The sequence below is a fragment of the Pseudomonas sp. GW822-FHT01E03 genome (assembly GCF_058802985.1).
This window is the reverse complement of record NZ_JBXAOQ010000009.1, coordinates 171,332-226,831: the sequence shown is the minus strand read 5'-3', so window position 1 is coordinate 226,831 and position 55,500 is coordinate 171,332. Positions and strand designations below refer to the sequence as shown.

The 55,500-nt window shown below is 60.4% G+C and carries 59 protein-coding genes and 2 pseudogenes (2 of these 61 only partly in view); 16 read left to right on the top strand and 45 right to left on the bottom strand.

Going from position 1 to position 55,500, the window contains the following annotated elements:
- On the top strand, positions 1-167 hold the 3' end of the coding sequence (locus AC1RP7_RS19535; RefSeq protein ID WP_057715837.1) for an MlaA family lipoprotein. The gene continues 622 nt to the left of window position 1, outside the view; 167 of the gene's 789 nt are visible here — the last part of the coding sequence; its start codon lies off the left edge, out of view; its stop codon occupies positions 165-167.
- A gap of 147 nt (positions 168-314) precedes the next feature.
- On the opposite strand, the gene AC1RP7_RS19530 is transcribed toward AC1RP7_RS19535, so the two are convergent.
- Positions 315-1,229 carry a DUF808 domain-containing protein gene (locus AC1RP7_RS19530; protein ID WP_493181699.1) on the bottom strand — a complete coding sequence of 305 codons (915 nt, stop codon included), beginning with the start codon at positions 1,227-1,229 and terminating at the stop codon, positions 315-317.
- A gap of 134 nt (positions 1,230-1,363) precedes the next feature.
- Here AC1RP7_RS19530 and AC1RP7_RS19525 point away from each other — a divergent pair, with 134 nt between their 5' ends.
- Positions 1,364-1,972 carry a TetR/AcrR family transcriptional regulator gene (locus AC1RP7_RS19525; RefSeq protein WP_150814896.1) on the top strand — a complete coding sequence of 203 codons (609 nt, stop codon included), beginning with the start codon at positions 1,364-1,366 and terminating at the stop codon, positions 1,970-1,972.
- Between the two features lie 111 nt (positions 1,973-2,083).
- Here AC1RP7_RS19525 and AC1RP7_RS19520 read toward each other — a convergent pair whose 3' ends face one another.
- Positions 2,084-2,542 carry an REP-associated tyrosine transposase gene (locus AC1RP7_RS19520; RefSeq protein ID WP_493181698.1) on the bottom strand — a complete coding sequence of 153 codons (459 nt, stop codon included), beginning with the start codon at positions 2,540-2,542 and terminating at the stop codon, positions 2,084-2,086.
- Positions 2,543-2,755: 213 nt separating this feature from the next.
- Positions 2,756-3,196, bottom strand: coding sequence for a GlcG/HbpS family heme-binding protein (locus tag AC1RP7_RS19515; RefSeq protein ID WP_015096201.1), 441 nt, complete (start codon positions 3,194-3,196; stop codon positions 2,756-2,758).
- 268 nt (positions 3,197-3,464) lie between these two features.
- On the opposite strand from AC1RP7_RS19515, the gene gcl reads away from it, so the two are divergent.
- The 8 genes from gcl (at position 3,465) to AC1RP7_RS19475 (ending at position 12,978) form a co-directional block, all read left to right on the top strand.
- Positions 3,465-5,240 carry a glyoxylate carboligase gene (gene gcl, locus AC1RP7_RS19510; RefSeq protein WP_057715848.1) on the top strand — a complete coding sequence of 592 codons (1,776 nt, stop codon included), beginning with the start codon at positions 3,465-3,467 and terminating at the stop codon, positions 5,238-5,240.
- A gap of 61 nt (positions 5,241-5,301) precedes the next feature.
- A complete protein-coding gene (gene hyi, locus AC1RP7_RS19505; RefSeq protein WP_090453874.1) occupies positions 5,302-6,084 on the top strand; it encodes a hydroxypyruvate isomerase in 783 nt (260 codons plus the stop codon).
- Between the two features lie 156 nt (positions 6,085-6,240).
- Positions 6,241-7,134 carry a 2-hydroxy-3-oxopropionate reductase gene (locus AC1RP7_RS19500; RefSeq protein ID WP_493181696.1) on the top strand — a complete coding sequence of 298 codons (894 nt, stop codon included), beginning with the start codon at positions 6,241-6,243 and terminating at the stop codon, positions 7,132-7,134.
- 162 nt (positions 7,135-7,296) lie between these two features.
- A complete protein-coding gene (locus AC1RP7_RS19495) occupies positions 7,297-8,577 on the top strand; it encodes a glycerate kinase type-2 family protein (protein WP_057715851.1) in 1,281 nt (426 codons plus the stop codon).
- Positions 8,567-9,982 (top strand): pyruvate kinase, encoded by a 1,416-nt coding sequence (pyk, locus tag AC1RP7_RS19490; RefSeq protein ID WP_090453871.1) that lies wholly within the window; start codon positions 8,567-8,569, stop codon positions 9,980-9,982. The genes AC1RP7_RS19495 and pyk overlap by 11 nt, the downstream gene beginning before the upstream one ends.
- 145 nt (positions 9,983-10,127) lie before the next feature.
- A complete protein-coding gene (locus tag AC1RP7_RS19485) occupies positions 10,128-11,042 on the top strand; it encodes an urea transporter (RefSeq protein WP_493181695.1) in 915 nt (304 codons plus the stop codon).
- A 21-nt stretch (positions 11,043-11,063) separates the two neighbouring features.
- Positions 11,064-11,888, top strand: coding sequence for an ion transporter (locus AC1RP7_RS19480; protein WP_090453869.1), 825 nt, complete (start codon positions 11,064-11,066; stop codon positions 11,886-11,888).
- A 91-nt stretch (positions 11,889-11,979) separates the two neighbouring features.
- Positions 11,980-12,978: a sulfate ABC transporter substrate-binding protein gene (locus tag AC1RP7_RS19475; protein ID WP_102669706.1), complete on the top strand. Its 999-nt coding sequence runs from the start codon at positions 11,980-11,982 to the stop codon at positions 12,976-12,978.
- Between the two features lie 129 nt (positions 12,979-13,107).
- Here the strand turns inward: AC1RP7_RS19475 and AC1RP7_RS19470 are convergent.
- Positions 13,108-13,203: pseudogene (locus tag AC1RP7_RS19470) on the bottom strand (hypothetical protein); the annotation flags it as partial.
- 169 nt (positions 13,204-13,372) lie between these two features.
- On the opposite strand from AC1RP7_RS19470, the gene AC1RP7_RS19465 reads away from it, so the two are divergent.
- Positions 13,373-14,578, top strand: a complete 1,206-nt coding sequence (locus tag AC1RP7_RS19465) for an MFS transporter (protein WP_493181693.1) — start codon at positions 13,373-13,375, stop codon at positions 14,576-14,578.
- 60 nt (positions 14,579-14,638) lie between these two features.
- Positions 14,639-14,923, top strand: a pseudogene (locus AC1RP7_RS19460) (LysR substrate-binding domain-containing protein); the annotation flags it as partial.
- 14 nt (positions 14,924-14,937) lie between these two features.
- On the opposite strand, the gene phnN reads toward AC1RP7_RS19460, so the two are convergent.
- The 11 genes from phnN to ccmA form a co-directional block, all read right to left on the bottom strand.
- Positions 14,938-15,489: a phosphonate metabolism protein/1,5-bisphosphokinase (PRPP-forming) PhnN gene (gene phnN / locus AC1RP7_RS19455; RefSeq protein WP_218497258.1), complete on the bottom strand. Its 552-nt coding sequence runs from the start codon at positions 15,487-15,489 to the stop codon at positions 14,938-14,940.
- A gap of 406 nt (positions 15,490-15,895) precedes the next feature.
- On the bottom strand, positions 15,896-16,303 hold the full coding sequence (locus tag AC1RP7_RS19450) for a hypothetical protein (protein ID WP_079246789.1): 408 nt from the start codon (positions 16,301-16,303) through the stop codon (positions 15,896-15,898).
- A gap of 14 nt (positions 16,304-16,317) precedes the next feature.
- Positions 16,318-17,520 (bottom strand): c-type cytochrome biogenesis protein CcmI, encoded by a 1,203-nt coding sequence (ccmI, locus tag AC1RP7_RS19445; protein WP_493181691.1) that lies wholly within the window; start codon positions 17,518-17,520, stop codon positions 16,318-16,320.
- Positions 17,513-17,986, bottom strand: coding sequence for a cytochrome c-type biogenesis protein (locus tag AC1RP7_RS19440; RefSeq protein WP_489340020.1), 474 nt, complete (start codon positions 17,984-17,986; stop codon positions 17,513-17,515). The genes ccmI and AC1RP7_RS19440 overlap by 8 nt, the downstream gene beginning before the upstream one ends.
- Positions 17,983-18,519 carry a DsbE family thiol:disulfide interchange protein gene (locus tag AC1RP7_RS19435; protein ID WP_218497129.1) on the bottom strand — a complete coding sequence of 179 codons (537 nt, stop codon included), beginning with the start codon at positions 18,517-18,519 and terminating at the stop codon, positions 17,983-17,985. The genes AC1RP7_RS19440 and AC1RP7_RS19435 overlap by 4 nt, the downstream gene beginning before the upstream one ends.
- Positions 18,516-20,504 (bottom strand): heme lyase CcmF/NrfE family subunit, encoded by a 1,989-nt coding sequence (locus tag AC1RP7_RS19430; protein ID WP_493181689.1) that lies wholly within the window; start codon positions 20,502-20,504, stop codon positions 18,516-18,518. The genes AC1RP7_RS19435 and AC1RP7_RS19430 overlap by 4 nt, the downstream gene beginning before the upstream one ends.
- Positions 20,505-20,507: 3 nt before the next feature.
- On the bottom strand, positions 20,508-20,963 hold the full coding sequence (gene ccmE / locus AC1RP7_RS19425) for a cytochrome c maturation protein CcmE (protein WP_008052305.1): 456 nt from the start codon (positions 20,961-20,963) through the stop codon (positions 20,508-20,510).
- Positions 20,960-21,136 carry a heme exporter protein CcmD gene (gene ccmD, locus AC1RP7_RS19420; protein WP_057715863.1) on the bottom strand — a complete coding sequence of 59 codons (177 nt, stop codon included), beginning with the start codon at positions 21,134-21,136 and terminating at the stop codon, positions 20,960-20,962. Before ccmD ends, ccmE begins: the two co-directional genes overlap by 4 nt.
- Positions 21,133-21,888, bottom strand: coding sequence for a heme ABC transporter permease (locus AC1RP7_RS19415; RefSeq protein WP_102669713.1), 756 nt, complete (start codon positions 21,886-21,888; stop codon positions 21,133-21,135). Before AC1RP7_RS19415 ends, ccmD begins: the two co-directional genes overlap by 4 nt.
- Before the next feature lie 73 nt (positions 21,889-21,961).
- Positions 21,962-22,630, bottom strand: a complete 669-nt coding sequence (ccmB, locus tag AC1RP7_RS19410) for a heme exporter protein CcmB (protein ID WP_007983326.1) — start codon at positions 22,628-22,630, stop codon at positions 21,962-21,964.
- The gene (gene ccmA, locus AC1RP7_RS19405; RefSeq protein WP_493181688.1) at positions 22,627-23,262 is read right to left on the bottom strand and encodes a cytochrome c biogenesis heme-transporting ATPase CcmA; all 636 of its coding nucleotides are present in this window, start codon (positions 23,260-23,262) and stop codon (positions 22,627-22,629) included. Before ccmA ends, ccmB begins: the two co-directional genes overlap by 4 nt.
- Positions 23,263-23,461: 199 nt before the next feature.
- Between ccmA and fliK the strand changes: the two genes are divergently transcribed.
- The gene (gene fliK, locus AC1RP7_RS19400) at positions 23,462-25,036 is read left to right on the top strand and encodes a flagellar hook-length control protein FliK (RefSeq protein ID WP_493181686.1); all 1,575 of its coding nucleotides are present in this window, start codon (positions 23,462-23,464) and stop codon (positions 25,034-25,036) included.
- Entirely contained in the window at positions 25,033-25,368 is a 336-nt protein-coding gene (locus tag AC1RP7_RS19395) for an EscU/YscU/HrcU family type III secretion system export apparatus switch protein (RefSeq protein ID WP_493181684.1), read from the top strand. The genes fliK and AC1RP7_RS19395 overlap by 4 nt, the downstream gene beginning before the upstream one ends.
- Before the next feature lie 209 nt (positions 25,369-25,577).
- Here the strand turns inward: AC1RP7_RS19395 and AC1RP7_RS19390 are convergent, their stop codons facing one another.
- The 15 genes from AC1RP7_RS19390 to flhA form a co-directional block, all read right to left on the bottom strand.
- Entirely contained in the window at positions 25,578-26,075 is a 498-nt protein-coding gene (locus tag AC1RP7_RS19390) for a hypothetical protein (RefSeq protein WP_493181682.1), read from the bottom strand.
- Positions 26,076-26,428: 353 nt separating this feature from the next.
- Positions 26,429-26,824, bottom strand: coding sequence for a DUF2802 domain-containing protein (locus AC1RP7_RS19385; protein WP_493181681.1), 396 nt, complete (start codon positions 26,822-26,824; stop codon positions 26,429-26,431).
- Positions 26,825-27,310 (bottom strand): chemotaxis protein CheW, encoded by a 486-nt coding sequence (locus tag AC1RP7_RS19380; RefSeq protein ID WP_007980742.1) that lies wholly within the window; start codon positions 27,308-27,310, stop codon positions 26,825-26,827.
- A gap of 77 nt (positions 27,311-27,387) precedes the next feature.
- Positions 27,388-28,329, bottom strand: coding sequence for a CheW domain-containing protein (locus tag AC1RP7_RS19375; RefSeq protein ID WP_493181679.1), 942 nt, complete (start codon positions 28,327-28,329; stop codon positions 27,388-27,390).
- 126 nt (positions 28,330-28,455) lie between these two features.
- On the bottom strand, positions 28,456-29,244 hold the full coding sequence (locus tag AC1RP7_RS19370; protein ID WP_008000390.1) for a ParA family protein: 789 nt from the start codon (positions 29,242-29,244) through the stop codon (positions 28,456-28,458).
- Positions 29,245-29,287: 43 nt separating this feature from the next.
- Entirely contained in the window at positions 29,288-30,178 is an 891-nt protein-coding gene (gene motD, locus AC1RP7_RS19365) for a flagellar motor protein MotD (protein WP_493181677.1), read from the bottom strand.
- A gap of 12 nt (positions 30,179-30,190) precedes the next feature.
- Positions 30,191-30,931: a flagellar motor protein gene (locus AC1RP7_RS19360; RefSeq protein WP_057715870.1), complete on the bottom strand. Its 741-nt coding sequence runs from the start codon at positions 30,929-30,931 to the stop codon at positions 30,191-30,193.
- Positions 30,931-32,055 (bottom strand): protein-glutamate methylesterase/protein-glutamine glutaminase, encoded by a 1,125-nt coding sequence (locus AC1RP7_RS19355; RefSeq protein WP_493181676.1) that lies wholly within the window; start codon positions 32,053-32,055, stop codon positions 30,931-30,933. The genes AC1RP7_RS19360 and AC1RP7_RS19355 overlap by 1 nt, the downstream gene beginning before the upstream one ends.
- A gap of 48 nt (positions 32,056-32,103) precedes the next feature.
- A complete protein-coding gene (locus tag AC1RP7_RS19350; RefSeq protein WP_493181674.1) occupies positions 32,104-34,368 on the bottom strand; it encodes a chemotaxis protein CheA in 2,265 nt (754 codons plus the stop codon).
- Positions 34,369-34,414: 46 nt separating this feature from the next.
- A complete protein-coding gene (locus AC1RP7_RS19345; protein ID WP_008052267.1) occupies positions 34,415-35,203 on the bottom strand; it encodes a protein phosphatase CheZ in 789 nt (262 codons plus the stop codon).
- A gap of 21 nt (positions 35,204-35,224) precedes the next feature.
- Positions 35,225-35,596, bottom strand: coding sequence for a chemotaxis response regulator CheY (locus tag AC1RP7_RS19340; RefSeq protein ID WP_003183998.1), 372 nt, complete (start codon positions 35,594-35,596; stop codon positions 35,225-35,227).
- Between the two features lie 168 nt (positions 35,597-35,764).
- Positions 35,765-36,505 (bottom strand): RNA polymerase sigma factor FliA, encoded by a 741-nt coding sequence (gene fliA, locus AC1RP7_RS19335; protein ID WP_057715873.1) that lies wholly within the window; start codon positions 36,503-36,505, stop codon positions 35,765-35,767.
- Positions 36,502-37,332, bottom strand: a complete 831-nt coding sequence (fleN, locus tag AC1RP7_RS19330) for a flagellar synthesis regulator FleN (RefSeq protein WP_008001746.1) — start codon at positions 37,330-37,332, stop codon at positions 36,502-36,504. Before fleN ends, fliA begins: the two co-directional genes overlap by 4 nt.
- Positions 37,333-37,448: 116 nt before the next feature.
- Positions 37,449-38,777 carry a flagellar biosynthesis GTPase FlhF gene (flhF, locus tag AC1RP7_RS19325; protein WP_090453847.1) on the bottom strand — a complete coding sequence of 443 codons (1,329 nt, stop codon included), beginning with the start codon at positions 38,775-38,777 and terminating at the stop codon, positions 37,449-37,451.
- Positions 38,778-38,788: 11 nt separating this feature from the next.
- Positions 38,789-40,918 carry a flagellar biosynthesis protein FlhA gene (gene flhA, locus AC1RP7_RS19320; RefSeq protein ID WP_493181673.1) on the bottom strand — a complete coding sequence of 710 codons (2,130 nt, stop codon included), beginning with the start codon at positions 40,916-40,918 and terminating at the stop codon, positions 38,789-38,791.
- 698 nt (positions 40,919-41,616) lie between these two features.
- Between flhA and AC1RP7_RS19315 the strand changes: the two genes are divergently transcribed.
- Positions 41,617-42,360: a transposase gene (locus tag AC1RP7_RS19315; protein WP_493181671.1), complete on the top strand. Its 744-nt coding sequence runs from the start codon at positions 41,617-41,619 to the stop codon at positions 42,358-42,360.
- A gap of 204 nt (positions 42,361-42,564) precedes the next feature.
- Entirely contained in the window at positions 42,565-43,614 is a 1,050-nt protein-coding gene (locus AC1RP7_RS19310; RefSeq protein ID WP_493181670.1) for an RHS repeat-associated core domain-containing protein, read from the top strand.
- A gap of 196 nt (positions 43,615-43,810) precedes the next feature.
- Here AC1RP7_RS19310 and flhB read toward each other — a convergent pair whose 3' ends face one another.
- The 15 genes from flhB to fliH form a co-directional block, all read right to left on the bottom strand.
- Entirely contained in the window at positions 43,811-44,950 is a 1,140-nt protein-coding gene (gene flhB, locus AC1RP7_RS19305) for a flagellar biosynthesis protein FlhB (RefSeq protein WP_489340014.1), read from the bottom strand.
- Between the two features lie 3 nt (positions 44,951-44,953).
- Positions 44,954-45,736: a flagellar biosynthetic protein FliR gene (gene fliR, locus AC1RP7_RS19300; protein WP_057715877.1), complete on the bottom strand. Its 783-nt coding sequence runs from the start codon at positions 45,734-45,736 to the stop codon at positions 44,954-44,956.
- A 3-nt stretch (positions 45,737-45,739) separates the two neighbouring features.
- Positions 45,740-46,009 (bottom strand): flagellar biosynthesis protein FliQ, encoded by a 270-nt coding sequence (gene fliQ / locus AC1RP7_RS19295; RefSeq protein ID WP_015096238.1) that lies wholly within the window; start codon positions 46,007-46,009, stop codon positions 45,740-45,742.
- On the bottom strand, positions 46,006-46,764 hold the full coding sequence (fliP, locus tag AC1RP7_RS19290) for a flagellar type III secretion system pore protein FliP (protein ID WP_057715878.1): 759 nt from the start codon (positions 46,762-46,764) through the stop codon (positions 46,006-46,008). The genes fliQ and fliP overlap by 4 nt, the downstream gene beginning before the upstream one ends.
- Positions 46,764-47,177, bottom strand: a complete 414-nt coding sequence (gene fliO / locus AC1RP7_RS19285; RefSeq protein ID WP_090453841.1) for a flagellar biosynthetic protein FliO — start codon at positions 47,175-47,177, stop codon at positions 46,764-46,766. The genes fliP and fliO overlap by 1 nt, the downstream gene beginning before the upstream one ends.
- Positions 47,178-47,207: 30 nt before the next feature.
- Positions 47,208-47,654 (bottom strand): flagellar motor switch protein FliN, encoded by a 447-nt coding sequence (gene fliN, locus AC1RP7_RS19280; RefSeq protein ID WP_015096241.1) that lies wholly within the window; start codon positions 47,652-47,654, stop codon positions 47,208-47,210.
- A gap of 65 nt (positions 47,655-47,719) precedes the next feature.
- Complete coding sequence (fliM, locus tag AC1RP7_RS19275) at positions 47,720-48,688, bottom strand: flagellar motor switch protein FliM (protein WP_015096242.1); 969 nt, start codon at positions 48,686-48,688, stop codon at positions 47,720-47,722.
- 9 nt (positions 48,689-48,697) lie between these two features.
- Positions 48,698-49,201, bottom strand: coding sequence for a flagellar basal body-associated protein FliL (gene fliL / locus AC1RP7_RS19270; protein WP_090453839.1), 504 nt, complete (start codon positions 49,199-49,201; stop codon positions 48,698-48,700).
- A gap of 233 nt (positions 49,202-49,434) precedes the next feature.
- Positions 49,435-50,781, bottom strand: a complete 1,347-nt coding sequence (locus AC1RP7_RS19265; protein ID WP_493181668.1) for a flagellar hook-length control protein FliK — start codon at positions 50,779-50,781, stop codon at positions 49,435-49,437.
- 100 nt (positions 50,782-50,881) lie between these two features.
- Complete coding sequence (locus tag AC1RP7_RS19260) at positions 50,882-51,232, bottom strand: Hpt domain-containing protein (protein ID WP_090453835.1); 351 nt, start codon at positions 51,230-51,232, stop codon at positions 50,882-50,884.
- Positions 51,233-51,262: 30 nt separating this feature from the next.
- Positions 51,263-52,969 (bottom strand): ATP-binding SpoIIE family protein phosphatase, encoded by a 1,707-nt coding sequence (locus tag AC1RP7_RS19255; protein ID WP_493181666.1) that lies wholly within the window; start codon positions 52,967-52,969, stop codon positions 51,263-51,265.
- Between the two features lie 5 nt (positions 52,970-52,974).
- Complete coding sequence (locus tag AC1RP7_RS19250) at positions 52,975-53,274, bottom strand: STAS domain-containing protein (RefSeq protein WP_057715884.1); 300 nt, start codon at positions 53,272-53,274, stop codon at positions 52,975-52,977.
- 157 nt (positions 53,275-53,431) lie between these two features.
- Positions 53,432-53,881 carry a flagellar export protein FliJ gene (fliJ, locus tag AC1RP7_RS19245; RefSeq protein WP_090453830.1) on the bottom strand — a complete coding sequence of 150 codons (450 nt, stop codon included), beginning with the start codon at positions 53,879-53,881 and terminating at the stop codon, positions 53,432-53,434.
- Positions 53,882-53,887: 6 nt separating this feature from the next.
- A complete protein-coding gene (gene fliI / locus AC1RP7_RS19240) occupies positions 53,888-55,246 on the bottom strand; it encodes a flagellar protein export ATPase FliI (protein ID WP_057715886.1) in 1,359 nt (452 codons plus the stop codon).
- Positions 55,236-55,500: the 3' portion of a flagellar assembly protein FliH gene (gene fliH, locus AC1RP7_RS19235; protein WP_493181664.1), read on the bottom strand. The gene runs 533 nt beyond the window's last position; the window shows 265 of its 798 coding nt (coding positions 534-798); its start codon lies off the right edge, out of view; it ends in the stop codon at positions 55,236-55,238. Before fliH ends, fliI begins: the two co-directional genes overlap by 11 nt.

Genomic DNA, 55,500 nt, shown 5'->3' with positions numbered 1-55,500 from the left:
TCAACGTGGCCGAAGTCAGCTCCAACCATCCGGAAGTCGTGATCCTGCGCGGCATCGACAAGCGCCACCAGACCGGCTTCCGCTATGGTCAGATGAACTCGCCATTCGAGTACGAGAAAGTGCGTTACGTGTACACCGAAGCGCGCAAGTTGCAGGTTGCCGAGTAAACAAGCCCCCCAAAAAACACTGTGGGAGCGAGCTTGCTCGCGATGAGGCCGTTACATTCAACATTGATGTTGACTGTTACACCGCCATCGTGAGCGAGCTCGCTCCCACAGTTGTTATGTACTGCAGATAAATCCTCTATTCGCGCTTCAGCCTTTCAGGACTTTCCAGATCTTGCCGGCAGCCATCACCCCAACCAACACCACCGCCCCCGCCACAATCCCCGCTACTCCATTGAGCAACGTCGGTACGATAAACCCGGCACCACCCGCCCCCGCGCTGACACTTTCGATCCAGTGATGCACCACCGGCACGCCGTGGGTCAGGATGCCGCCGCCGACCAGGAACATCGCCGCGGTGCCGATCACCGACAGGCTTTTCATCATGTACGGAGCCGCACGCAAAATCCCGCCACCGATGCTCTTGGCCATCTGACCAGGCTTCTGGGTCAGCCATAGCCCCAGATCATCGAGTTTGACGATACCCGCTACCAACCCGTAGACACCGACAGTCATGACGATGGCGATCCCCGACAGCACGACGACTTGCTGGGTCAGCGCCGACTCGGCGACGACGCCGAGGGTGATGGCGATGATTTCGGCCGAGAGAATGAAGTCGGTACGGATCGCGCCCTTGATCTTGTCCTTTTCAAACGCCACCAGATCCACCGCCGGGTCTGCCACAGCTTCGACCAATTCGGCATGTTCAGCCTGATCTTCAGCCTTGCTGTGCAGGAACTTGTGGGCGAACTTCTCAAACCCTTCAAAGCACAGATAGGCACCGCCGACCATCAACAGCGGTGTGACCAGCCACGGAATGAACGCACTGATCGCCAGCGCCGACGGCACCAGGATCAGTTTATTGATGAACGAACCCTTGGCGACCGCCCAGACCACCGGGATTTCCCGTTCGGCACGCACGCCACTGACTTGCTGGGCGTTGAGCGCCAGGTCGTCACCGAGTACGCCGGCCGTTTTCTTGGCGGCCATTTGGGTCATCAAGGACACGTCATCCAGCACGGTCGCGATGTCGTCGATCAGCACCAGCAAACTGCTTCCTGCCATGAATCAGGTTTCCTTCTGCAATGAATGCGCAGCAGCATAGCGCGACATAAGAGCCTACGGTGCATTCTTGAGCGCCGCGCGAGGCCGGTGATACCATGCGCAACCGCCAGAACAGGCAAGGAATCACCCGGTTTATGAGCACTATCCGCGAGCGCAACAAACAACTGATCCTGCGTGCCGCCAGTGAGGAATTCGCCGACAAAGGCTTCGCTGCGACCAAAACCAGCGACATCGCAGCCAAGGCGGGATTGCCAAAGCCCAACGTCTACTACTACTTCAAGTCCAAGGAAAACCTCTACCGCGAGGTTCTGGAAAGCATCATCGAGCCCATCCTGCAGGCCTCGACACCGTTCAATCCGGACGGCGAGCCCGGTGAAGTGCTCAGCGGCTACATTCGCTCGAAAATCCGCATCTCCCGCGACCTGCCTTTCGCCTCCAAGGTGTTCGCCAGCGAAATCATGCACGGCGCCCCCCACCTGAGCAGCGATCTGGTCGAACAGCTCAATGGCCAGGCCAAACACAACATCGAGTGCATCCAGACCTGGATCGACCGCGGGCAAATCGCCCCCATCGATCCCAACCACCTGATGTTCAGCATCTGGGCCGCGACCCAGACCTACGCCGACTTCGACTGGCAAATCACCGCCATCACCGGCAAGGCCAAGCTGGATGAAGTGGACTATGAAGCGGCGGCGCAGACGATTATCCGGTTGGTACTCAAAGGGTGTGAACCCGAGCGGTAGACCGCAGCGCCGGCTTTCGCGAGCAGGCTCGCTCCCACGGGGGATTGGTGGGCGCTGAAAATCCAGTGTGGGAGCGGGCTTGCTCGCGAATGGCGGCAACTCGGTTTTAAATCAAACCCAGATCGCATCCCACAATGGATAGTCGCCAAGCTTCTCGACCAGCCCTGCCCGCAACGGGTTAGCCACAACATATCGAGCCAGCTTTACCTGGTTTTCCTCTTTTCGCAGCGCATGATCATGAAAGCCTTGCTGCCAAAGGCTACCTGTTCTTCCGAGCGCCGAATTGACTGCACGAGTGCTCAGGGATTTCGCCTGACACATCAATTGCGCCAGCGTCCCCTTTTGCAACTGAATCAACCAATGAAAATGATCGGGCATGACCACCCAGGCCAACGACTCGGCAAATCCCTCGCTCTGGGCTTGCCTGAACTGATATACAACCAACCTTCCCAAGGTGTAATCCCTGAAAACGGGCTCTCGCGTTAGTGTGTTGGCAGTCAGTAGATAGATGCGATTTTGCTCGGCGTAGCGGCCGATGCGTAGGCGGTGTGATGCTGACAGCTCAGGCATTCCTTGCCCTCTCTCATGTTGAAGTCATGAAAAGGCTAGTTCAGCGACTACAGGATAGTGGGGTAGACCTTTAGCTGGATATGTCTGGGAGATCGCCTTCGCGAGCAAGCCCGCTCCCACACTTGATCGCTGACGTTCACAAAATTTGTGTACGCAAAAAATCCAATGTGGGAGCGGGCTTGCTCGCGAAAGCGGTAGTTCAGTCAGCGAAGATCAAGCCGCCACCCCCGCATCCGCCACCAACCCCAACGCCTCGATGGCATTGATCGCGCACTGCTCGTCGACATCCGACAGATCGCCGCTGATCCCCACCGCCCCCAGCACGTTCCCGTCCTGATCGCGAACCAGCACACCACCCGGTGCCGGCACGACGCTGCCCTGCCCCAGGCTGTTCAACGCGGCGATAAACGCCGGGCGTTGCTGGGCGTCCAGCGCCAGCAGGCGCGACCCCTTGCCCAGCGCGATGGCGCCCCAGGCTTTGCCGATGGCGACGTGCGGGCGCAGCAGGCTGGCGCCGTCTTCGCGTTGCAGGGTGATCAGATGCCCGCCGGCATCCAGTACTGCGATGGTCAAGGGTGCCGCAGCGATTGCACGCCCGGCGGTGATGGCCTCGTTGACCAGGTTGACTGCGACTTTCAAGGTTAAAGCGCTCATGGTGCCGTCCTCATTTTGTTTTTCGGAAAGTCGGTGGACTGCGCCGTTGTGCCGCAGCCCGATGCAACAAATAGAACACAATGAATTATTTTTTTGTATACAATAATCATCGAAAGGCGCCACATGCGACGAAAAGCCACAGCAGAACCGGCTTCCGACGAATGAAACAAGCGCTTGAGAAAATGGATTGACCTGCGCCGTCCGCCGTGAATACACTCTGCGCAAAGCCACTTGTATACAATTACAAAACGTAAAGAGGCACAAAACCATGAGCAAAATGAGAGCAATCGAAGCCGCCGTTCTGGTGATGCGCCGCGAAGGGGTCGATACCGCTTTTGGCATCCCGGGTGCCGCCATCAACCCGTTGTACTCCGCCCTGCAAAAGGTCGGCGGCATCGATCACGTACTCGCTCGCCACGTTGAAGGCGCCTCGCACATGGCCGAGGGCTACACCCGCACCAAGGCCGGCAACATCGGCGTGTGCATCGGCACTTCCGGCCCTGCCGGTACCGACATGGTCACCGGGCTCTACAGCGCCTCGGCCGACTCGATTCCAATCCTCTGCATCACAGGCCAGGCACCCCGCGCCCGTATGCACAAGGAAGACTTCCAGGCTGTCGATATCACCACCATCGTCAAGCCAGTCACCAAGTGGTCGACCACCGTCATGGAACCGGGCCAGGTGCCTTACGCGTTCCAGAAAGCTTTCTATGAAATGCGCTCCGGCCGTCCGGGCCCGGTGCTGATCGACCTGCCGTTCGACGTGCAGATGGCCGAAATCGAATTCGACATCGACGCCTACCAGCCACTGCCATTGGCCAAGCCGAGCGCTACCCGCGTCCAGGTGGAAAAAGCCCTGGCCATGCTGGATCAGGCCGAGCGCCCATTGCTGGTGGCCGGTGGCGGTATCATCAACGCCGACGCCGCCGACCTGCTGGTGGAGTTCGCCGAACTGACCGGTATTCCAGTGATCCCGACCCTGATGGGCTGGGGCGCCATCCCGGACGATCACCCGTTGATGGTGGGCATGGTTGGCTTGCAGACCTCGCACCGCTACGGCAACGCCACCATGCTCAAGTCCGACGTGGTTCTGGGCGTAGGCAACCGCTGGGCCAACCGTCACACCGGTTCCGTTGACGTGTACACCGAAGGCCGCAAGTTCATTCACGTTGATATCGAACCGACCCAGATCGGCCGCGTGTTCACCCCGGACCTGGGCATCGTTTCCGACGCTGCCGCCGCGCTGACCGTGTTCATCGAAGTCGCTCGCGAATGGCAAGCCGCCGGCAAGCTGAAGAACCGCAGCGCCTGGTTGCAAGACTGCCAGCAGCGTAAAGCCAGCCTGCAGCGCAAGACTCACTTCGACAACGTGCCGGTCAAGCCGCAACGCGTTTACGAAGAAATGAACCAGGTGTTCGGCAAAGACACCTGCTACGTCAGCACCATAGGTCTGTCGCAGATTGCCGGCGCGCAGTTCCTGCACGTCTACAAGCCGCGTCACTGGATCAACTGCGGTCAGGCAGGCCCTCTGGGCTGGACCATTCCGGCAGCACTGGGCGTGGTCAAGGCTGATCCGAACCGTAAAGTCGTGGCCCTGTCGGGGGACTATGACTTCCAGTTCATGATCGAAGAATTGGCAGTGGGCGCGCAGTTCAAGCTGCCGTACATTCATGTGGTGGTAAACAACTCGTACCTGGGTCTGATCCGTCAGGCGCAGCGCGGTTTCGACATGGATTACTGCGTACAGCTGTCGTTCGACAACCTGAACGCGCCGGAACTCAACGGCTACGGTGTGGACCACGTCGCAGTTGCCGAAGGCCTGGGCTGCAAGGCACTGCGTGTGTTCGAACCGGCTCAGATCCAGCCTGCCCTGCGCAAGGCCCAGGAGCTGATCGAAGAGTTCAAGGTTCCGGTGATCGTCGAGATCATCCTGGAGCGCGTGACCAACATTTCCATGGGTACCGAGATCAACGCCGTCAACGAATTCGAAGACCTGGCGCTGGTCGGCGACGATGCACCGACTGCGATTTCGTTGCTTGATTAACTTGTAGGATCGCTCCCACAGGGATCCGGGAACGCTCACCATACATATTCAGGAGACCACCATGCCGCGTTTCGCAGCCAACCTGTCCATGCTGTTCACCGAACAGGACTTTCTTGCCCGTTTCGAAGCGGCCGCCAAAGCCGGCTTCAGTGGTGTCGAATACCTGTTCCCGTACGACTTCAGCTCCGCCGAAATCAAGGCCCAGCTCGATGCCAACGGTCTGACCCAAGTGCTGTTCAACCTGCCGGCCGGCGACTGGGCCAAGGGCGAGCGCGGTATCGCCTGCCTGCCGGACCGGGTCGAAGAGTTCCGTGCCGGTGTCGACCTGGCCATCGCTTACGCGCAAGTGCTGGGCAACACCCAGGTCAACTGCCTGGCCGGTATTCGTCCGCAGGGCTTTGACGATGCCACCGTGGAGAAAACCTTCGTCGCCAACCTCAAGTACGCGGCCGACAAGCTGCAAGCGGCGGGCATCAAACTGGTGATGGAAGCGATCAACACCCGTGACATTCCAGGTTTCTACCTGAACAACACGGCGCAAGCCCTGTCGATTCGCGAGCAGGTCGGCAGTGCCAACCTGTTCCTGCAATACGACATCTATCACATGCAAATCATGGAAGGCGATCTGGCCCGCACCCTGCAATCGCACCTGGGCGAGATCAACCACGTGCAGCTCGCGGACAACCCGGGGCGCAACGAACCAGGCACCGGTGAAATCAACTACCGCTTCCTGTTCGAACACCTGGACCGCATCGGTTACCAGGGCTGGGTCGGTTGCGAATACAAGCCGCTGACCACCACTGAAGCGGGCTTGGGCTGGCTCAAGACCCATAACGCAATCTGATGTAGATCCCTGTGGGAGCGAGCTTGCTCGCGATAGCGGTGGAACAGTCGACATCGATGCTGAATGTTATGGCCCCATCGCGAGCAAGCTCGCTCCCACAAAGAGCAGTACTCCCCTATTTGCTTGAAGCAGCAATAAAAACAAGAGGATTTTCTCATGGCTAAAATCGGATTTATCGGCACCGGCATCATGGGCCACCCAATGGCGTTGAACCTGCAGAAAGCCGGTCACAGCCTGTTCCTGTCGGCCCACCACGACCCTGCGCCTGCCGACCTGGTCGCCGCTGGCGCCGTTGCCCTGGCGAACCCGAAGGAAGTCGCCCAGGAAGCCGAATTCATCATCGTCATGGTGCCGGATACCCCACAGGTCGATGACGTACTGTTCCGCGCTGATGGCGTTGCCGCCGGTGTTGGCAAAGGCAAAGTGGTGATCGACATGAGCTCGATCTCGCCGACCGCCACCAAGGCTTTCGCAGCAAAGATCAACGAAAAAGGCGCGCAATACCTCGACGCCCCGGTCTCTGGCGGTGAAGTCGGCGCCAAGGCCGCGACCCTGAGCATCATGGTTGGCGGCGATGCCGACGCCTTCGAGCGCGCCCTGCCACTGTTCCAGGCCTTGGGCAAGAACATCACCCTGGTCGGTGGCAACGGCGACGGTCAAACCGCCAAGGTGGCCAACCAGATCATCGTGGCCCTGAACATCCAGGCCGTGGCCGAAGCCCTGCTGTTCGCTTCGAAAAACGGTGCCGATCCGGCCAAGGTGCGTGAAGCACTGATGGGCGGTTTCGCGTCCTCGAAGATCCTCGAAGTGCACGGCGAGCGCATGATCAAGGGCACCTTCGATCCAGGCTTCCGCATCAGCCTGCACCAGAAGGACCTGAACCTGGCCCTGCAAGGCGCCAAGGAGCTGAACATCAACCTGCCGAACACCGCCAACACCCAACAAGTGTTCAGCACCTGCGCGGCCATCGGTGGCAGCAACTGGGACCACTCGGCGCTGATCAAGGGCCTGGAACACATGGCGAACTTCTCGATTCGCGATAAGAAGTAAGCCCCTGCCCGAAACTGCATCAAACCTGTGGGAGCGAGCTTGCTCGCGATGAGGCCCTGACTATCAACATCCATGTTGACTGACACACCGCTATCGCGAGCAAGCTCGCTCCCACAGGAACCCGAGTTGCCCTTCAAATAACAAGAATTCCGGGAGCCCGCCATGTCGGTCGATCCGCAACAATTGCTGCGCGAGCTGTTTGCCACAGCCATCGATGCGGCGCATCCGCAACAAGTCCTCGAAGCCCATTTGCCTGCCGACCGCAGCGGCCGCGTGATCGTCATTGGCGCTGGCAAAGCCGCAGCCGCCATGGCCCAGGTGGTCGAGCGCTGCTGGCAGGGTGAAGTGTCCGGCCTGGTGGTGACCCGCTACGGTCACGGCGCACCTTGCGAAAAAATCGAAGTGGTCGAAGCCGCACATCCGGTACCGGACGCTGCAGGTCTGGCGGTGGCCAAGCGTGTGCTGGAACTGGTCAGCGACCTGAACGAATCCGACCGCGTGATCTTCCTGCTCTCCGGCGGTGGCTCTGCCCTGCTGGCACTGCCGGCCGAAGGCATCACCCTGGCCGACAAGCAGTCAATCAACAAAGCCCTGCTCAAGTCCGGCGCCACCATCGGCGAGATGAACTGCGTGCGCAAGCACCTCTCGGCGATCAAGGGTGGGCGTCTGGGCAAAGCCTGCTGGCCTGCCACGGTTTATACCTATGCGATTTCCGATGTGCCGGGCGACCTCGCCACGGTCATCGCCTCAGGCCCTACCGTGGCCGACCCGAGCACGTCGGCCGAAGCGCTGGCGATCCTCAAGCGCTACGCCATCGAGGTTCCGGCTTCGGTGCGCGCCTGGCTGCAAAGCCCCGAATCGGAAACCGTCAAACCCGGTGACCCGAGCCTGGCACGCAGTCATTTCCAGTTGATCGCCCGCCCGCAGCAATCCCTTGAAGCGGCGGCGGTGAAATGCCGTCAGGCCGGGTTCAGTCCGCTGATCCTCGGCGACCTTGAAGGCGAATCCCGCGAGGTGGCGAAAGTCCACGCCGGCATCGCACGGCAGATCGTCCTGCACGGTCAGCCGCTGGCGGCGCCCTGCGTGATTCTCTCGGGCGGTGAAACCACCGTCACCGTGCGCGGCAATGGCCGTGGCGGGCGCAACGCCGAGTTCCTGCTCAGCCTGACCGACAGCCTCAAGGGCCTGCCCGGCGTCTATGCGCTGGCCGGTGACACCGACGGCATCGACGGTTCCGAAGACAACGCCGGCGCGATCATGACCCCGGACAGCTACGCCCGCGCCGCGGCAAAGGGCCTGAGCGCCAGCGACGAGTTGGATAACAACAACGGTTACGGCTACTTCGAGGCGCTGGACGCCCTGATCGTCACTGAGCCGACCCGTACCAACGTCAACGACTTCCGCGCCATTCTGATCCTTGAGAGCACTAAACATGACGCCTGATAAAAAGGTCAAAATCCTCGCCACGCTCGGCCCGGCCATCGACGGCATCGATGCCATCCGTGAACTGGTGCTGGCCGGGGTCAACATCTTCCGTCTGAACTTCAGCCATGGCGATCATGCTGACCACGCCCAGCGTTTCCAGTGGATTCGTGAAGTCGAGCGTCAGCTCAATTATCCATTGGGCATCCTGATGGACCTGCAAGGCCCGAAACTGCGGGTCGGCAAGTTCGCCGAAGGCAAGGTGCAACTGGTTCGCGGCCAGGCCTTGCGCCTGGACCTCGATGCCACGCCGGGCGATGAGCGCCGGGTCAACCTGCCCCACCCGGAAATCATCGCCGCGCTGGAGCCGGGCATGGACCTGCTGCTGGACGATGGCAAGTTGCGTCTGCGGGTGGTGACCAAGTACGCCGACGCCATCGACACCACCGTGCTCAATGGCGGCGAACTGTCGGACCGCAAAGGCGTGAACGTACCGCAAGCGGTGCTCGACCTGAGCCCGCTGACCGCCAAGGATCGCCGCGACTTGGCCTTCGGGCTGGAGCTGGGTGTGGACTGGGTGGCGCTATCGTTCGTGCAACGTCCCGATGACATCCGCGAAGCCCGTACCCTGATCGGCGACAAGGCGTTCCTGATGGCCAAGATCGAGAAGCCCTCGGCCGTCGAGCAACTGCGCGAGATCGCCGAATTGAGCGACGCGATCATGGTCGCCCGGGGTGACCTGGGCGTGGAAGTGCCGGCCGAAAGCGTGCCGCAGATCCAGAAGAACATCATCAGCACCTGCCGCCAGCTCGGCAAACCGGTGGTGGTCGCCACTCAGATGCTGGAGTCGATGCGCTTCTCACCCGCGCCAACCCGCGCCGAAGTCACCGATGTGGCCAACGCCGTGGCCGAAGGTGCGGACGCGGTGATGCTGTCGGCGGAAACCGCATCCGGCGAATACCCGCTCGAAGCCGTGCAGATGATGAGCAAGATCATCCGCCAGGTGGAAAACGGTCCGGACTATCAGACTCAACTCGACGTCAGCCGGCCGAAAGCCGAGGCGACTGTTTCCGATGCGATCAGCTGCGCCATTCGCCGTATCAGCAACGTGTTGCCGGTGGCGGTGCTGGTCAACTACAGCGAGTCCGGTGCGTCGAGCCTGCGTGCGGCGCGGGAGCGGCCGACGGTGCCGATCCTCAACCTGACACCGAACCTGCAGACCGCCCGTCGCCTGAGCGTGGCGTGGGGCGTGCACTCGGTGGTCAACGACCGCCTGCGTCAGGTCGATGAAGTCTGCTCGACGGCACTGGAAATTGCCCAAGCCCAGGGCATGGCGCAGCGTGGCGACACACTGCTGATCACCGCAGGTGTGCCCTTTGGCCAGCCGGGGTCGACTAACTCTCTGCGTATCGAGACATTGATCTAGCGCCTGTACCGGCCTTATCGCGAGCAAGCTCGCTCCCACATTGGTTTTGTGTCGTTCACGGAACCAAGACTGAACAAAGATTCAGTGTGTGAGCGAGCTTGATCGCGATGCAGGCAACCCGGTCCCACTGACTTTCAGACCTGCCATGCCTGCCAACCATTTCAACACCCACTGCCCCGACTGGGCCGAAGCCTTGCTCAACGGCTTCAGCCAGATCTTTCTCCAGCGCAATCCGCTGTGCGGCCTGCTGTGCGTCCTGGCCATTTTGTTCACGGCGCCCGCCTTGCTCGGCGGCGCCTTGCTCGGTGGTGTCGCCGGGCTGCTCACCGCGCAACGCCGAAACTATGCCAAGGCTGATCGTCAGGCCGGGTTGTTCAGCTACAACGGCGTGCTGCTCGGACTGTTGCTGAGCCTGTATTTCCCCTGGTCGGCGATGATGCCGCCACTGATTCTGGCCGCCGGTGGCCTGAGCGCGATGGTCACCCAACAGTGGCTCAAGCGCGTCCGGTTCAGCCAATACCTGCCGGCCTACACCGCGCCCTTCGTTGGGCTGGGCTGGTTGCTGCTGTGCTTCGCCACGCCCTCGACAGAGCCGCACTTGATCGAAGTCAGCACCCTGAACATGCTCGCCGCGCCACTCAAAGGCCTCGGCCAGGTGATGTTCCTCGGTCATCCGCTGGCCGGTGCGATGATTGCCGCCGGTTTGCTGATCGCTGATCGCCGCGCATTCTGCTGGGCATTGTTGGCCTCAGTCGCGGGCATGGGCTGGAGCCTGCTGAACCACGATTTCTATACCGCACTGCTCGGCCTCGGTGGCTATAACGCCGTGCTGACCGCCCTCGCCTTCAGCTCGCAGCGTCGCCAACCGTGGCTGCCGCTGGTTGGCATCGGCCTGGCGCTGCTGCTGACGCCGCTGTTTGCCGCCATCGGTCTGCCCACCCTGACCGCGCCGTTCATTCTTGCCGGCTGGCTGATTCGCAGTGTTATTCAAATGCTCGGCAAAGCCACAGTCGAAAGCGCGCCTTGCGCTCCCGGGGAGAATCAACCTAGGCTGCGCTGATTTGCGGCCAAGGCGATGTGCATGATCAGCAACGACACGTGGCGAAATCGCCTGTACGTGATTATTTTCCAGACCGACACCGTCGCCGGTCGACGCTTCGACTCCACCCTGCTGCTGATCATCTTCGCCAGCCTGGTAGTCGTGATTCTGGACAGCATCGATGACGTTCACCAGCACTACGCCAGCCTGCTGGCGTACATCGAGTGGGGCTTCACGGCGATCTTCCTCGGCGAGTACATCCTGCGCCTGTACTGCTCGCCCAAGCCCCTGCGCTACGCCTTCAGTTTCTATGGGCTGGTGGACCTGCTGGCCATCGTGCCCGGCATCCTCGCGCTGTACTACAGCGATGCCCAGTACCTGCTGATCATCCGGGTGATCCGGATGCTGCGGATCTTCCGCGTGCTCAAGCTCGGCCCGTACCTCAAGCAAGCTCATTACCTGCTCGATGCCCTGCGTGGCAGCAAGCAGAAGATCCTTGTGTTCCTGCTCAGCGTCTGCACCCTGGTGACGGTGTTCGGCACCCTGATGTATGTGGTCGAAGGCCCGCAACATGGCTTCACCAGCATTCCCAAGGGCATTTACTGGGCTATCGTGACGTTGACCACCGTCGGTTACGGCGACATCGTGCCCAAGACCGCACTGGGTCAGGTCATCTCGTCGATGGTGATGATCACCGGTTACTCGATCATCGCCGTGCCCACCGGGATCTTCACCGCCGAACTGGCCACGGCCATGCGTGGCGGCCAGTTGCAGCACCACTGCCCGGTGTGCGCCAAGGACAGCCATGAGCCGGAGGCGTCGTTCTGCTCCCGTTGCGGTAATGCGCTGTTCAGGAAACGGGAATAAGCAAAGAGCTTTTTAATCTTTAAAGGACTATACGAGCCCAGTTATAGTCGCTGGCAAATTGCCCCACTTTTAATAGAACAAGGAATGCGCAGTGAAAAAACTCTTTGGCGCCTCGCTTATCGCCGCTGGCCTGGCCCTGGGCAACATCGCCCAGGCTGCACCGACCCTGCTCAACGTTTCCTACGACGTGATGCGCGATTTCTACAAGGACTACAACACTGCGTTTCAGAAACACTGGCAAGCCGAGCATAACGAAAACATCACCCTGCAAATGTCCTTCGGCGGCTCCAGCAAACAGGCGCGTTCGGTCATCGACGGCTTGCCCGCTGACGTGATCACCATGAACATGGCCACCGACATCAACGCCCTGGCGGACAATGGCAAACTGGTCCCGGACAACTGGGTCACGCGCCTGCCGAACAACAGCGCGCCGTTCACCTCGGCCACCGTGTTCATCGTGCGCAAGGGCAACCCGAAAGCCCTGAAAGACTGGCCGGACCTGCTCAAGGACGGCGTTCAGGTCATCGTGCCAAACCCGAAAACCTCCGGTAACGGTCGCTATACCTACCTCTCGGCCTGGGGCTACGTGCTGAAAAACGGCGGCGACGAAAACAAGGCCAAAGACTTTGTCGGCAAACTGTTCAAGCAAGCGCCGGTGCTGGATACCGGTGGCCGCGCCGCGACGACTACTTTCATGACCAACCAGATCGGCGACGTGTTGGTGACGTTCGAGAATGAAGCGGAAATGATCGCCCGCGAGTTCGGCCGTGATCAGTTCGAAGTCATCTACCCAAGCGTTTCCGCCGAAGCCGAGCCACCGGTGTCGGTGGTCGACAAGACCGTCGACAAAAAAGGCACCCGTGCAGCGGCCGAGGAATACCTGAAGTACTTGTGGTCGCCGGAAGGTCAGGAGATTGCCGCGGCAAACTACCTGCGCCCGCGTGACCCAGCCGTGCTGGCCAAGTACACCGACCGTTTCCCGAAAGTAGACTTCCTGTCGGTCGAGAAGACCTTCGGCGACTGGCGCACCGTGCAGAAGACCCACTTCAATGATGGCGGGGTTTTCGACCAGATCTACAGCGGCAAGTAATCGACTGAAACACTGCAACTTCTATGGGAGCGAGCTTGCTCGCGATGACAATTGAACAGTCAGCATCGTCGTTGACTGCCATTACGCTATCGCGAGCAAGCTAGCTCCCACAGGTTCTGCGACATCCCGCTACATCGGCGGCGTCACGCCATCCTTGCCCGCCGAAATGGATTGGGCGGTGAGCGTGCCGTCAGCGCCCGGCGTCACAAAGGTCACGATCTTCACGAACAAGATGTAAGTGAATGTATCATTCACCCTCGATATTCTGACGCAAGACACACGCGTTCGTCAGTCATTCCGCAATGGAATGATTGCTATCACTCCAATCCCACTTCCGCCGTTTCAGTCAGCCCATTAGCCTGCGCGCATTCCTTTCCGTACAGCGAGACCCGTTATGAACCCAGCGACCCAGGTGTCCCAAGGCACCGCGACAATGACCCGAGGCATGGTGCTGCTGTTCGCCTTCTGCTGCGGCGCCATTGTCGCCAATATCTACTACGCCCAGCCGATCATCGGCCTGATCGCGCCGGACATTGGCCTGACCAACACCATGGCCAGCCTGATCGTTTCCTTGACTCAGATCGGCTATGCGCTGGGACTGTTTTTCCTGGTGCCGCTGGGGGATCTGCTGGAGAACCGCCGGTTGATGATCATCACCACGCTGGTGGCAATTGTCAGCCTGCTAGGTGCGGCGTTTACCGACCAGCCGAACGTGTTTTTGCTGATTTCGCTGTTGGTGGGCTTCAGTTCGGTTTCGGTGCAAATCCTGATTCCGTTGGCCGCGCACCTGGCACCGGAAGAAACCCGTGGTCGTGTGGTGGGCGGGATCATGGGTGGGTTGTTGCTCGGCATTCTGCTGGCCCGACCGGTGTCCAGCGTGGTGGCCGACCACTTTGGCTGGCGGGCGATGTTTGTGATTGCCGCAGTGTTGATGGCGGCCATCAGCATCGTGCTGGCCGTAACCATTCCCAAGCGTGAGCCTGATCACAGCGCGTCCTATGGCCAGTTGCTGGGCTCTCTGTGGACGCTATTGCGCAAGCAACCGGTCCTGCGCCAGCGTGCGTTTTACCAGGGCTGCATGTTTGCCACCTTCAGCCTGTTCTGGACCGCCGTGCCGCTGGAACTGGCGCGCAATCACGGTTTGTCGCAAAGCGAGATCGCGATCTTCGCCCTGGTCGGGGCCATCGGCGCCATTGCTGCCCCGATCGCCGGTCGCCTGGCCGATGCCGGTCACACCCGCATCGCATCGTTGCTGTCCCTGCTGTTTGCCAGCTTGAGTTTCATGCCGGCGTTTATCCATCCGGCCTACAGCGTCATCGGCCTGGCGGTGACCGGCGTAGTGCTCGACTTCTGCGTGCAGATGAACATGGTCCTCGGCCAGCGTGCGGTCTACGCCCTCGACGGCAAAAGCCGCAGCCGCCTGAATGCGCTGTACATGACCAGCATCTTCATCGGCGGCGCCTTCGGCTCTTCGGTGGCCAGCGCGGTGTACGAACACGGCGGCTGGTTGTGGATCGTGATCGTCGGCAGCGCTTTTCCGCTGTTGGCGTTGTTGCGGTTCTTGAGTGTTTCGCAGAAGGCTTCGCTGGCGACGGCGTAAGCCTCAAAACCCGGTCGGATCGCCGCCCGGAGCAGGCTCGCTCCCACAGTGGATCGGCCGTTCAACAAGGCCGGCGAGGAGCAATCGGTCATCGTCAGCGGCCGGATCCGCGTCAATGCCGCCGAAGGCCTGCGAGAAGCCGTGCTGGCCCACCAAGGGCTGGCCATGGCCTCGCAATGGATGTTTGCGCCGGAACTGGCCGACGGTTCGGTTCGGGAAGTGATGAAGGACTGGGCACTGCCGGACCTGGATTTGTGGACGGTTTTCCCTACAGGGAGAATGGCCAGCGCCAACGCTCGGGCATTCGTGGAGTATGTGCAGGGGTTGTTGGCCTGGAAGGCCTGACAGGCAGCCGGGAGTTACTCGTCAATGCAGACCAGCAACCGTTCGACCGTTTGCTCAAGCGGCCCTGAGTTGTCGAGCAAGTGCACGGCCGGGTCCTCCGCCAGCAATTGCTCGCTGAATCGGGCATTGCGTGCCAACCGCTGATCGATCTCGATCGGCGATTCCCGCCTGCGTTCCAGCAAGCGCTGGCGCAGTACTGCCTGATCCACAGTCAACAACAGCACCAACGCGTTCGGATAGCGCTGGCGCGTGTTCTGCAAATGCCCTCGAGAGCCATTGATCAGCACGTCCTGCCCGGCGGCCAGCCAATCGTCGATTTCCCGCGGGATGCCATAGGACAACCCGTTGGCGTGCCAGCTCAGGGCAAACGCGCCCTGGGCCTCCATTTCGGAGAACTGCTGTTCACTGACGCCCAGCGCCGCTTCGCCCACGGCCTCCGCCGAGCGCGTGATGACCCGCCGCACGACGCGGCAGCCGCGTTCGGCCAACCGTGTTCGCGCGGCATCCAGCAGGCTGTCCTTGCCCGAACCTGAAGGCCCGATGAGATAGATCAACCTGCCCGCCATCAAACCACCCTCTTCATTTTTCGACCTGTTTGCCGGCCCCACGGCAGACCGTCCTGATTGCGCTTGCGCCAGATCAGCCCGCAGGCCCCGCGTATGATCCATCACCGACACAGGTTGCACCAGCGGGTTTTCCGACGGGTCACGGTATACGCTGAGGGTGTCCTCGCAGCGCAGGTCAATCCGGCGTTGGAGGCTGTGGGTGCTTGGCTTGCCTGCGATGACGGAGTGTTTTTTACCGGTGTACATATCCGTTTCTGCGGTCACGGCCATTTAGGGTTCCGCCCTTATGTATGGACTCATTCAGGCCGCCATCGCGAGCAAGCTCGCTCCCACAGAATTCAGCAGTGACCCACCCATCACATTCCGGCAGGCACAAAAAAGGCGACCCGAAGGTCGCCTTTTTGCGTTACTGCCCGAATTTCCGCCCCAGGCCACCCGGTACACCCTGGATGTCAGTATCTTCCCACGGCCCTTGCGGACTAATCGACCGACTCCAACCATTATCCCAGCGGTAATAGGTACGTTGGCGATAAAAGGTATTGGGCTGGTCATCAAGCACATACACCCCAAGCTTCGGATCCCAATGGCTATTGCCCCCCGGTGGTGGCGCGAAGCTGGCAGAAGTGCGTGGCAACGGCTTGGAGGGTTTGGCCGGGATGGTCGGCTTGCTCGGTACAGGCGACGTCGATGGCGTGGGGCTGGGCTGCGACGGCGGGAACGGTGGTGGTGCCTGATGTTCCGTTGGTTGCTGGACCGCACAAGCGCTTAACCCCAAAACAGCGCTGAGCAGGGCAATACGAGCAATGGCGGTCATGGTGGCGTTTCCTGTTATTTATCCGGGCTGTCGATGGTCAGTGTCTGCGGCGCGGTGGTGCTGCTGGCCAGGGGCTGGCTGCGACCAATCCATTCGCCGGCGGTCGGTTTGCCGGCACGGGAAATGCGCGCAACCAGTTGGACTTCAGGGAAGTTCGACAGTTTCAATTGCGGCATCATTGCGTCGGCGTCGCCCAGTTCGACGGTCACCGGCAGGTCGGCCACGGTCATGCGCTTGACCGCCAGCGGGGCCGGAGGACCGGAGATCGCACGGGCGAAGATGAACACGCTGTCGCCAGGCTGGACCTTGGATTTGAGGTCCGCGGCCAGATCGACACTGACCTTGAGCAACGCCGAGGGCTTGGCCGCCGGTGCTTGTGCAACCTTGCCGCCACTGGCCACCAGCTTCTCCGTGGCCCGGGTAATTCCGCCTTGCAGCGCCTCGCGGGACTTGTCCTCCGGCGGCAGCTGCGCCAACAGGCGATTCCAGTAATCGATGGCGTCCTGATAACGCTCGCTTTCAAACGCGGCAATGCCAAGCAGGCCAAGGCTGGTAACTTCTTTCGGATCGGCCTTGAGCGCTTCGTCGGTCAGGGCCTGGACCTTGTCCGACCACTTCTTGCCATCGGCGAAGTACTGGGCCTGGGCCCATTGACCGAGCAACTCGGGCTGGCGGCCGGCCAGGCTCACGGTGCGTTCGAACATCTTCGCCGCGTCCGCCGGACGATCCTGAGCCATGTAGGTGCGACCGAGGAAATACATGCCTTCAGCGGAATCCGGTTGAGCGGCGACCGCACGTTCCAGGCGCCGCGTCATCTCTTCCATCGACTGGGGTGCCTGGGAGAATTCGCGGGTCAGTTCGACCTTGTCGCTGGCACCGAAATGCAGATACAGGCCCAGGCCCAGCACCGGCACCAGAATGGCCGCCAGCAACGGCAAGGGTTTGCCCAGACGCGACACCCGTGGCGCTTCAGCGCCTTCGGTGTCCGCCAGCAACTCACGGGCAGCTTCGGCGCGACCGGCGTCCATTTGCGCGGCATCGAGCACGCCCTCTTCCTGCTGAGTCTGCAACTCAGTCACGCGCTCCTGATACAGCGCGACGTTCAGGGCGGTACGATCCTCTTCGCGCTGGGCGCGACGGCTGCGCAGCACCGGGATCAACAGAAAACTCAGGGCAACCAGAAGCAGCAGACCTGCAGCGAGCCAGAAATCAATCATTCTTGGTTTTATCCAACAGGTGGTCGAGGCGCGAGCGCTCCTCGGCAGAAAGCGAGTCCGGGGTGCCGGCGCGTTGCACGCGACGACGGCGGACGATCACCGCGATGATCACGACACCGCCCAGCAGCAGGCCGGCGGGGCCAAACCAGAGCAAGGCGGTCTTGGCGTTCAGCGCAGGCTTGTAGCGGACGAAATCACCGTAGCGATCGACCATGAAGTCGATGATCTGCTGGTTGTCCTTGCCCTCGCCGAGCATGCGGTAAATCTCTTTGCGCAGGTCGGCGGCAATCGGTGCGTTGGAATCGGCGATGTCCTGATTCTGGCACTTGGGGCAACGCAGCTCCTTGGTCAACTCGCGGAAACGCTCGCGATCTTCTTCCTTGGCGAACTCGTAGGTGTCGATGGCCGCGTGGGCCACGCCCGCCAGGCTCAAGCCCAGGACAACGGCAGCGATCCAGCGCTTCATGGCTTGGCCTCGTCGACCAGCGCCTGGTACTTGCCCGCCAGTTTTTCACGCCAGACCTGCTCGTCGATCACGCCGACGAACTTGTCACGGATGATCCCCTTGGCGTCGATGAAGAAGGTTTCCGGTGCGCCATACACGCCGAGGTTCAGGCCCAGCGAGCCTTCGTCGTCACGAATGTCCAGCGCATACGGGTTGTGGAAGTCCTTCAGCCACTTCAAGGCATCAACGTTGACGTCCTTGTAGTTGATGCCGTAGATCACCACGCCCTGCTGGGCCAGTTTGTTCAACACCGGGTGCTCGACCCGGCAGGAAATGCACCAGGTGCCCCAGACGTTGACCAGCGCCGGTTTGCCCAGAATGTCAGCGCGGGTCAGGGTCTTGTCGCCCTGCACCGACGGCAGGGAAAACTCCGGGAACGGCTTGTTGATCATGGCCGAAGGCAGCTCGGCCGGATCCAGGTACAACCCACGGTAAAGGAATACCGCGACCACCAGAAAAATCGCCAGTGGCAGCAACATCAACCAACGCTTCATGCAGTGGCTCCCGACATGCCCAGTGCTTCGCGCACGCGGCTTTTGACCTTGACCCGATAACGCCGATCCAGCGCCGCCAGCAACCCGCCTGCACCTGTCAGCAAGCCGCCGAACCAGATCCAGCGCACGAACGGCTTGACGTGCACACGCACAGCCCAGGCGCCGTTACCCAGTGGTTCACCGAGGGCGACATAGAGGTCGCGGGTGAAACCGGCGTCGATACCCGCTTCAGTCATCACCGAGTTCTGCACGGTATAGAGGCGTTTTTCCGGGTGCAGCACGCTGATTTCCTTGCCGTTGCGGATCACCCGCACGGTGCCCTTGTCGGAGGTGAAGTTCGGGCCTTCGAAGTGTTTGGCGCCTTCGAAGACGAACTGATAGCCGCCCAGGGCCATGGATTCACCGGGCGCCAGGCGCAGGTCGCGCTCGGCACTGTTCTGGCTCGACAGCACGACACCCAGCGCACACACGGCGATGCCCAGGTGCGCGATCTGCATGCCCCAGTAGCTGCGGGTCAGGGTTGGCAGTCCTTTGATCAGGCCCTTGTGGCGAGTCTTGTCGAAGATGTCACGCACGCCGGCCAGCAACACCCAGGCAGCGAGCATGAAGGTCGCGAGCACGGCCCAGTTGAAATCGCCGTAGGCGATGCCGGCCACTACGGCCAGCGCGGCACTGCCGAGCAGGACCGGGGTGAGCATGCTTACCAGCCATGTCACCGGAGTGTCTTTCCAGCGCACGATCACGCCGACCGCCATCACCACCATCAGCAATGCCATCAACGGAATGAACAGCGCATTGAAGTATGGCGGGCCGACGGACAGCTTGGCGCCGGTCATGGCGTCCAGAATCAGCGGATACAAGGTGCCGAGCAGAATCATCGACGCGGCCACCACCAGCACCAGGTTGTTACCCAGCAGCAGTGTTTCCCGGGACCAGAGGTTGAAGCCCACCTGGCTCTTGACCACCGGCGCGCGCAGGGCGAACAGCGTCAGCGAACCACCGACCACGAACAGTAGGAAAATCAGGATGAACACCCCGCGCTCCGGGTCGGACGCAAAGGCGTGCACCGAGGTCAGCACGCCGGAACGCACGAGGAAGGTGCCCAGCAGACTCAAGGAGAATGCGGCGATGGCCAGCAACACGGTCCAGCTTTTGAACACGCCACGTTTTTCCGTGACCGCCAACGAGTGAATCAGTGCGGTGCCCACCAGCCATGGCATGAACGAGGCGTTTTCCACCGGGTCCCAGAACCACCAGCCACCCCAGCCGAGTTCGTAGTACGCCCACCACGAACCGAGGGTGATGCCGATGCCGAGGAACGCCCAGGCCACGATGGTCCACGGACGCGACCAGCGCGCCCAGGCAGCATCCAGGCGACCGCCCATCAGCGCGGCGATGGCGAAGGCGAAGGCCACCGAGAAGCCGACGTAGCCCATGTACAGCATCGGCGGGTGAACGATCAGGCCGATGTCTTGCAGCAGCGGGTTGAGGTCGGCACCGTCGGTGGGCATTTGCGGCAGGATGCGCTTGAACGGGTTGGAGGTCATGATCAGGAACAGCAGGAAACCGGTGCTGATCATGCCCATCACCGCCAGCACGCGGGCCAGCATGACCTGCGGCAATTGCCGGGAAAACACCGATACCGCAAAGGTCCAGCCGCCGAGAATCAAGGCCCACAACAGCAGGGAACCTTCGTGGGCACCCCACACGGCGCTGAACTTGTAGTACCACGGCAAGGCACTGTTGGAGTTGTTGGCCACATAGGCCACGGAGAAATCGTCGACCATGAAGGCGTAGGTCAGGCAACCGAAGGCGAACAGCAAGAACGCGAACTGCCCCCACGCGGCCGGCTGGGCCAGGCTCATCCAGAAGCGGTCACCGCGCCAGGCACCGACCAATGGCACCACGGCCTGAACCAGCGCGAAACACAGCGCCAGGATCATGGCCAGGTGGCCCAATTCGGGAATGAAGATTCCAGCTGTCATCAGTTAGCCCTCTTTCGCGGGAGTGGGTGCCGACTGGCCGCTGTCTTTCAACGCCTTGGTCACTTCCGGCGGCATGTACTTTTCATCGTGCTTGGCCAGCACTTCATCGGCCACCACCACACCATCGGCATTGAGCTTGCCCAAGGCGACGATGCCCTGCCCTTCGCGGAACAGGTCCGGCAGGATGCCGCGATAAGTGATGGTCACGGATTTGTTGAAGTCGGTGACGACAAACTTCACGTCCAGCGAGTCGCCGGAGCGCTGCAAGGAACCGGCTTCGACCATGCCGCCGGCACGGATACGCGTGTCCTGCGGGGCTTCGCCGTTGGCGATCTGGGTCGGTGTGTAAAACAGGTTGATGTTCTGCTGCAGGGCACTCAGGGCCAGGCCAACGGCAGCGCCGACCCCGACCAGGATCGCGAGAATGATGATAAGACGCTTTTTACGCAGCGGATTCACTTGCCATTCTCCCGGCGCAGACGGCGCGCCTCTTGTTGCAGATACCGCTTGCGGGCCAGGATCGGCGCCGCCACGTTGAGGGCCAATACCGCCAGGCAGATGCCATAGGCTGACCAGACATACAGGCCATGATGACCCATGGCGACGAAGTCGCCGAATGAAGCAAAACTCATCGAGCGACCTCCAGGCTGTTTTCGACTTCGGTTTTGACCCAACTGGCCCGGGCTTCGCGCTTGAGCACTTCAAGACGCATGCGCAGCAGCAGGACCGCGCCGAAGAAACAGTAGAAACCCAGCGCCGTCAGCAGCAGTGGCAGCCACATCTCGGCTGGCATCGCCGGTTTTTCGGTGAGGGTGAAGGTCGCGCCCTGGTGCAGGGTGTTCCACCACTCCACCGAGTACTTGATGATCGGGATGTTGATCACACCAACGATCGCCAGCACCGCACAGGCCTTGGCCGCGCTGTCACGATTGCTGATGGCGTTGCCCAATGCAATGAGACCGAAGTACAGGAACAGCAGGATAAGCATGGACGTAAGGCGTGCATCCCAGACCCACCACGAGCCCCAGGTCGGCTTGCCCCAGATCGCCCCGGTGACCAGCGCCACGGCGGTCATCCAGGCGCCGATGGGTGCCGCGCATTGCAGGGCGACGTCGGCCAGTTTCATCTTCCACACAAGGCCGACGATGCCGCACACGGCCAGCATCACGTAGATGGACTGCGCCAGCATGGCGGCCGGAACGTGGATATAGATGATGCGGAAGCTGTTGCCCTGCTGGTAGTCCGGCGGCGCGAAGGCCAGGCCCCAGACCACGCCAACGCCGATCAGCAGCAACGCCGCGACGCTCAGCCAGGGCAGCATTTTGCCGCTGATGCCGTAAAACCATTTGGGCGAGCCAAGCTTGTGAAACCACGTCCAGTTCATACTGTTTCCATCACGGTTGCTCTTTACTGTGAAGAGCCAGGGCCTTTACTGATCAATTTTTGACCAGACCTCATTATTCGCCGACGCTGATCTTCAAGCCAGCGGCTATTGCAAAAGGTGTCAGGGTTATCGCCAAGGCGGTCAGGCTGCCAAGCCATAGGAGATAACCGGTCGCCGGCATTCCCTGCAAGGCCGCCTGCAAGGCGCCACTGCCAAGGATCAATACCGGGATGTACAACGGCAGAATCAGCAGTGCCAGCAACAGGCCGCCGCGCTTCAAACCTACTGTCAGCGCCGCACCCACCGCACCGAGCAGGCTCAGTACCGGTGTACCGAGCAGCAACGAAAGCAGCAACACCGGCAGACAGGCGGCAGGCAAACCGAGCATCAGCGCCAGCAAGGGTGCGAGCAAAACCAGTGCCAGACCGGAAAAAGCCCAGTGTGCCAGCACTTTGGCCAAAACCAGAAGAGGCAGGGGGTGCGGCGAAAGGACCCACTGCTCAAGGGATCCGTCTTCGAAATCACTGCGGAAAAGCCCGTCCAGCGAGAGCAGAACCGATAAAAGTGCCGCGACCCAGACCAACCCCGGAGACAAGGTTTGCAACAATTGAGACTCGGGTCCGACCGCCAACGGGAACAAGGAAACGACGATGGCGAAAAACACCAGCGGATTGGCCAGCTCCGCGGGACGGCGAAACAGCAGACGGGCCTCACGGGCGACCAACAGGCCAAAAACACTCATACGGCCCAATTCCCCAGATCGATGTCGCGATAAGCGGCCGGCATCCGGCTCAGCGTGTGGTGGGTGGTCAACACCACCATGCCGCCACGTTCGCAGTGGCCGGCCAGGTGTTCTTCGAGTTGCGCCACGCCTTGCTTGTCGAGAGCGGTGAACGGCTCATCGAGAATCCACAACGGCGGGCTGTCCAGATACAAACGCGCCAGTGCAACGCGACGCCGCTGCCCAGCGGACAGAGTGTGGCAGGGAACATCTTCGAATCCGCGCAATCCGACCGCCGCCAAGGCTTGCCAGATCGCCTCACGGGAGGCCGGTTGATGCAGGGCGCAGAGCCAACTCAGGTTCTCTTCCGGTGTCAGCAGATCCTTGATTCCCGCCGCATGGCCGATCCACAGCAGATTGCGCGCCAGCTCACCGCGTTGTTCATTCAGCGGCTGGCCGTTGAGCAGCACTTGACCGGCGGTCGGATGCATCAGCCCGGAGAGCAGGCGCAACAGGCTGGTCTTGCCGCTGCCGTTGGGGCCACTGATTTGCATCATTTCGCCACTGGCCAGTCTCAAATCGAGATTTTCGAAGAGCAGCCGAAGGTCTCGCTCACAGGCAAGGGCAACGGTTTGCAGGACAGGACTGGTCAAGGGATCACGGGCCTTATACGGTTCAAGTCGGCTCTGGCGCGGCCGTTAAAGAGATGCAGCATAGATGCAATGGCGTCTTGTTCTAGAGAGCTGCGTCAAAGAATTGCAAAGTTTTCGCCATTATTGGATACAACGGCGCGGCATTATACATGCCATACCTTACTCTAAAGAGTGCATTTTCCTCAGGTTGTGACCGCGTATGACAGGCGAAATGAACATCCTCCCGCTACCGCAAACCCTCCCGGCGACTTCGCGCCCGCAGGTGGTCAGCGGTGAGTTGCTCAAGTTGCTGACGCCGGTGGAGGGGCTGATCAGCGTCGGTCAATCCGCCCAGGCCGAAGTGTTGTCGCTCAAGCAGGCGGACCAGACTTTCCAGATGCTGCTCAAGGTCACCCTCGACAGCGGCCGCCAGACCACAGTCCAGACCACCAGCAATCAACCGCTGGCCCAGGGCACCACGCTGGTCGTCACCCAGCCCTCGGCCGGCAGCCTGATCGTGACGGTGCAACAGGCCATTGCTTCCAACGTCGCCACCCTCATCCGCCTCGACACCGCGCAACTGCCCGTTGGCACCCTGCTGCAGGGCAAAGTGCTGACCTCGCAAGTGCTGCCCCAGGTGCCCGGCCAGCCCATGGTGTTTCGCTCGATGGTGGGCCTGCTCAACACCGCACTGAGCGGCAGCACACTGAGCATCGACAGCCCGCAACCCTTGCGCATCGGCACCTTGTTGAGCGCACAGGTGCAGGACGCTCAGACCGTGAAGTTCGTGCCCCTGAGCAGCCGACAGGAACAACTGGCGGTGACCCAGCAACTGGTCGACCAGCAAAGCCGCCAGGGCTCGCTGGATAGCTTGCTCAAGCGCCTGCAGAACCTTCCGCCCTCGGACCAGACATCCGTTGAATTGCGCAGCGCTGCTGCCCGTTTGCTCGCCGGCTTGCCGGATGTTCAACAGTTGAGCACCCCCAAGGGCCTGGCCCAGGCCCTGGCCAGTAGCGGCATGTTTCTCGAAAGCAAACTGCTGACCGGGCAAAACCCGACGCTCGCGCCGGACATGAAAGGCGATTTGCTCAAACTGGTTGCGCAGTTGAGTCAGGGCTTGCCGGCCAACACCAGCCTCGGCGCGATCATCGCCGCCAATACCCTGGCCCAGGCCATGCCGAATTTTGTCCGCAATGCCCTGGGCATGCTCGGTCAGGTCAGTGCCAAGCCGTCGCCGACCGGTTTCCCGCTGCCCGAACGTCTGTTAAAAGGCGCCGACGGTGAAAACGACCTCGAACACCTGCTTCGCCTGGCCGCCGCCGCGGTTTCACGCCTGCAAAGCCATCAACTGTCGAGCCTGGAACAGACCGGCGTAACCGCCGACGGACGGCTGATGAGCACCTGGCAGCTGGAAATCCCGATGCGCAATATGCAGGACATCGTGCCCTTGCAGGTCAAGTTCCAGCGCGAAGACGCCCCCGAAAAACAACAGCCAAAGGAACGTCGCGAAGAACACGAACCCAAGCAACAGCTGTGGCGTGTGGAGCTGGCCTTCGCCATGGAGCCTTTGGGGCCGCTGCAAATCCAGGCGCAACTGATCAAGGGCAGCCTCTGCGGCCAGCTCTGGGCCGAGCGGCCATACACCGCCAGCCTGATCGAAAGCAATTTGGCCGAGCTGCGTGATCGCCTGCTGTCCGTCGGTCTGAACGTCGGCGACCTCGATTGCCACCTCGGTACACCGCCCCAAGGCCCGCAAACCCGCCTCGAACAACGCTGGGTGGACGAAACCGCATGAACAACCCCAACACCCCACGCCAGGCCATCGCCCTCAAGTACGACGGCACCCACGCCCCCACCCTCACCGCCAAGGGCGACGAAGAGCTGGCGGAAGAAATCCTGCGCATTGCCCGCGACTGCGAAGTGCCGATCTACGAAAACGCCGAACTGGTAAGACTGTTGGCGCGCATGGAACTGGGGGACAGCATTCCGCAGGAACTCTATCTGACGATTGCCGAGATCATTGCGTTTGCGTGGAGTTTGAAGGGGAAGTTTCCGGCGGGGCAGGATACGGATGCGCTGATGGTCGAGAAGGATGGTCGAGAAGGATATTACCGAGCGCGGGGATGATTATTGAGTTTGCGAGTACGCCATCGCGAGCAGGCTCGCTCCCACAGGTGAACTCATGTTCTGTGTCCGACATAGAACCATTGTAGGAGCGAGCTTGCTCGCGATGGAGGCATGAGCGCCGCGTTTCTCCAGGAAGCCCGCGTCATCGTTAACGTCCATCGCGAGCAAGCTCACTCCTACAGGCTGTCAGTTCTTGTGAAGCTTGCTCATCAACTCCGTGGCGTCACGTGTTCAAACTTGAAAAAACGCAAAAGTTTGAGACTGCGACCGACAATCAAACCATTGATGAGGCCAGCCCCCAGCGCCGCCCCTGCGACCGCCGACATTTCATTGGCCAGTTCCGGATACATGGCCGCCTGGTAACCGCTGTAGTAACGCCAGGCAAAAAAGCCCCAATACACAATCAGCACCTTGATCGTGCCGGGTAGAACCAGATGCTCCCCCTCGCACCGCACATTGTTGTACGAGAAAAAACGCAGTGCCAGCAACCACCCCGCCAGTAATCCCGGCGCATAGGCTGAAAGCTGGATTGCAACTTCCTGGGAGGGATTGAGCGATGCGAGGGACAAAGCCACGAATATCACGGGGGATATCTGCAATGACCTTTTCGATACATGGCTCCTGAAACAGGAGATGACACCGTAGTAACTCAGAATAAAAAAAACCGCATAAACCCACAGCGGTGTACCGCGCAAAATGTCGATCATAAGCCTTCTTGGCACTGTATATGTTTGAGCGGATCAAACTACTGATCGCTAGTTGCGATCACAAGACGGTGGAATCTGAGAGTGCTATAGGCAGGAGACTACGACGGCGTAATACCTATCTGAGGATGAAGGGGGATGCGTCGTATCGCGGGGATGATAGCTGCGCATTCAAGTACGCCATCGCGAGCAAGCTCGTTCCCACAGATGATCTGCGGTGAACACATGTTCTGTGTCCGACATGGAACCACTGTAGGAGCGAGCTTGCTCGCGATGGAGGTATGAGCGCCGCGTTTCTCCAGGAAGCCCGCGTCATCGTTGACGACCATCGCGAGCAAGCTCGCTCCTACAGATTTCTAGCTGTTCTTGTGCAACTTGCTCATCAACTCCGCCTCAGCCTGGGTCAAGCCGCAGGACTGGGTCAGTTCGTTGACGCTGGCGCCCATCCCGACCAGTCGCGCCGCCTGGGCGAACGACAGGCTTGAGGGGTCGCGTTGTTCCAGCTGGGCGAGTTTGTCCGGCAAGGGCGCAACGATCGCCCGCAGTTCATACAGGTCCTCGCCCATGCGCACATTGCCGTTCTGGTAATCCTCGACGCGCCTGGCCAGGTCCTTGATGCGCTGATCGCGCAGCGCATCACCCTGGGCCTGTTGCGCGGCGATCTGCTTTTGACCGCGAATGTACGCCAGGAACATTGCCAGCGTGCCTGCCCAAAACAGGAACAGGACAATGACCGCAACCTCGAGAATCAATCAGATACTCTCCAGTTCCGACCATTCTTCTTCGCTCATCATCTTGTCGAGCTCGACCAGGATGAGCAATTCGTTGTTCTTGTTGCATACGCCTTGAATGAACTTGGCGGACTCTTCGTTACCCACGTTCGGCGCGGTTTCGATTTCCGACTGACGCAGGTAAACCACTTCGGCCACGCTGTCGACCATGATCCCGACCACCTGCTTGTCGGCTTCGATGATGACGATACGGGTGTTGTCGCTGATCTCGGCATTCATCAGGCCGAAGCGCTGGCGGGTGTCGATCACGGTCACGACGTTGCCGCGCAGGTTGATGATGCCCAGCACGTAGCTCGGGGCACCCGGGACCGGGGCGATTTCGGTGTAACGCAGGACTTCCTGGACGCGCATCACGTTGATGCCGTAGGTCTCGTTGTCCAGCTTGAAGGTGACCCATTGCAGGATCGGATCTTCGGAACCTTTTGCCGCCGTTGCCTTGTCATTCATACCCTGCCCCCTCAAGAAACCGCCCTGGCGGTGTGTGTTCTGTGCAACATCATCAGATGTGACGTCGCCTGTTTTGTTTATTTGACTGATGTCGGTTTGTGGCCCGGCTTGCCGCTGGACATGTGCCGGGCTCCGCCGCTGGCGATCAACTCGGCCAGTGAGGCGACATCGAGCAAGGCGCACATGTGTTCTATTACCGTGCCGGCGAGCCATGGCCGCTGACCTCGGTGACTTCTCCATTTGATTTCATTCGGGTTCAGACGCAACGAGCGGCTGACCTGATGCACTGCCAGCCCCCACTCGTAGCCTTGCACCGAAATCACGTATTGCAGACCTTGCTTGAAATCGTCGCGGTAACGGTCGGGCATGACCCAACGCGCGGTATCGAGCACCTTGAGATTGCCGGCCTGGCTCGGCAGGATGCCCAGGAACCATTCGGGCTGGCCGAACAATGGGGTCAACTCGTGACCGGCCAGGGAGTAAATCGACCCCAGGCACACCAGCGGCACCGCCAGGGTCAAGCCGGCGACATCGAACAGCAGGCATTCGAAGGGTTCGGCAGCCCAGGACGGACGACCGTCGGTTTCCACCGGTGGCGGCGTATTGCTTGGCGGCAGATGAACTTCGACGACTGGCGGCACCAGTGCCTGAGGCACTTCGACAACAGCTGGCTCCGGTGCTGGCTGCACCTCGACGGCCGGCGGCACCAACGCCTGGAGCAACGGTGCGATGGTCGATACCGGCGCCAGCATGGGTGTCGGTGCTTCGACCACAGCTACTGGAGCCTTCGCTACCGGCGTGACCACAGGAGCGGGAGCAACCACAATTTTCTGCGCATCGTGGGCCTGTTCTTCGAGCACTGCCGCCTGGAATTCGTCCAGCGCCGCTTCAACCTCGACCACCCGGGGAGGCGCTTCGATTTGTGGCGCAAATTCCTCGGTGATGTCCTGCAGCAAGCTGTCCAGATAAGACTGAAGCGCCAGTTGCGGGCGCGAGGTGGTCTTAAACGGCCGGTTCATGGCTGCCCCCCTGCAGGAGCGAGCTTGCTCGCGAAAAACTGTCGGGAAACGCGATCATCCAGACAGCGCACGTAATCGTTGTCGTCCATCGCGAGCAAGCTCGCTCCTACAGGGATTGGTTTCATCTCATGCCACCTGCGGCACAAGTTGCGCCGCCAGCAGATGCTTGAGCAACGCACGGTAAGCGAGAACGCCACGGCTCTTGCCGTCGAATTGCGAAGGCGTAAGACCGGCGCGGCTGGCATCGCGCAGGCGCGTGTCCACCGGGATATAGCCTTGCCAGATTTCGTCGGGGAATTTGTCGCGCAGCACGCGCAACGTTCCGAGGGACGCCTGGGTGCGGCGGTCAAACAGGGTCGGCACGATGGTGAAGGGCAGCGCCTGTTTGCGAGAGCGATTGATCATCGCCAGGGTGTTGACCATGCGCTCAAGGCCTTTGACCGCCAGATGCTCGGTCTGCACCGGGATCACCAGTTGCTGGCTCGCCGCCAAGGCATTGACCATCAGCACGCCGAGCAATGGCGGGCTGTCGATCACGGCGTAATCGAAGTCCTGCCACAGTTGCGCCAGGCTCTTGGCAATCACCAGGCCCAAACCGCTCTGCCCCGGCGACTGGCGCTCAAGGGTGGCCAGTGCGGTGCTGGAGGGCAACAGGGAGATGCGTTCGTCACTGGTCGACAGCAGCAGTTGACCCGGCAGGCCTTGGGGCACGTTGCCTTTGTGCAGGAACAAATCGTAGCTGCTGTGCTCCAGGGCGTCGGGATCGTAGCCGAAGTAGCTGGTCATGGAGCCGTGGGGGTCGAGATCGACCACGACCACGCGCTTGCCCGCCTCCGCCAGTAAACCGGCTAAAGCGATGGAGGAAGTGGTTTTACCGACACCACCCTTTTGATTGGCGACTGCCCAGACTCTCATTCGGATTGTTCCTCCCGGCCGAACGGATCGACCGAGAAATAGCTCAACGTGTTAATGCGGGTGACGGAGAATTGACGGCGTTCTCTCGTACCGGCGACTTGACCAGGGTCGGTGCAGTTTGTGTGCCAGCACGCTTCAATGCGGCATCCGGTTGCGCATGGGCGGTTCCGGTGCCGGTCAGGCTGCGGCGAACATCGAGGTTGCGCGACACCACCAGCACCACGCGACGGTTGCGGGCGCGGCCTTCAGCGGTGGCGTTGTTGGCCACCGGCTGAAACTCGCCGTAGCCCACCGAAGCCAGGCGACCGGGGTTCACCCCCTGCATCGCCAGCATGCGCACGATGCTGGCCGAGCGGGCCGAGGACAGCTCCCAGTTGGTCGGGTACTGCGCGGTGCGGATCGGCTGATCATCAGTGAAACCTTCGACATGGATCGGGTTGTCGAACGGCTTCAGGATCGCCGCGACCTTGTCGATGATGTTGAACGCGATGTCGCTGGGCATGGCGTCGCCACTGCCGAACAGCAGGCTGGAATTGAGCTCGATCTCGACCCACAACTCGTTGCCGCGCACGGTCATCTGGTTGGAGCTGATCAGGTCACCGAACGCCGCGCTGATGTCGTCGGCGATGCTTTTGAGTGGATCGCTGGCGCCGGCAATACCGGCATCGACCTGGTCACTGTCCTTTACCAGCGGCTTGGCCGGGGTCACGGTCTTCGGCCGCTCGTCACCGATGGGGATCGGCTTGAGCGAACGGTCGGAGTCGGTAAAGACCCCGATCAATGCCTCGGAAATGACCTTGTACTTGCCTTCGTTGATCGACGAGATGGAGTACATCACCACGAAAAAGGCGAACAGCAAGGTGATGAAGTCCGCGTAGGACACCAGCCAGCGCTCGTGGTTAACGTGTTCTTCCTGATGTCGACGACGGGCCATGAGCTTATTCCCTTAATCCATGAAGCCCTGAAGCTTCAACTCAATGGAGCGTGGGTTTTCACCTTCCGCGATCGACAGGAGCCCTTCCAGCAACATTTCGCGATAACGCGACTGGCGCAACGCGATGGATTTGAGTTTGGCGGCAATCGGCAGCAGCACCAGGTTGGCACTGGCCACGCCGTAGATAGTGGCGACGAACGCCACGGCAATACCGCTGCCCAGTTGCGATGGATCAGCGAGGTTGCCCATGACATGAATCAGGCCCATGACCGCACCGATGATGCCGATGGTCGGCGCGTAACCGCCCATGCTTTCGAAGACTTTGGCCGCTTCGATGTCGCGGCTTTCCTGGGTGTAGAAGTCCACTTCCAGAATGCTGCGGATCGCTTCCGGCTCGGCGCCGTCAACCAGCAGTTGCAGGCCTTTGCGTGCGTAGTTGTCGGGCTCGGCATCGGCGATGCCTTCAAGGCCCAGCAGGCCTTCCTTGCGGGCGGTCAGGCTCCAGTTCACCACGCGGTCGATGCCACCGGCCAGATCGACACGGGGCGGGAACAGGATCCAGGCGAGGATCTGCATGGCACGCTTGAAGGCACTCATCGGCGATTGCAGTAGCGCGGCGCCAATGGTGCCGCCGAGCACGATCAGCGCTGCCGGGCCGTTGGCCAGGGCGCCGAGGTGACCGCCTTCAAGGTAGTTGCCGCCGATGATCGCGACAAAGGCCATGATGATGCCAATCAGGCTTAAAACATCCATCAGATACAGGCCTCGACCAGGTGCTTGCCAATGTCGTCCAGGCTGTACACCGCGTCGGCAAGCTCGGCTTTGACGATGGCCATCGGCATGCCGTAGATCACGCAACTGGCTTCGTCCTGGGCCCAGATCGAACTGCCGCCCTGCTTGAGCAGGCGCGCGCCTTCGCGGCCGTCGGCGCCCATGCCGGTCAGGACCACCGCCAGAACTTTGTCACCGTAGGTCTTGGCTGCCGAACCGAAGGTGATGTCCACGCACGGCTTGTAATTGAGACGTTCGTCACCCGGGAGGATTTTCACCGCGCCGCGGCCGTCGATCATCATCTGCTTGCCACCCGGCGCCAGCAGCGCCAGGCCCGGACGCAGGATATCGCCATCCTCGGCTTCCTTGACGCTGATGCGGCAGAGCTTGTCCAGGCGTTCGGCGAAGGCCTTGGTGAAGGCCGCCGGCATGTGTTGAACCAGCACGATCGGGGCCGGGAAGTTGGCCGGCAATTGGGTCAACACTCGCTGCAGGGCGACCGGGCCGCCGGTGGACGTACCGATGGCCACCAGTTTGAAGGCTTTGCGTTTCGGCGCGGGCGACGACGCAGTGCCCGCATGCGTACGCGCAGGGATCGGTGCCGGACGCACGGGCGCGCTGCTGCCGTAACTACCGACGCTCGAAGGCGCAGCTGTTGGAGCAGGTGCGGCCACAGGGGCCGGAGCGCTGTAAGTGCTGACGCGACGATTGCTGCGCGAGATGCTCAGGATCTTCTCGCACAACAGTTGCTTGACCTTCTCGGGGTTGCGCGAGATGTCTTCGAAATTCTTCGGCAGGAAGTCCACCGCGCCGGCATCCAGCGCATCGAGGGTGACCCGGGCGCCTTCGTGGGTCAGCGAGGAGAACATCAGGACCGGGGTCGGGCAGCGTTGCATGATGTGCCGCACGGCGGTGATGCCGTCCATCATCGGCATCTCGTAGTCCATGGTGATCACATCCGGCTTGAGGGCCAGTGCCTGATCAATCGCCTCTTTGCCGTTGGTCGCCGTGCCGACGACCTGGATATTGGAATCCGCTGAAAGAATTTCCGAGACGCGGCGGCGGAAAAACCCCGAATCGTCCACCACCAGGACTTTGACTGCCATAAACACTCCATTAGATGGAGCGAGGCCAGGCGCCTCGCTCCACCAGAATCAAATACGCCGTGTGGCGTAACGCTTGAGCATGCTCGGAACATCGAGAATCAGCGCGATGCGGCCGTCACCGGTGATGGTGGCGCCGGACATGCCCGGGGTTCCCTGGAGCATTTTGCCCAATGGCTTGATGACTACTTCTTCCTGGCCCACCAGTTGATCGACGACAAAGCCGATCCTCTGCGTGCCCACCGAAAGGATCACCACATGGCCCTCGCGCTGCTCTTCGTGAGCGGCGGAGCTGACCAGCCAGCGTTTGAGATAGAACAATGGCAGCGCCTTGTCCCGCACGATCACCACTTCCTGGCCGTCCACGACGTTGGTGGTCGACAGGTCGAGGTGGAAGATCTCGTTGACGTTCACCAGCGGGAACGCGAACGCCTGGTTACCGAGCATGACCATCAGCGTCGGCATGATCGCCAGGGTCAGCGGCACCTTGATGACGATCTTCGAACCCTGGCCCTTGGCCGAGTAGATGTTGATCGAGCCGTTGAGCTGGGAAATCTTGGTTTTCACCACGTCCATGCCCACGCCACGACCCGATACGTCGGAAATCTCGGTCTTGGTCGAGAAACCCGGGGCGAAAATCAGGTTGTAGCATTCGGTGTCGCTCAGGCGATCGGCGGCATCCTTGTCCATCACACCGCGTTTTACCGCGATGGAACGCAGCACGTTCGGGTCCATGCCCTTGCCGTCGTCGGAGATCGACAGCAGGATGTGGTCGCCTTCCTGCTCCGCCGCCAGGATCACCTTGCCACCCCGGGCCTTGCCCGAGGCTTCACGTTCTTCCGGCGACTCGATGCCGTGGTCAACCGCGTTGCGCACCAAGTGGACCAGCGGGTCGGCCAGGGCCTCGACGAGGTTCTTGTCGAGGTCGGTTTCTTCGCCGACCAGTTCCAGGTTGATCTCTTTCTTGAGCTGGCGAGCCAGGTCGCGAACCAGGCGCGGGAAGCGCCCGAAGACTTTCTTGATCGGTTGCATCCGGGTCTTCATGACCGCGGTTTGCAAGTCGGCGGTGACCACGTCGAGGTTCGACACGGCCTTGGACATGGCTTCGTCGCCGCTGTTGAGGCCCAGGCGGACCAGGCGGTTACGCACCAGCACCAACTCGCCGACCATGTTCATGATCTCGTCCAGACGCGCGGTATCGACACGTACGGTGGTCTCGGCTTCGCTCGCCGGCTTTTCCGCCGGTGGCGCGGCCGGGGCACGGGACGATGCCGGTGCAGCAGTTGCCGGGGCCGGCGCTTCGGCTTTTGGCTCGGGGGCCCTGGCCAACGGTTTCGGCGCGGCTGCCTTGGCGGCAGGTGCCGCCACCGAGGCGTTGGCGCCGGTTTCCGTTCCAACCGTCGCGCCCACCTCAGTGAACTTGCCTTTGCCGTGCAATTCGTCGAGCAGCGCTTCGAACTCGTGATCGGAAATCAGATCGCTGCCGGCCGCCACCGCGCTTGGTGCCGCGGGTGCAGGCACAGAAGCAATGGCCGACTCCAGCGCCTCGACAGCAAAATTACCCTTGCCGTGCAGCTGGTCGAGCAGTGCTTCGAATTCGTCGTCAGTAATATCGGAACTGTCGCCAGCCGCTTTCGGGGCTTCTGGCGCAGCCGGTGCCTGGACCACCGCGTCAACGGCGAACTGGCCTTTACCGTGCAGTTGATCGAGCAACGACTCGAACTCGGCATCGGTGATTTCGTCGCTGCCAGCGGCATTGCCGGCAGGCGCTGGAACAGCCGCCGGGGCCTCGGCCTGGGCCTTGACGGCGTTCAGCGAGTCCAGCAGTTGTTCGAATTCATTGTCGGTGATATCGCCCGACTCGCTTTCAGCCACAGGCGCTTCGACCACGGCGACGACAGGTGCGGCAGCCGCCTCGTCAGCCGATTGCGGCTCGGCCAGACGGGCCAGTGCCGCGAGCAGTTCCGGTGTCGCGGCCGTGATCGGGCTGCGTTCGCGGACTTCGCTGAACATGCTGTTCACCGCGTCCAGCGCTTCGAGAACCACGTCCATCAGTTCCGAGTCGACGCGACGCTCACCCTTGCGCAGGATGTCGAACACATTCTCGGCGATGTGGCAGCACTCCACCAGCTCGTTGAGCTGGAGGAAGCCGGCGCCCCCTTTTACAGTGTGAAAACCGCGAAAAATTGCATTGAGCAAATCCGCATCATCCGGGCGGCTTTCCAGCTCGACCAGTTGCTCGGACAGTTGCTCTAGAATCTCGCCGGCCTCAACCAGGAAATCCTGAAGGATCTCTTCATCGGCGCCGAAGCTCATTAAGGGGGTGCTCCTAAAGGTCTAAAAACCTAAAATGCCTAAAATTCTAAAACCCTAGGCTGGATAGCAAATCGTCCACATCGTCCTGACCGGACACAACGTCTTCTCTTTTATCGGCATGAATCTGCGGACCTTCACCCTGAGAGAGATGTTTTTGTGGATCTTTTTCAGCAAGCATCGCTTCACGGTCATGTTCGATGCCCGCAAAGCGGTCCACCTGACTGGCCATCAGCACGAGCTTGAGCAGGTTGCTTTCAACTTCGGTGACCAACTGGGTCACACGCTTGATCACCTGGCCTGTGAGGTCCTGGTAATCCTGGGCGAGCAGGATGTCGTTCAGGTTGCCCGACACCGCGCGATTGTCCGTGCCGCTGCGCGTCAGGAACCCGTCGACCCGCCGGGCCAGTTCACGAAACTCTTCGGCGCCGACTTCGCGACGCATGAAGCGCCCCCAGTCCGCGCTCAACACCTTGGCTTCATCGGCCAGGCCATTGACCAGTGGTGTGGCACTTTCCACCAGATCCATGGTGCGGTTGGCCGCAGCCTCGGTCAGCTTGACCACATACCCCAGGCGCTCGGTGGCGTCGGTGATCTGCGACACTTCTTCGGCCTGCGGCATGTGCGGGTCAATCTGGAAATTGACGATCGCGCTATGCAGTTCGCGGGTGAGCTTGCCCACTTCCTGATACAGGCCGCGGTCACGGGTCTGGTTGAGCTCATGGATCAATTGCACCGCGTCGCCGAACTTGCCTTTTTCAAGGCTCTCGACCAATTCGACGGCGTGTTTTTTCAGGGTCGATTCAAAATCGCCCAATGAAGTTTCGTTATTGCCCATAGCTCCCCCGTGGCGCACTCATCAACCGATGCGTTCGAAAATCTTCTCGATTTTTTCTTTCAACGCCTGGGCCGTGAAGGGCTTGACCACATAGCCGTTAACGCCGGCCTGGGCCGCTTCGATGATCTGTTCGCGCTTGGCTTCAGCGGTCACCATCAGCACCGGCAGGTGCTTGAGCTTTTCATCGGCACGCACGTGGCGCAGCAGATCGATACCGGTCATGCCAGGCATGTTCCAGTCCGTTACCAGAAAGTCGATGCTTCCGCTGTTGAGCACCGGGATGGCGGTAGTGCCATCGTCGGCCTCGACGGTGTTGGTGAACCCAAGGTCACGCAGCAGGTTCTTGATGATCCGCCGCATCGTTGAGAAGTCATCAACGATGAGGATTTTCATGTTCTTGTCCAATTCGACCTCCAAGCAGTCTTAAACGCGCCCAGCACCTGGACACGCCATTTCAATCAATCCGGCAAAGCACTCAATGACTGTCTGGAGCACAACAGATCGCGACCGGCGCAGTTCAACACCACACCAGCCTCGTTCGCAGTGTCCCCCACACTGCCTTCAGCGCGCTCGCCACTCCCCCAAACGCCCCCGCAAACGGGCCGCGCACTGGCTGTGTAACTGGCTGACCCGCGATTCGCTGACCCCCAGGACCTCACCGATTTCCTTGAGATTCAACTCTTCGTCGTAGTACAGCGCCAACACCAGTCGCTCACGCTCCGGCAAATTGGCAATCGCATCCGCCAGCGCAGCCTGGAAGCGCTCATCCTCCAGGTCGCGCGACGGCTCGACATGAGCACTCGCGCCATCCTCGTGCAGCCCTTCGTGTTCGCCGTCCTGCAACAGGTCGTCGAAACTGAACAGCCGGCTGCCCAGGGTGTCGTTCAAAATCCCGTAGTAATCGTCGAGACTCAATTGGAGTTCGGCCGCAACTTCGTGATCTTTAGCGTCACGGCCGGTTTTAGCTTCAATCGAGCGAATGGCATCGCTGACCATGCGCGTATTGCGGTGGACCGAACGTGGCGCCCAGTCCCCCTTGCGCACTTCATCGAGCATGGCGCCGCGGATTCGTATGCCCGCGTACGTCTCGAAACTGGCGCCTTTGCCGGCGTCATATTTGGTCGACACTTCAAGCAGGCCAATCATCCCGGCCTGGATCAGGTCTTCGACCTGGACACTGGCCGGTAAACGCGCCAGCAAGTGGTAGGCAATGCGTTTAACCAGCGGCGCGTAACGCTCGATCAGCTCGTACTGCGCATCACGTGCCGACTTCTTGTAGAGGTTGTAGCCGCTGGCTGTCATAGAACAGGTCCTGCTGTCTGCTGCACGAGGCGCTCGACGAAAAACTCCAGGTGCCCGCGCGGGTTGGCAGGCAGCGGCCAGGTATCAACCTTCTGCGCGATGGCCTTGAACGCCAGCGAGCACTTGGAACGCGGGAAGGCCTCGTAGACGGCGCGCTGCTTCTGCACGGCCTTGCGCACGCTTTCGTCGTAAGGCACCGCACCGACGTATTGCAGGGCGACGTCGAGGAAGCGATCCGTGACCTTGGTCAACTTGGCGAACAGGTTGCGTCCTTCCTGCGGGCTCTGGGCCATGTTGGCCAGGACGCGGAAGCGGTTCATGCCGTAGTCGCGATTGAGCAACTTGATCAAGGCGTAGGCATCGGTGATCGAGGTCGGCTCGTCGCACACCACCAGCAGCACTTCCTGGGCTGCGCGGACGAAACTGACTACCGAGTCACCAATGCCCGCAGCGGTGTCGATCACCAGTACGTCGAGGTTATCGCCGATATCACTGAAGGCCTGGATCAGGCCGGCGTGTTGCGCGGGGCTCAGATGCACCATGCTCTGAGTGCCGGATGCGGCCGGAACGATACGGATGCCGCCTGGTCCCTGCAGCAATACATCGCGCAGTTCGCAGCGGCCCTCGATCACGTCGGCCAGGGTACGTTTGGGTGTCAGGCCCAGCAGAACGTCGACGTTCGCCAGTCCCAGGTCGGCGTCCAACAGCATGACGCGCCGGCCAAGTTCGGCCAAAGCCAGGGACAAGTTCACTGACACATTAGTTTTCCCGACGCCACCTTTGCCGCCGGTCACCGCGATCACCTGTACGGGATGCATGCTGCCCATGTTATTTCTTTACCTTGTCTTGCATAGACGGAGGCCACATTACTGGCTGCGCGTTCACAAACGGAACAATGCATGGCAGACCATCGATGTAGGTACAAAAACTGTTCATTATTACCTCAGCCAACCTGCTTGGTCGGGCTGTGGTAGATGTCAGCGAACATGTCAGCCATGGCTTCTTCGCTGGGTTCTTCCTGCATTTGCACGCTCACGGCGCGGCTGACCAATTGATGACGGCGCGGCAGATGCAAATCATCCGGGATCCGCGGGCCATCGGTCAGGTAAGCCACCGGCAGTTCATGGCTGATGGCAAGGCTCAACACCTCACCCAGACTAGCCGTTTCGTCCAGTTTAGTCAGAATGCAGCCGGAGAGCCCGCAGCGCTTGTAACTGTGATACGCGGCCGTTAGAACCTGTTTCTGGCTGGTGGTTGCCAGGACCAGATAATTTTTTGATTTGATGCCGCGACCGGCCAGGCTTTCGAGCTGCATGCGCAGCGCCGGATCGCTGGCCTGCAGGCCCGCGGTATCGATCAGCACCACGCGTTTGCGCAGCAACGGCTCCAGGGCCTGCACCAGGGACTGGCCGGGATCGACGTGGGTCACCGACACATTGAGAATGCGCCCCAGGGTCTTGAGCTGTTCCTGGGCGCCGATGCGGAAGCTGTCCATGCTCACCAGCGCAATGTTCTGCGCGCCGTACTTGAGTACGTAACGGGCGGCCAGCTTGGCCAGGGTGGTGGTCTTGCCCATGCCGGCAGGGCCGACCATGGCGATCACTCCGCCCTCTTCCAGCGGCTCGACGTCCGGAGTAACGATCATGCGCGCCAGGTGCGCCAGCAACATACGCCAGGCCTGACGAGGCTCTTCGATTTCGGTGATCATTGCCAGCAGGTCGCGCGACAGCGGGCCAGACAGGCCGATACGTTGCAGGCGACGCCAGAGGTTGGCCTGGTCCGGACGGCTGCCTTGCAGCTGATTCCAGGCCAGGGAGCCGAGTTGTACTTCCATGAGTTCGCGCAGGCTGTTGAGCTCGAAACGCATCGAGTCGAACGCGCGCGGGTCCACGCCACCGGACGCTGGCGCAGCGGCCGGCGCGGGGCGACGGGGTTCGGCGTAGGTCGGCTCGATCAGAGGCTCGGCGGCAGTCAACGGCAATCCGGCGAACAGTTGGCGATTGGTTGCATTGTCGCTCTCGCCATCGCCACGCAGGCTCAATTCGGCCTGGGCGGTGACGATCCGCGACTGAGTCTTGCGCAATTCGTCTTCGAGTTCCATGTTCGGAACCCGCGGCGCCAGCGCCGACAACTTGTAATCCAGCGCAGCTGTCAGTTCGACCCCCCCGGCGATCCGGCGGTTGCCAATGATGGCGGCATCAGCGCCCAGCTCATCGCGAACCAGCTTCATGGCCTGACGCATATCGGCGGCGAAAAAACGCTTAACTTGCATAAACCACTACCTCAGCCGTTGGGCCCTACTGTCGCAACGATGGTCACTTGCTTGTTGTCAGGGATTTCCTGGTAAGCCAACACATGCAAACCCGGGACTGCGAGCCGGCCAAATCGCGAGAGCATCGCGCGAACCGGACCGGCCACCAGCAGAATCACCGGCTGACCTTGCATCTCCTGACGCTGCGCCGCGTCGATCAACGAACGTTGCAGCTTCTCAGCCATGCTTGGCTCCAGCAGAACGCCCTCTTCCGAGCCTTGTCCTGCCTTTTGCAGACTATTGAGCAATATCTGTTCCAACCTTGGCTCCAGCGTGATAACTGGCAGCTCCGACTCAGTACCTACAATGCTTTGGACGATTGCGCGGGATACGCCAACCCGCACGGCAGCCACCAGCGCGGCGGTATCTTGACTCTTGGCGGCATTGTTGGCGATCGCCTCGGCAATACTGCGGATATCGCGAACAGGCACCTGTTCGGCCAACAGCGCTTGCAACACCTTGAGCAACTGCGACAGCGAAACCACGCCCGGCACCAGCTCCTCGGCCAGTTTCGGCGAGCTTTTGGCCAGCAATTGCATGAGTTGCTGCACTTCTTCGTGACCGATCAGCTCACTGGAATGCTTGTAGAGTATCTGGTTCAAGTGAGTAGCCACTACTGTACTGGCATCGACCACCGTATAACCGAGGGATTGCGCCTGGGCGCGCTGGCTGATTTCGATCCAGACCGCCTCCAGGCCGAAAGCCGGATCTTTGGCGGTAATGCCGTTGAGCGTGCCGTAGACCTGCCCCGGGTTGATCGCCAGCTCGCGATCCGGGTAAATCTCCGCTTCGGCCAGGATCACTCCCATGAGGGTCAGGCGATAGGCACTCGGCGCCAGGTCGAGGTTGTCGCGGATATGCACCGTGGGCATCAGGAAGCCCAGATCCTGGGACAGCTTCTTGCGCACGCCCTTGATCCGCGCCAGCAACTGCCCGCCCTGGTTGCGGTCCACCAGCGGAATCAGGCGATAACCCACCTCCAGGCCGATCATGTCGATCGGTGTCACGTCATCCCAGCCAAGCTCCTTGGTTTCCTGTGCGCGGGCCGGCGACGGCAGCAACTCCTGCTGGCGCTTGACCTCTTGCAGGGCGTGAACATTGGCGACGTTCTGCTTTTTCCAGAACAGGTAAGCGCCACCGGCCGCCAGGGCCGCCATGCTCAGGAACGAGAAGTGCGGCATGCCGGGCACCAGGCCCATGACCGCCATCAAACCGGCTGCCACCGCCAGCGCCTTGGGCGAAGCGAACATCTGGCGATTGATTTGCTTGCCCATGTCCTCCGAACCGGACGCACGGGTCACCATGATTGCCGCTGCTGTCGATAACAACAGTGATGGCAATTGCGCCACCAAACCGTCACCGATGGTCAGCAGCGCATACACCTTGCCGGCGTCGCCGAAGGTCATGCCGTGTTGGAAGATACCGACCGCCATGCCGCCGATCAGGTTGATGAACAGGATCAACAGGCCGGCGATGGCGTCACCGCGGACGAATTTGCTGGCACCGTCCATGGAACCGTAGAACTCGGCTTCCTGGGCCACTTCCGAACGACGGGCCTTGGCCTGGGCCTGATCGATCAGGCCGGCGTTGAGGTCGGCGTCGATCGCCATTTGCTTGCCGGGCATCGCATCGAGGGTGAAACGCGCGCTCACCTCGGAAATCCGCCCCGCGCCCTTGGTCACCACGACGAAGTTGATGATCATCAAAATCGCGAAGACCACGATACCGACCACGTAGTTACCGCCGATCACCACCTCGCCGAAGGCCTGGATCACCTTGCCGGCGGCGGCATGACCGTCCTGACCGTGGAGCATCACCACCCGCGTGGAGGCCACGTTCAACGCCAGGCGAAGTAACGTTGCCACCAGCAGAATGGTCGGAAACACCGCGAAATCCAGCGGGCGCAGGGCGTAGACGCACACCAGCAGCACGACGATGGACAGGGCAATGTTGAAGGTGAAGAACACGTCCAGCAGGAACGGCGGCACCGGCAACATCATCATCGCCAGCATGACCAGCAGCAACAGCGGCACGCCCAGATTGCCGCGACTCAAATCGGCAACGTTTGTGCGAGCAGTGTTGAATAACTGAGAGCGATCCACCGGTTTTCCCCGTTCCTTTAAAGCAAACTTTTGACGCCTGAAGCGAGCGCAGAGCGGCTACTGCAAGAAGCTTTCCAACTTTTTGCCGGGAAAGGAATTGAGCGCATGGCACGGGCCTCTGTGACTGACACGGATCCCTGTGGGAGCGAGCCTGCTCGCGATGGCGTCAGCACAGCAAATATCCATGTTGACCGACCCTCCGCTTTCGCGAGCAGGCTCGCTCCCACGGTATTTTCAGTGTTCATGGTTAGCCATAAGTCGCGCAGACTGCCGAACCTATCAGTTCTGCTAGTACCCACCTGCGACTGATCGACCGATACTCAATCGCCCTCCCTTTGAGAATCTGGAGCAGCCCCTATGGAATCCACACAACCCATCCTGCGTTGCCGCTACAGCTATGACCCTCTGGATCGCCTGATCAGCCAACTTCTAAAAAAGGGGACAAAAAAGGGGACAGATATATTTTTGGGATTTACGCAGAACAAATGACAAATTTAATTACAACAAACCGGAACAAAATCACCCCCCCTCTACGCTTTCCTCATCACTACCAGGACGTAGGAAGATGGCGCGAAAGGGGACAGATATATTTTCGGGATTTACGCAGAACAAATGACAAATTTAATTAAAACAAACCGGAACAAAATTACCCCCTTCCTCTACGCTTTCCTCATCACTACAAGGACGTAGGAAAATGTATGCCCAGAATAGGACGCGTTGTACTGCCCAACTACCCTCACCATGTCGTACAGCGAGGCCACAATCGACAGGTTGTTTTCGCGAATGAAGGTGATTTTGAGTACTACCTCTCAGACCTGCGCGAGCTAAAAGACGCCTTTGGTGTGCGCGTTTATGCCTACTGCTTGATGACCAACCATGTCCATCTTTTGCTTGCGCCTGGTGACACTGCGTCCAGCCTTGGACAAATGATGAAAGCCCTTGCAGCCCGCATGACTCGTTACAGAAACAAGTTAGAGGGTCGTTCAGGCACATTATGGGAAAGCCGCTACAAGTCCAGCCTCGTTCAATCTGACACCTACTTGCTCGCGTGCAGCCGGTACATCGAACTGAATCCAGTGAGAGCGCGTATTGTGTCGCATGCAGAGGATTATCCATGGTCAAGTTTCCGTCTTCGCTTGCTGGAACCCGCAGAAACAAATTGGCTGGACATCGACCCATGCTTTAATGCACTAGGACCAACAGAGTTCGTTCGTCGCATTCGCTATAAAGAATTTGTAGATCAGACTGCGTCGAGCGGAGAACTGGAGCTCATAAGAAATGCCCTCCAACGTGGGCAACTGACCGGAACCCGCCGTTTTGAAGACGAAATAGAGCACATCACAGGGCTTCGTGTAATAGGTCGAGGGCGAGGCAGACCCGCAAAAATTCATGCAAATGAAATAACCGAAGAAAAACCCGCGCCCGTCTTAACCCGTAAATAAATTCGCAAATAAATCTGCCCCCTTTTTTGCGCAAATAAATCTGTCCCCTTTTTACTTTTAAATCTGTCCCCTTTTTACTTTTGATCTTCCGTCCGTGAATCGCACGACCTTAAACCCGCGAACCTATCAGTTCTGCTAGTACCCACCCCTCGCAAAACCGCTGATACTCGGCTCAAGCCCTTCGACCTTTCGAGGCGTCCATACATGGCAAACCAACACGAAACCCTGCTCTGCCACTACCGCTACGATGCCCTCGACCGCCTGACGAGCAGCGAACTGCCGAACGAGCCTAAGCACCAGCGCTTTTACTGCAAAAGCCGGCTGGCCACCGAGATCCAAGGCGCGAACCGGTATTCGGTGTTCCAGCACGATGATCAACTGCTGGCGCAACAGTTGAGCGAAGGCGGATCATCCGACACCACACTTCTGGCCGCCGATCAGCAGCGTTCGGTGTTGCACACGCTCAACACCAATCAGCCACGACGCCCCATCGCCTATACACCCTATGGGCATCGCCCTGCCGGGAACGGGTTACTCTGCCTGCTTGGTTTCAACGGTGAGCGGCCGGATATGGTGACCGGGTGGTATTTGTTAGGGAATGGGTATCGGGCGTTCAGTCCGGTATTGATGAGATTTATCAGCCCGGATAGTTTTAGTCCATTTAACAAAGGCGGGTATAATTTATATACTTATTGTGGCGGCAATCCAATAACTCGACGCGACCCTAATGGCCATTTTTTTATTAAGACGACACCATCTTTAATCAACGAAATTATCACAACAACATCAACCACAACAACAATAATTAGCACACCCCCAAGAAGAATACTCACCTCAACCAAAGTTACCAACACTGGTGCAGGGGGACGCTTTATAAAAGCCGTAGTAGATGACAAACTACTAGTTACCCCCCTCAATGATAAAAAGCTAAAATATACAATTCTAAATCCAACCCTGAAGGAACTTAGCTACTCAAAAATAACAAGATCTCCATTTACTAACGATCTCCCCCTCCACTTCCGCAATGACCTTACAGATGTTCACTACACTATAGATATTGTAAATCTGGGCAATGCAGCAGAGGCCAGAGCCTCATTCCTGAGGGCTGTGGGAAATCCAATCAGTCGTCAAGAAGCTGAGAGACAGACATTAGTCGAAGCAATACGAGGGGAAGTTGCAGGCGCCTCTCTGAACACCGCCAGGGCACTTAGAACAGCAAACAGATACAGGGAAAACGGGCACAACTTGATTTAAAAATGTCCAACCCAAAAATACAAATATAAAAGGAACCAAACATAAAGGGAACAGATTTATTTATCCAACCTTTTACACAGGTTTGAAACAGAGGTTTCGCAAGCGAAAAAAGATCGCAGCCTTCGGCAGCTCCTACAGGGGTTCGGCGTACATCTGTAGGAGCTGCCGAAGGCTGCGATCTTTTGCTTAGAATTGATCAGGAGTCGCGGCGCAAATCCGGCGGAATCGGCAAATCATCCTTAAGCGGATCAGGCCGCTTGCCCTTGCCCGCCCGATACTGTCGAATCTGATAAACGTAAGCCAGCACCTGCGCGACCGCCAGGTAGAGACCGCCGGGAATCTCCTGCTCCAGTTCCGTGGAGTAGTAAATCGAGCGCGCCAGCGCCGGAGATTCCAGCAACAGAATCTCGTTGGCCGCCGCGATCTCACGGATCTTCAGGGCCAGGAAGTCGCTACCCTTGGCCAGCAATACCGGCGCATTACCCTTTTCGGGGTCGTACTTGAGGGCCACGGCGTAGTGGGTCGGGTTGGTGATGACCACGTCGGCCTCGGGAATGGCGGCCATCATCCGCCGCTGGGACATCTCGCGCTGCAGCTGTCGAATTCGCTGCTTGACCTCCGGTCGCCCCTCTTGATCCTTGTGCTCGTCACGCACTTCCTGCTTGGTCATCAGCAGCTTCTTGTGGCTTTCCCAGAGCTGCACCGGCACATCCACCGCAGCGATGAGGATCAACCCGCAGGCCATCCACAAGGTGCTCCAGCCCACGACTTGCAGACTGTGAATAATGGCCATGTCCAAGGGCTCATGGGCGATGCGCAGCAGGTCGTCGATGTCCGACGACAGCACCGCCAGCGCCACGAACAGGATGATGATGAACTTGGCCAGAGCCTTGAGCAGTTCGACCAGCGACTTGGTCGAGAACATGCGCTTGAGGCCGGGACCGGGGTTCAAGCGGCTGAATTTGGGCGCCATGGAACTTGCCGCGAACAGCCAGCCACCCAGGGAAATCGGACCGATGATGGCGGCCAGCACCAACGTGATCATCACTGGCTGGATCGACCACAGGGCAATCTGCCCCGAGCGCATCAGGTAGGTGGCCATGGAGCGCTGATCCAGAATCACCTCCCGCGGCAGCGAGAAGTTGATGCGCATCAGCTCCATCATGTCCTGCGCCATGGCGCCGCCAAAAATCAGCAGCGCCGAGGCACCGACCAGCATGATCGCCAGGGTGTTGAGCTCCTTGGACCGCGCAATCTCACCCTTTTCACGGGAGTCCTGCTTGCGCTTCTCCGTGGGGTCTTCTGTTTTATCCTGACCGCTTTCGCTCTCGGCCATGACTCAGCTCGCCCGTGCCATTTCGCGTAACAACTGCAAGGCCTCGGAGGCCAGCGGTTGATACTGGTTGAGAATGTCCGCCAGCCCGACCCAGACGATAAACAGCCCAAGCACCAGGATCAGCGGGAAGCCGACAGAGAAAATATTGAGTTGCGGCGCCGCCCGGGTCATGACGCCAAACGCGATGTTGACCACCAGCAACGCGGTGATCGCCGGCAGTACCAGCAACAGCGCCGCACCGAGCACCCAGCCGAGCTTGCCGGCCAGTTCCCAGTAGTGGTTGACCATCAGGCCGCCCCCCACCGGCAACGTGGTGAAACTCTCGGTGAGGATCTCGAACACCACCAGATGACCGTTCATGGACAGGAACAGCAGCGTCACCAGCATGGTGAAAAACTGCCCGATCACCGCCGTCGATACGCCGTTGGCCGGGTCGATCATGGAGGCGAAGCCCATGCCCATCTGGATGGCGACGATTTGCCCGGCCACCACAAAGGCCTGGAAGAACAGCTGCAAGGAAAAACCCATCACCGCACCGATGAGAATCTGCTCGGCAATCAGCAATAGCCCGCTCAAATCCAGGGCATTGACCGGAGGCATCGGCGGCAGGCCCGGCGCGATGACCACGGTGATGGCCAACGCGAAATACAGGCGGATGCGCCGGGGCAGCAAGGTCGTGCCAAACACCGGCATGACCATCAGCAAGGCGCCGACGCGAAACAGCGGCAACATGAACGTCGCCACCCAGGTGCTGATCTGGGTATCGGTCAGTGCAAGCAGTGACATGGCTTAGCCGATGACCTGCGGAATACTGCCGTACAACTGCAGGATGTACTCCATGAAAGTCTGCACCAGCCATGGACCGCCAACGATCAGCGTCACCAGCATCACCAACAGGCGCGGCAAAAAGCTCAGGGTCTGTTCGTTGATCTGCGTGGCGGCCTGAAACATCGCCACCAACAGGCCCACCAGCAAACTCGGAATCACCAGCACGGCGACCATCATGGTGGTCAGCCACAGCGCTTCGCGAAAGATGTCGACCGCAACTTCCGGGGTCATGGCGAGACACCGCCAAAGCTGCTGGCCAGCGTGCCGATGATCAGCGCCCAGCCATCCACCAGCACGAACAACATGATCTTGAACGGCAGGGAAATGATCAGCGGCGACAGCATCATCATACCCATGGCCATCAACACACTGGCCACGACCAGGTCGATGATCAGGAACGGAATGAAGATCATGAAGCCGATCTGGAATGCCGTTTTCAGCTCGGAGGTCACGAAGGCCGGCACCAGGATGGTCAATGGCGCCTGATCCGGCGTCGCGATGTCAGTGCGCTTGGACAGGCGCATGAACAGTTCCAGATCGCTGGTGCGGGTCTGGGCGAGCATGAAGTTCTTGATCGGCACCTGGGCCTTGGCGACCGCATCCTGGGCCGTCAGTTTTTCCGCCAGATACGGCTGCAAGGCGTCCTGGTTCACCCGGTCGAACACCGGCGCCATGATGAACAGGGTCAGGAACAGCGCCATGCCGGTGAGGATCTGGTTCGACGGTGTCTGCTGCAGGCCCAGGGCCTGGCGCAGGATCGAGAAGACAATGATGATCCGGGTGAAACTGGTCATCAGCATGACAAACGCCGGGATAAAACTCAGCGCGGTCATGATCAGCAGGATTTGCAGGCTGACCGAGTATTCCTGCGCACCCTGCGCATTGGTGCCCAGGGTGATGGCCGGGATCGACAACGGATCGGCGGCGAATGCCAGCGGCGCGGCCAGCATCAGGGTCAGCATCAAGGCGATGCGCAGCGCACCCATTACTTCTTATCCTTCTGATCTTTACCCAGCATCTCCAACAGGCGCTGGGCAAATTCCGGCGTCGGCTTCTCGGTACTCGGCACTTGCACCGGCTCCTTGAGCACATGCAATGCAGTGATGTTGCCGGGGCTCAGGCCCAACAGGATCTGCTCGTTGCCGACCTGCACCAGCATCAGGCGGTCGCGAGGCCCCAGCGCGCGGGAACCGACAATCTCGATCACCTGCCCCTTGCCAGCCGGACCTGCCTGCTGGACCCGACGCAGCAACCAGGCGAGGAGGAAGATCAGCCCCAGCACCAGCAACAAGCCGAACACCAGCTGCGTCAGTTGCCCAGCCACACCGCTGCTCACCGCCGGCGCGGCAGCCGTGGTCGCCGTAGCGACAGGCTCAGCCGCCAGCACGTTGAACGGCATCGCCAATACAAACCCGAGAACCCTTTTCACTCAGCGCAGCTTCTTGATGCGTTCGCTCGGGCTGATCACGTCCGTCAGGCGGATGCCGAACTTCTCGTTGACCACCACCACTTCGCCGTGGGCGATGAGCGTGCCATTGACCAGCACGTCCAGCGGCTCGCCGGCCAGGCGATCAAGCTCGATCACCGAACCCTGGTTCAGTTGCAGCAGGTTGCGGATGTTGATGTCGGTGCTGCCCACTTCCATGGAAATCGACACCGGGATATCGAGGATCACGTCCAGGTTCGGGCCTTCGAGGCTCACCGGATCGTTGTTTTTCGGCACGCTGCCGAACTCTTCCATGGGCAGACGGTTGGACGCGGAATTGCCGGAATCGGCGGCCAGCAAGGCATCGATATCGGCCTGCCCGGCATCACCGGTTTCTTCCAGGGCTGCTGCCCACTCATCGGCCAGAGCCTGGTCGTCTTGCGTGTTCATTTGTCAGTGTCCTCGGCGAGCAAAAATTCAGAATTCGTTTAATCGCGAATGGGTACGAGCGCCGGTCAACGGCGCTCGATCGGCTCGATCACTTGCAACGCCAGATTGCCCTTGTGCGAGCCCATCTTGACCTTGAAGGCCGGCACGCCGTTGGCGCGCATGATCATTTCTTCCGGCATGTCGACCGGGATCACATCCCCCGGCTGCATGTGCAGGATGTCGCGCAGGCGCAACTGACGACGAGCCACCGTCGCACCGATCGGCACGTCGACGTCCAGCACGTCCTGGCGCAGGGCGTTGACCCAGCGCTCGTCCTGATCGTCGAGATCCGACTGGAAGCCGGCGTCGAGCATTTCGCGCACTGGCTCGATCATCGAGTACGGCATGGTCACGTGCAGGTCGCCGCCACCGCCATCGAGTTCGATGTGGAAGGTCGACACCACAATGGCCTCGCTCGGGCCGACGATGTTGGCCATGGCCGGGTTCACTTCCGAGTTGATGTACTCGAAGTTGACTTCCATGATCGCCTGCCAGGCTTCCTTCAAATCGACGAACGCCTGCTCAAGCACCATGCGTACCACGCGCAGTTCGGTCGGCGTGAATTCACGCCCTTCGATCTTGGCGTGGCGGCCGTCGCCGCCGAAGAAGTTGTCCACCAGCTTGAACACCAGTTTGGCGTCGAGGATGAACAGCGCGGTGCCGCGCAGGGGTTTGATCTTGACCAGGTTGAGACTGGTCGGCACGTACAGCGAGTGCACGTATTCGCCGAACTTCATCACCTGCACGCCGCCGACCGCCACGTCCGCCGAGCGACGCAGCATGTTGAACATGCTGATGCGTGTGTAGCGGGCGAAACGCTCGTTGATCATTTCCAGGGTCGGCATGCGTCCACGGACGATGCGATCCTGGCTGGTCAGGTCATAGCTTTTGACGCTGCCGGGTTCGGCAGCGTTTTCGGTCTGTACCAGACCATCGTCGACGCCATGCAACAGCGCGTCGATCTCATCCTGGGACAGCAGGTCCTGCACGGCCATGTCGTGTTCCTACTGCAGTACGAAATTAGTGAAAAGCAACTGTTCGATCACCACTTTACCGAGCTCTTTCTGCGCCACTTCCTGGACACTGGCGGTAGCTTTCTGCCGCAGCATTTCCTGGCCGACCGGCGAGGCGAGGGTCGCGAAGTCCTGCCCGGAGAACAGCATCACCAGGTTATTGCGGATCACCGGCATGTGGACCTTGAGCGCCTCCAAATCCGCCTGGTTGCGCGCGAGCATGGTGATGCTCACTTGCATGTAGCGCTGGCGACCGTTCTGGTTGAAGTTGGCCACGAAAGCCGGCGCCATCGCCTCGAAAATCGCTGGCTGCTTGCCGACAGGAGCGGTTTGTTCCACTGCGGCGGCAGGCTTGCTCTGAGCGCTGTGCATGAAGTACCAGGTCGCCCCCACGGACACACCGATCGCCAGCAGCAGGGCCAGCACGATCACGATAATCAGCTTGAGTTTGCCTTTGGTTGCGGGGTCTTTTACTGCTGCGTCGCTCTTCGCCATGCCAATAATCCGTCACTATTCGGGTTTTCACAGTCGCACGGCAAGGCAAGAGCAAGTGTTATGCCAGAAGTATCGGGAAGAGCTGGGCGGACCGGCTTCGATCGGAAGATCACCACGAAGCCACTGTGGGAGCGAGCTTGCTCGCGATGGCATTTTAACAGTCAACATTTTCATCGACTGTTACACCGCTATCGCGAGCAAGCTCGCTCCCACAGGGTTAGGTGTTCGTTTGGTCAGGCGTAGTAATCGACCGCGCTGGAGCCGATCACGCTGGTGGTATTGACCGCCGCTTCAGCGACGCTTGGGGTGATGTCATCATCCATTGAATCGAGGCGACCGCCGCTGGCACTGGTCCGCCCGCTCTGACCTTGCCGGGCTTGTTCCTGCCCCTGCTGCGAACCACGGGACTGGTCCGAAACGTTGACATCGACCTGCCCCATGCCCTGCTGCGCGAACATGTCGCGCAAGCGATGGACCTGCCCATCCAGCGCCTCACGGACGCCCGGATGCGCACTCATGAACGTGACCTGGGTCTGTTGATCGGGAACCATGTTCACCCGAATGTCCAGACGCCCGAGCTCAGCGGGCTGCAACTGGATGTCCGCCGCCTTGAGATTGGCGCTGGACAGGTACATGACCCGGTTCACCACCTCTTCGGTCCACCCGCTCTGGTGCATGGCGATCGGCTGGTTCACCGGCAAGGCATTGGCTGTCTTCGGTGTGGCCGCCTGGGTCAGCGCTGCCAGACGGTTGGCGAAATCATCGACACGGGTGTCGCTGCTGGCGGACTTGAGATCCTTCAGGCCGTCATCGATCAAGCCGCTGAAAGCCTTGTCTTCACCCGGGCTGGTGTCGCTCTTGTCACCCTTAACATCCAACAGGGTCGCCATGCCGACGGCAAAATTTTGCTCTGGCGTCAGCTCTGCGTCAGCCTGGGCTTGCGCCTGTGTCGGTGCAGCCTTGGGCTGCGCCTGGCTGGAAGCCGATACGTGACCGCCCTGCTCCATCGCCAGGCGCACCGCCGGCAATGCGTCGAGCGGATCGGTCGAGGGATCGAAATCGCCCTCGGCAGTGGCCAGCGCTGGAGCGAGTACAGCCGTAGCCGTAGCGGCAACCGGCACATCAACGACAGGTTGCACGGTGTCGACCACGGCGGGGGCTACCGGTGCCGATACGATGGATTGCAATGTAGGATCAAGCGCCGGATCCAGCAGTGCGGCGTCAACGACCGGAGCCGGGTCGGCATCTGACGCATCATCGCCAGCGACCTTGTCGCCAGCCTGCACCGAACTCTCGGCAGGCAAGTATTTGCCGCCATCGGCAACCACCGGTTCCTCGGCGGCAGACTTGTCGTCACCAGCATCTTTGGTTCCGGCAACATCGCTGGTTTTGTCGCGACCCGGCTTGAGCGACGCATCCGCCAACGCAGTGGGTTTGCCTTGCGCCTGATCGGCGTAGACATCAGCGAAGCTTGCGGCCTTGCCCCCGGGCTCAGAGGTCTGCGCCGGAGGATTGGCGGAGCCAGCTTGAGTCTTGGCCTGCCTGGAGGCCTGAAACAGAATATCGGGGGTAACGGGCATGAAACGGTCTCCGCTGCACGGGGCTCGTAAGTACAGTTGGATGAGTTGACTGCAAAAGTCGAGCCAGTTTCACTCGAAGAGGACCAAATGCAGCGTGTGCTCAGATTTTCGCCGGGCAACGCTGTCGTTCAGCTTCGTACAGAGGCCGGATACCGGCGAACTCGCGATCGATTTCGCCGACCAGTTCCTGAACGGCGGTGCATGGCAAACTTCTGGCCTGCAGCTCAAGTTGATGGCACAGCTCGGTCAGCCTCAGGGCGCCCATATTGCTGCTGCTGCCCTTGAAGCTATGGGCGGTTTCAACCAGCAGTGCAGCACTGTCAGCCGTTCTCAAGACTTTCAGGCGCTCTTCGGAGTCCGCAAGAAAGATATCCAGCAGATCCGGATAGCCCCCTTCCATCACTTCCTGCAATACGCTCAGCACGTCGCGATCCACATGTGTGTCGTCCACTTGCTCACTCCTTGATCAAGAATGCGCGGATTATGCCAGAGCCTCCCAGATAAACTCCACGCGTGCACTTCGACCATTGTCGCTCCAGCGGGCATTACGCCCCAACTGGCGGATCAGACTGACCCCACGCCCCGACAGGCGGACGTCTTCCAAAGGTCTTGCGATCACCCGCTCGACATCGAAACCCTTGCCGCTGTCTTCGATGTGAATGGTCAGGCAACCGCCATCGTCCGTTGGCGTCACCTGCAAATGCAACCGTACATAACCATCCAGCAGCTCGTCCAGCCGGGTATTGCGCTCTTGATAATATCGCGCAAAACCCGAGGCATCGCGCTTGAGACTCGAATCCAGCCCCAGCACGCCATGCTCCAGCGCATTGGAGTAGAGCTCCGCCAGCACGCTGTAGAGCGCACCGCTCTGAGCCCGAAGACCATGGACCTCAAGCAACAACTGCAACAGATAGGGTAACGGATTGAAGCGCTTGAGCGTGGCGGCGCGAAACTCGAAACTTACCGACCAGTCCAGCGGGCAGGACTGGCCGCTGTCGGAGTAGACCAACGCCGGCGGAGTGATTTGCGTCGACTCCAGCAGGCTGACTTCGACCATACTGACATCGTCACGCGCTTCACCGCCGAAATGACGCAGCGCCTGCTCGATCTCTTCGAACAGCGCATTCGGATGCCGATTGGCGGCAAACACTTGCTGCAATCGCTGCGCGCCAAACAGTTGATCATTGGCGTCGCAGGTATCGATCACCCCATCGGACAGCAGAAACACCCGATCCCCGAGGGCCATGGGATACACGTCGGTACGCTCATCGAAGGATTCCGGGCTCAGCACACCCAAAGGCAGGTTCCGCGCCGGCAGAGGCGTTCGCTCGCCACTGGCAACGCGATGCAGGTAACCGTCCGGCATGCCGCCATTCCAGACTTCCACCGAACGACGCTGAAAACTCAGGCACAGCAACGTGGCACAGCAGAACATGTCCACCGGCAGGATGCGCTTGAGCTTGGCATTCATCTCGCGCAGGATTTCCGCCAGGCCATAGCCCTTGGCGGTCATGCCGTAGAAGACCTCGGCCAAGGGCATCGCACCCACTGCCGCTGGCAAACCGTGGCCGGTGAAATCGCCCAGCAGCACGTGCATGTCTCCAGCCGGGGTGAACGCGGCCAGCAACAGGTCGCCGTTGAACAGCGCATAGGGCGATTGCAGATAACGGATATTCGGAGCGGCATTCAGGCAGCCGGAGTGCGCCACCTTGTCAAAAACGGCCTTGGCCACCCGTTGCTCGTTGAGCAGGTAGTCGTGGTGCCGGGCGATCTGGTCACGCTGTTGCAGCACCGTGTCCTGCAAGCGCCGCAAGCGATCCATCGCCTTGATCTTGGCAGCGAGAATCACCTGGTTGTAGGGCTTGGCCAGAAAGTCGTCACCGCCGACTTCCAGGCAACGGGCCAGGGCTTCGCTTTCGGACAACGACGTGAGGAAGATGATCGGCACCAGGGTTTCCCCGGCCAGAGCCTTGATCTGCCGGGCCGCCTCGAAGCCGTCCATGACCGGCATCATCGCATCCATCAACACCAGGTGCGGTCGTTGCCGGCCAAACACGTCGACCGCTTCCGCGCCGTTGGCCGCCGTCAGCACGTTGTGCCCCTGGCGGCGCAGGATGCTCGACAACAGCAGGCGATCGGCGGCGCTGTCCTCGGCAATCAGGATCGTCAGCGGCTCCAGTGGCTGCATGGCAATCAACTGATGTCGAACAGCTTGTCGAAGTTGGAGATGGCGAGGATCTTGCGCACGTCGGTACTGCTGTTGACGACGCGGACATCGGAGTCGTCGCCACCGGCGTGATCACGCAGCAAAAGCAGCATGCCCAGCGCCGAGCTGTCGAGGTAAGTGGCGTCTTTCAGGTCGACCACAACCGCCGATGGCTGTTTATCTTCGTAGGACTGACGAAACTCCTGATGCTTGGCGAAATCGAATCGTCCCTTGACCGATATCGTCAGTTTTTGCCCATCCGGAGAGAGTTCTGTAACGACTGACATTTCATGGCTTCCTTGTCATTGGTAAACCCGCTTGCACAAGGTTTAGCATTTGGTAGAGGTTGGAGCAAGGCGGTAGGTTGTGGTGACTGTCGAATCGTTATCGCTGTAAACCTGACATCCCCGTGCGCTCACAGGTTCATCGCGAGCGAGTTCGCTCCTACAGGTGATCCTGCCGTGGCAGGCGCTGGGACAATTCATCCAACAGTTTCTGTTCGCGCCGGTCTTCAAGCGCCCGCGCCTCATCGGCATAGCGCTGAACCAGCTTGCGCAAACCCTCGACCCGGGCAAACGCCTGCTGCCAGGTTTCCCGGGCCTTGTTCAGGTTGTTCTGATGCCAGGCCAGGCTTTGCCGCTGCTGGTCGATGGCCGTGCCCAGTTGCGCGAGAAAGCCCTGATAGCCCAGCAACCATTGGCCCGAGACGCCGCCGCTGCCGCGCACGATCCATTGTTCCTGATAGTCGAGACGGAAGGCTTCGAGGTCGGCGAGTTTGCTTTCGGCCAAACGCACTTGCCCCTGAAAGTGCCCCAGGCGCTGGACTGCGGTTTTCTCGGCCTTTTCGGCCATTTCCACCACGGGGGCCAGGCGCCCTGCCCGAGTCTGGGCCATGGCCGGTTAGCCGCCCGCCGCGGGCGCGAAGATCGACGCGAGGTAAGCTTCGCTTTCGCCCAGGCTGATGCTGTCGTTGAGCCCCTGGCGCAGGTATTTGACCAGCTGCGGCTGCAAGGAAATCGCCAGGTCGGTCTCGCGGTCGCCGCCAGCGACGTAGGCGCCGACGCTGATCAGGTCGCGACTCTGCTGATAGCGCGACCACAATTGCTTGAAATACTGTGCTCGCATCATGTGCTCCGGCGACACCACCGCCGGCATCACCCGGCTGATGGATGCCTCGATATCAATGGCCGGGTAATGCCCTTCCTCGGCCAGTCGCCGGGACAGCACGATGTGCCCGTCGAGCACGCCCCGCGCCGAGTCGGCAATCGGGTCCTGCTGGTCATCGCCTTCGGACAGCACGGTGTAGAACGCGGTGATCGAACCACCGCCCTTCTCGGCATTACCGGCCCGCTCCACCAGTTTCGGCAGCTTGGCGAATACCGACGGCGGATAACCTTTGGTCGCCGGCGGCTCGCCGATGGCCAAGGCGATTTCCCGCTGGGCCTGGGCGAAACGGGTCAGCGAATCCATCAGCAACAGGACGTTCTTGCCCTTGTCGCGGAAATATTCGGCGATGCGCGTGCAGTACATGGCGGCGCGCAGTCGCATCAGCGGCGCATCGTCCGCCGGGGACGCCACCACTACCGAACGCTTGAGCCCTTCTTCACCGAGGATGTGCTCGATGAATTCTTTAACTTCACGCCCCCGCTCACCGATCAGCCCGACGACGATAATGTCGGCCTCGGTAAAGCGCGTCATCATCCCCAACAGCACGGACTTACCGACACCGGTACCGGCGAACAGGCCGAGCCGCTGGCCGCGGCCGACCGTCAACATGCCATTGATGCAACGGATGCCCACGTCCAGCGGTTCGCTGATCGGTTCGCGCTTGAGCGGGTTGATGGTCGGGCCGTCCATTGGCACCCAGTCTTCGGCCTTCATCCCGCCCTTGCCGTCCAGCGCACGACCGGCGCCATCCAGCACCCGCCCGAGCATGCTCATGCCCATGGGCAGGCGACCGGTATCGGCCAAGGGCACCACTCGGGCACCGGGCGCGATGCCGGCGACACTGCCGACTGGCATCAGGAAGACTTTACTGCCGGAGAAGCCCATCACCTCGGCTTCGACCTGCATCGGGTGATAGCTGTCGTCGTTGATGACCATGCAGCGGCTGCCCATGGCGGCGCGCAGACCTTCGGCTTCAAGGGTCAGGCCGACCATGCGCAGCAAGCGGCCTTCGAGGATCGGTGCGCCCTCCAGTCCCGTGGCCTCGGCATAGCTGCCCAGGCGCTTGGCGAAACTGGTGCGTTCAAGGCGCATCGGGAACATCCTGAGCCGGTGCGACCACAGGCTTACTTTCGATCGGCAGTTCCAGGCTCAGGTCCGGCGCGGCCGGGTGCAAGGCCTGCTCGTGCAACTGATCGAACAGCTTGTCCATCACCCGCGCGACACGGGTTTCGACCGTGGCGTCGATGCGGCTGTGTTCTGTCTCGACCCTGCAACCGCCAGGCAACAACGCTTCGTCCTCGACGATGCGCCAGGTTTCTTCATGACGTTCGCGCAGGGCTTTGACC

Excerpts from the sequence above, each read along its gene's own strand:
- AC1RP7_RS19415 (WP_102669713.1), bottom strand. The coding sequence starts at position 21,888 with ATGAACTGGACGTGGTTTCACAAGCTTGGCTCGCCCAAATGGTTTTAC.
- ccmD (WP_057715863.1), bottom strand. The coding sequence starts at position 21,136 with ATGAGTTTTGCTTCATTCGGCGACTTCGTCGCCATGGGTCATCATGGC.
- flhB (WP_489340014.1), bottom strand. The coding sequence starts at position 44,950 with ATGGCCGAGAGCGAAAGCGGTCAGGATAAAACAGAAGACCCCACGGAG.
- fliA (WP_057715873.1), bottom strand. The coding sequence starts at position 36,505 with ATGACAGCCAGCGGCTACAACCTCTACAAGAAGTCGGCACGTGATGCG.
- AC1RP7_RS19525 (WP_150814896.1), top strand. The coding sequence starts at position 1,364 with ATGAGCACTATCCGCGAGCGCAACAAACAACTGATCCTGCGTGCCGCC.
- AC1RP7_RS19345 (WP_008052267.1), bottom strand. The coding sequence starts at position 35,203 with ATGGGCAATAACGAAACTTCATTGGGCGATTTTGAATCGACCCTGAAA.
- AC1RP7_RS19380 (WP_007980742.1), bottom strand. The coding sequence starts at position 27,310 with ATGAATGACAAGGCAACGGCGGCAAAAGGTTCCGAAGATCCGATCCTG.
- AC1RP7_RS19435 (WP_218497129.1), bottom strand. The coding sequence starts at position 18,519 with ATGAAGCGTTGGTTGATGTTGCTGCCACTGGCGATTTTTCTGGTGGTC.
- fliN (WP_015096241.1), bottom strand. The coding sequence starts at position 47,654 with ATGAACACGCAAGACGACCAGGCTCTGGCCGATGAGTGGGCAGCAGCC.
- flhF (WP_090453847.1), bottom strand. The coding sequence starts at position 38,777 with ATGCAAGTTAAGCGTTTTTTCGCCGCCGATATGCGTCAGGCCATGAAG.
- hyi (WP_090453874.1), top strand. The coding sequence starts at position 5,302 with ATGCCGCGTTTCGCAGCCAACCTGTCCATGCTGTTCACCGAACAGGAC.
- AC1RP7_RS19495 (WP_057715851.1), top strand. The coding sequence starts at position 7,297 with ATGTCGGTCGATCCGCAACAATTGCTGCGCGAGCTGTTTGCCACAGCC.
- motD (WP_493181677.1), bottom strand. The coding sequence starts at position 30,178 with ATGGCCCGTCGTCGACATCAGGAAGAACACGTTAACCACGAGCGCTGG.
- AC1RP7_RS19250 (WP_057715884.1), bottom strand. The coding sequence starts at position 53,274 with ATGTCAGTCGTTACAGAACTCTCTCCGGATGGGCAAAAACTGACGATA.
- fliI (WP_057715886.1), bottom strand. The coding sequence starts at position 55,246 with ATGCGCCTTGAACGCACCAGTTTCGCCAAGCGCCTGGGCAGCTATGCC.
- AC1RP7_RS19350 (WP_493181674.1), bottom strand. The coding sequence starts at position 34,368 with ATGAGCTTCGGCGCCGATGAAGAGATCCTTCAGGATTTCCTGGTTGAG.
- AC1RP7_RS19480 (WP_090453869.1), top strand. The coding sequence starts at position 11,064 with ATGATCAGCAACGACACGTGGCGAAATCGCCTGTACGTGATTATTTTC.
- AC1RP7_RS19515 (WP_015096201.1), bottom strand. The coding sequence starts at position 3,196 with ATGAGCGCTTTAACCTTGAAAGTCGCAGTCAACCTGGTCAACGAGGCC.
- fliO (WP_090453841.1), bottom strand. The coding sequence starts at position 47,177 with ATGCCGTTCAACGTGCTGGCGGCTGAGCCTGTCGCTACGGCGACCACG.
- AC1RP7_RS19440 (WP_489340020.1), bottom strand. The coding sequence starts at position 17,986 with ATGAAGCGCTGGATCGCTGCCGTTGTCCTGGGCTTGAGCCTGGCGGGC.
- AC1RP7_RS19340 (WP_003183998.1), bottom strand. The coding sequence starts at position 35,596 with ATGAAAATCCTCATCGTTGATGACTTCTCAACGATGCGGCGGATCATC.
- AC1RP7_RS19430 (WP_493181689.1), bottom strand. The coding sequence starts at position 20,504 with ATGACAGCTGGAATCTTCATTCCCGAATTGGGCCACCTGGCCATGATC.
- AC1RP7_RS19450 (WP_079246789.1), bottom strand. The coding sequence starts at position 16,303 with ATGACCGCCATTGCTCGTATTGCCCTGCTCAGCGCTGTTTTGGGGTTA.
- AC1RP7_RS19265 (WP_493181668.1), bottom strand. The coding sequence starts at position 50,781 with ATGCCCGTTACCCCCGATATTCTGTTTCAGGCCTCCAGGCAGGCCAAG.
- ccmB (WP_007983326.1), bottom strand. The coding sequence starts at position 22,630 with ATGAGTGTTTTTGGCCTGTTGGTCGCCCGTGAGGCCCGTCTGCTGTTT.
- AC1RP7_RS19310 (WP_493181670.1), top strand. The coding sequence starts at position 42,565 with ATGGCAAACCAACACGAAACCCTGCTCTGCCACTACCGCTACGATGCC.
- AC1RP7_RS19530 (WP_493181699.1), bottom strand. The coding sequence starts at position 1,229 with ATGGCAGGAAGCAGTTTGCTGGTGCTGATCGACGACATCGCGACCGTG.
- phnN (WP_218497258.1), bottom strand. The coding sequence starts at position 15,489 with ATGGCGGGCAGGTTGATCTATCTCATCGGGCCTTCAGGTTCGGGCAAG.
- AC1RP7_RS19370 (WP_008000390.1), bottom strand. The coding sequence starts at position 29,244 with ATGAGAGTCTGGGCAGTCGCCAATCAAAAGGGTGGTGTCGGTAAAACC.
- fliJ (WP_090453830.1), bottom strand. The coding sequence starts at position 53,881 with ATGGCCCAGACTCGGGCAGGGCGCCTGGCCCCCGTGGTGGAAATGGCC.
- gcl (WP_057715848.1), top strand. The coding sequence starts at position 3,465 with ATGAGCAAAATGAGAGCAATCGAAGCCGCCGTTCTGGTGATGCGCCGC.
- AC1RP7_RS19465 (WP_493181693.1), top strand. The coding sequence starts at position 13,373 with ATGAACCCAGCGACCCAGGTGTCCCAAGGCACCGCGACAATGACCCGA.
- AC1RP7_RS19375 (WP_493181679.1), bottom strand. The coding sequence starts at position 28,329 with ATGAACCGGCCGTTTAAGACCACCTCGCGCCCGCAACTGGCGCTTCAG.
- AC1RP7_RS19520 (WP_493181698.1), bottom strand. The coding sequence starts at position 2,542 with ATGCCTGAGCTGTCAGCATCACACCGCCTACGCATCGGCCGCTACGCC.
- fliR (WP_057715877.1), bottom strand. The coding sequence starts at position 45,736 with ATGTCACTGCTTGCACTGACCGATACCCAGATCAGCACCTGGGTGGCG.
- AC1RP7_RS19395 (WP_493181684.1), top strand. The coding sequence starts at position 25,033 with ATGAACAACCCCAACACCCCACGCCAGGCCATCGCCCTCAAGTACGAC.
- fleN (WP_008001746.1), bottom strand. The coding sequence starts at position 37,332 with ATGGGCAGCATGCATCCCGTACAGGTGATCGCGGTGACCGGCGGCAAA.
- AC1RP7_RS19255 (WP_493181666.1), bottom strand. The coding sequence starts at position 52,969 with ATGCAGCCACTGGAGCCGCTGACGATCCTGATTGCCGAGGACAGCGCC.
- fliL (WP_090453839.1), bottom strand. The coding sequence starts at position 49,201 with ATGGCGAAGAGCGACGCAGCAGTAAAAGACCCCGCAACCAAAGGCAAA.
- AC1RP7_RS19500 (WP_493181696.1), top strand. The coding sequence starts at position 6,241 with ATGGCTAAAATCGGATTTATCGGCACCGGCATCATGGGCCACCCAATG.
- AC1RP7_RS19390 (WP_493181682.1), bottom strand. The coding sequence starts at position 26,075 with ATGATCGACATTTTGCGCGGTACACCGCTGTGGGTTTATGCGGTTTTT.
- fliM (WP_015096242.1), bottom strand. The coding sequence starts at position 48,688 with ATGGCCGTGCAGGACCTGCTGTCCCAGGATGAGATCGACGCGCTGTTG.
- AC1RP7_RS19315 (WP_493181671.1), top strand. The coding sequence starts at position 41,617 with ATGCCCAGAATAGGACGCGTTGTACTGCCCAACTACCCTCACCATGTC.
- AC1RP7_RS19360 (WP_057715870.1), bottom strand. The coding sequence starts at position 30,931 with ATGGATGTTTTAAGCCTGATTGGCATCATCATGGCCTTTGTCGCGATC.
- fliQ (WP_015096238.1), bottom strand. The coding sequence starts at position 46,009 with ATGACCCCGGAAGTTGCGGTCGACATCTTTCGCGAAGCGCTGTGGCTG.
- pyk (WP_090453871.1), top strand. The coding sequence starts at position 8,567 with ATGACGCCTGATAAAAAGGTCAAAATCCTCGCCACGCTCGGCCCGGCC.
- ccmI (WP_493181691.1), bottom strand. The coding sequence starts at position 17,520 with ATGATTGATTTCTGGCTCGCTGCAGGTCTGCTGCTTCTGGTTGCCCTG.
- fliK (WP_493181686.1), top strand. The coding sequence starts at position 23,462 with ATGACAGGCGAAATGAACATCCTCCCGCTACCGCAAACCCTCCCGGCG.
- fliP (WP_057715878.1), bottom strand. The coding sequence starts at position 46,764 with ATGGGTGCGCTGCGCATCGCCTTGATGCTGACCCTGATGCTGGCCGCG.
- AC1RP7_RS19355 (WP_493181676.1), bottom strand. The coding sequence starts at position 32,055 with ATGGCAGTCAAAGTCCTGGTGGTGGACGATTCGGGGTTTTTCCGCCGC.
- AC1RP7_RS19485 (WP_493181695.1), top strand. The coding sequence starts at position 10,128 with ATGCCTGCCAACCATTTCAACACCCACTGCCCCGACTGGGCCGAAGCC.